The sequence below is a fragment of the Microbispora sp. GKU 823 genome (assembly GCF_002027145.1).
Classification (GTDB): domain Bacteria; phylum Actinomycetota; class Actinomycetes; order Streptosporangiales; family Streptosporangiaceae; genus Microbispora; species Microbispora siamensis.
This window is the reverse complement of record NZ_MWJN01000014.1, coordinates 1-55758: the sequence shown is the minus strand read 5'-3', so window position 1 is coordinate 55758 and position 55758 is coordinate 1. Positions and strand designations below refer to the sequence as shown.

The window sequence follows — 55758 nt, the reverse complement described above, 5'->3', positions numbered from 1 at the left end:
ACAGTGGGGTCGGGCTGCCGGAGTAAGCGTTATGGGGCCTATGTCAGGGTATGTGACAGGTGAGGCGACATCGCTCCACAAGACGGCTCTGCGAAACGTGGCTCCGCAACGAATCGGGGGTGCCCCGTGGGGAGACGACTGGCGGGCGTCTGCGTGCTTCTCCTGATGTCCCTTCCCGCCTGCGGACAGGGCGGACGGCAGCCGGGAGCGGAACTCGGAGCGGTCGGCGACGTGCGGGACGGCTTCACCGTCGGCCTATTGCTCCCCGGCGAGGGACCCGACCGGCCTCTGTTCACGCGGGCCCTGTCGTCCCTCTGCCCGCGCTGCTATGTCCAGTACGCGAACGCCGCGGGCGACCGGGCCAGGCAGGGGCGGCAGATCGGCCGGATGCTGGCCGACGGTGTTCGGGTCCTGGTCCTCGGCGCGGTGGATCCCGAGGCCGCCGCCCCCTGGGTGGCCAGGGCCAAGCTGTCCGGGGCGAAGGTCGTCGCGTACGACCGGCTCGCGAACGGGCCGGTGGACGCCTACGTGGCGACGGACCCCGCGCGCGTCGGGCGGGAGCAGGCGCTGGCCCTGCTCGGCGCCTTGAAGGGCGCGGGGCCGGTGCTGCTCCTCAACGGCCCCGCCACGGACCCGTACGCCGCGACGGTGAAGCGGGCCCTGCACGCCGTGCTCGACGGCCGGGTGAGGATCGGCTGGGAACGGGACCTGACGCGACCGGACGAGGCCGTACGCGAGGTGGCGGCGGCTGTCGCCGCGCTCGGCGGGGCCGCGAAGGTGGCGGGCGTGTGCTGCGCGAGCGACGCGGTGGCGGAGGCCGTCGCGGCCGAGATGGCGCGGGCGGGCATGGCGGGGGGTGCCGCTGATCGGGCATGGCGGGCGGCCCGCGGCCCTGGGGCGTGTCAGGGCCGGCACGCAGACCGCAACCGTGCGCACCGACGTCGCGGCCGAGGCGTCGGCCGCCGCCAGGCTGGCGGTCGAGGTCGCGGGTGGCAGGACCGTGTACGGCACGGCCGTCGTGTCCAACGGGACGACGGTTTCGATCCCGGCGGTGCTGGTCGCGCCCGCCGTGGTCACGAAGGCCACGGCTCACGAGGCGCCCGCCCCCGGGAGTGCCCGCGGGCAGGGCGCCCGCCCGCACTGACTCGCCCACACGGACACGCGCGCCCGCTCCAAGCGCGGGCGACGGCCGGTCACGGGACGCGGCGCCGGCCTGCCGCGTCCGCGGGCTCGGTGAAGCCGTTCTCGTCCGTCCCCCTTTCGGCGGGCCAGGACGGCACGCTTCGCGGCCCGGCCCCGAAGGCGTCGGCGCACAGTTGGGCGAACCAGCCCAGGCCGGGCAGCAGCAGGGCCCATCCGGCGAGCGCCCAGCCGAGATGGAGGTGCGAGGCGGCGTGGGCGAGAGCCGCCACCCCCTCGGCCCGCAGCCCGTCCGCGCGCTCGTACGTCATCCGGCGCAGGCCCCGGGGATGTGCCTCCGCCGGGCGCACCCGGAGGGCGACCGGGGCGTGGCGCAGGATCCACCTGCCGACGGGCGCGCACTGCCCGCACGTCGCCGACACGTGGACGACCGCCTTCGCCATGGCGGGGGAGGGCCGCAGCCGGGGCAGCCAGGCCGGCACGGCGGACCGGTAGGCGGCCCACGCGCCGCCGAAGCGGCCGGCCAGCTGCTCACCCTCGTGCCAGGCCGCGAGCCCGGCGCCGTACGCGACGGTCACGCCCGCCGCCGCCAGGAAGCGGACGTCCAGCAGGCCCAGGAGCAGGTAGCTCGCCGTCATCGACACCTGCATCGGGTTGCGCACGTACGCGTACGGCCCGCTGGTGACGAGGCGGCGCGGCGCGTCGTACGGCAGCGGCGTGCCGCCCGCCGCCGCGAACTCCCGGACGGCCGCCAGGCCGAGCGTCAGCGGCGCGGCCAGCACCTGGACGCCGAGGCCCGCGAGCCAGCCGGGCTGCCGCCACACCCCGGTGAGCGCGACCGGCAGCCCGAGCATGAGCCCGCCCGCGAGCACCGCCTGCAGCGTGGCCCGCCCGCCCAGGCGTACGCCGCGGGTGGTCCAGCGGGCGAGCAGGAGGCCGGGCACCAGGCTGAGCGCCACCGCGAGCGCCTCGCCGTACAGCCAGTCGCCGCCGAGCCGTACGAGCGGACGGGCCAGGGGCATGAACGCGAGGTCCAGCCAGGTGAGCGCGAGGACGGTCAGCGGGAGCGGCAGGCGGCGGGCCGCGTGCGCGGGCAGCGCCCCCCACAGCAGCGCCCAGCCGAGCAGCAGGTCCACCGGGACGCCCTCCACCACCGCGCCCCGGGCGGAGAAGGACCACCAGCCGGCCCGCACCGCGATCACGTTGACCAGGGCGAGCACGAGCAGGTTCCAGGCCGTCGCGAGGATCATGGCGGCGATCGCCCGCTCGGACGGGCGGCGTACGGCGGCCCCGACCAGGACGGCGGCGAGCGGGCCGAACAGGGCCGCGCCGCGCAGGAGCCCGATCGCGGAGTCCGCCGTCACAGGGCCGGTGGACACCATGTCCATGATCACGAGGTGAAGGTCGCGGCGAGGTAGCCGGCCGCCTGCGTCGCGGCGTACCGCTGGAGCGGCCCGAAGTACCAGCCCGGGTCGAAGGTGCGCCGGTAGCGGAAGGTCACTTCGAGGCGTCGTCCCCGCCAGCGGAACTCGGCCTCGCGCAGGTCCATCCATCGGGCGAGGGTCGTGTCACGCTCCACCCGGAAGACCGCCCGGCCGGGGGCGCGCTCGGCGACGCGCAGCGTCATGGCGCGCGGCTCCAGCGGGGCGTTGATCCCGAGGGACCGCCGGGGCGTGAAGGTGATCGTCCGGGTGTCCCCGACGGCGAGTCCCCGCCCCTCCGAGCCGAGCGGCCGGGGGAAGCCGAGCCGCAGCAACGACGAGGTGACCGGGCCGAAGGCGGGCGGGCGGGCCAGGGCGGCCTCGATGTCGGTGTCCCGCGCCGCCGTGGCGACCGCCGTGACCTCCTCGTCGCGCGGCAGCGAGGTGAACGGCGTCGCGCCTTCGAGCAGGGCGACCAGGAGCAGCGGGGCGGCGACGGCCACGGCGTGCCCGCCCCTGCGGCGCGCGTAGTCGATCGAGACGCCCACGAGCAGGCCGACGAAGTAGAAGAGCGGTGCCGACATCAGCAGGCAGACGACGCCCTCGCCGAGCAGCGGCCCGGCCAGCGCGAGCCCGACCGTGATCGTGGCCATGGCCATGCCGGTGGCGCTCTTCGGCCGCGCCGTGATCGCCACGGTGATCGCGATGGCCGCCGGGATCCCCACGTAGAACAGCGAGGTCTGCTCCAGATGGCCCGCGTGGAGCACCTGGTAGAGCAGGTAGGCGGCGAACAGCCCGGCCAGCGTCACGACAAGCACGAGCCGGGGCCGCCCCGGGTTTTCCGACTCCATACGGTGCTCCTTGAGCGAAGGATTTAATCGAGTGATTAAACCGTATGATGAGGATCGAGGGCGCTGTCAAGGGAGGCGGGTTGACGACACGGCGGGACTCGGGCGCGGAGACGCGCGACCGGCTCATCGAGGCGGCCGCGGAGACGCTGAAGACCCAGGGGTACGCGGGCACGAGCGCCCGGACGATCGCGAAGGCGGCGGGCGTCAACTCGGCGCTGGTCTTCTACCACTTCGGCGGCGTCGACCCGCTGCTGCTGGCCGCCCTCGACCGCTCGTCCGAGGAGCGCATGCGGGCTCACCGGGAGACCGTCGCGGGGGCCACGACGCTGGAGGAACTGGTGGAGGCCGCCACCCGCGTCTACAGAGCCGACATCGAGGGCGGGCACATCACGCTCTTCTCCGAGCTGGTCGGCGCCAGCATCGCCCGCCCCGAGCTACGCGCCGAGATCGTCAAGCGGGCCGACCCCTGGATCGACTTCGTGGAACAGACGCTCGAGCGGGTGATCGGCGGCTCTCCGCTGGCCCGGCTCCTGCCCCCGCGCGACGTGGCGTACGCCGCGATCACCTTCTATCTGGGCGTCAACCTGTTCACGCACCTCGACGCGGACCGTACGCGGACCGAGGCGTTGTTCGGCCTGGCGGCGCGGGTGGCGCCGCGCGCCCGGCTGCTCACCCTGCGGATGCCCCGGCGCCGCCGCCCGGCCTCCAGCGAATCGCCGGAATAGAAGAGCCGCGGTCGCACCGGGTGCGACCGCAGCCGGGGAAGAGCCGGCTCACTCCTCCTCGTCGGAGGGGGCGGGGCCGTCGGACGGGCGCAGGCGTTCCCAGATCAGGAACGCGCCTCCGACGACGAGCATCGCGATGCCCGTCCACAGGTTGATGCGGATGCCCTCCGCCTTCTGGATCTCCTGGGCGCTGTCGAACAGCCCGGTGACCGTGAGGATCAGTCCGTACACCAGGAACAGACCACCGATCACGCGGCGGATGTCGAAGAGCCGTTGCGGGGCGGCCATGCGAACCTCCTACAGGAAGGGCAGGTAGAACGCCGCGGCGAGGACCACCGCCCCGGCGCCGAGGATCACGGGGGAGCGGTACCAGGCGGTGTCTCCCGCCAGCGCGTCGTCGGCGACGGACGCGTCGCTCAGGCCGTAGACGAGCCCGCGCAGCTCGCTCTCCGGCTTGGGGGTGGTGGCGAGCGTGACCACGACGGAGACGATCGCGTCGACCACGAAGGCGATGCCGGCACCCCAGAAGCTCGCGTTCAGCTCGGTGCCGAAGTCGAACACGCCCGCCTTGTAGAGGATGTACGAGGCGAAGGCGCAGACGGTGCCGCTCAGCAGGCCCCAGAAGCCCGCCCAGGCGGTCATCCGCCGCCAGAACAGGCCGATGATGAACGTCGCGAACAGCGGGGCGTTGAAGAACGAGAACAGCGACTGCAGGTAGTTCATGATGTTGCCGAACCCGGCGGCGATGAACGCCGTGCCGATCCCGGCGAGGACGCCGACCACGGTGGCGATACGGCCGAGCCGCACGTACCACTCGTCGGGGTGGTCGCCGTTGATGTGCGCCTTCCAGATGTCCTGGGTGAAGACCGTGTTGAAGCCGCTGATGTTGGCGGCCATGCCGGCCATGAACGACGCGAGCAGGCCGGTCACCGCGACGCCGAGCACGCCGTTGGGCAGGAACTCGTTCATGAGCAGCGGGATCGCCTCGTTGTACGTCGGCCCGCCGTCCTTGCCGAGGTTGCCGAACAGCACGACCGCGACGAGCCCGGGGATCACGGTGACGATCGGGATCACGAGCTTCGGATAGGCCGCGACGATCGGGGTCAGCCGGGCGGCGTTGGTGTTGCGGGCCGACAGCGCGCGCTGGACCTCGGCGAAGTTCGTGGTCCAGTAGCCGAAGGACAGCACGAAGCCGAGGCCGAAGACCAGGCCGATCCAGTTGGCGTTGAGCGGGTTGTCGGTGCCGGCGGTGTGCGCCCAGGTGTGCAGCCCGCCCTCGCCGAGCACGCTCTGCTTGACCTTCTCGCCGAGGCCGGAGAAGCCGCCGACCCGGGTCAGGCCGATGATCACCACCGGCACGAGCCCGGCGACGATCACGAAGAACTGCATGACCTCGTTGTAGATCGCCGAGGACAGGCCGCCGAGGGTGATGTACGCCAGCACGATCGCGGCCGACACGATGATGGACAGCCACAGCGGCCAGCCGAGCATGGCGTCCATGATGAGCGCCAGCGCGTACAGGTTGATCCCGGCGATGAGGATCTGCGCGACGGCGAAGGTGCCGGCGTTGAGCAGCTGGGTCGCCCCGTTGAAGCGGCGGCGCATGAACTCCGGGACGCTGTGCACCTTGGACCGGTAGTAGAACGGCATCATCACGATGCCGAGGAACACCATGGCGGGGACCGCGCCGATCCAGTAGTAGTGCAGGGTCATCGCGCCGTACTGCGCGCCGTTCGCCGCCATGCCGAGGACCTCGGTGGCGCCGAGGTTGGCGGACATGAAGGCCAGGCCGGTGATCCAGGCGGGGAGTGCGCGGCCCGAGAGGAAGAAGTCCAGACTCGTCCGTACGGCCCGTTTGGCGGCGAAGCCGATTCCCAGTACCACGAGGAAGTACAGGGCGAGGATCACGTAGTCCAGAACGTTGACGTCGAGCCGCAGATCCTGTGCGGCCAGCAATTGGGCATCAGGCACGCGATGCCAGCTACCCGTAGGTCTCGTCGTTTCACAAACTTGGCCCCCGTATACCCAATCGTGACAAAACCGCAGGTGAGAGCGCTGCAAAGTCCATTCGGGGGACGTACGCGCCGGAGTCCCGAGTGACGGGGGAGTGACCGGGTAGGCGAGGGAGAGCAGGAGGAACACCGAGGAAGGGAGGCACGTCATGGCCGACGCACCGAACCCGATCCAGATGCAGAAGCACCTGAAGGGCGTCGACTACCCGGCCGGCAAGTCGGACCTGATCCGCACGGCCCGCGACCAGGGCGCGGACGACAACGTCATCGACGCGCTGGAACGCATCCCGGACCGGCAGTACGACGGCCCCAACGCGGTCAGCAAGGCGGTCACCGAGGCTCGGTGAGTAAAGAGGGCCCGTGAGAAAGAGGGCCGGTGACAGACCGGTCCCGGCATCGGGCGGCCGTCGCGGGAGGGCTCCCGCGCCGGCCGCCCGCTCATGACCGCGTCACCGGGGGCAACGGCGCGGCAGGCGTCAGGACCAGACGGCGGCGATCGGCTCGACGAGGGCGGCGGCCTGGTCGAGCCCCGCCGCGAAGGCCGGTCCCCACAGGGCCGGGTCGAGGACGTTCTCGCCGAACACCGCGACCGACGCAGTGTCGGGGTGGACGACGTACGACGCGGCCGCGCCCGCCTTCGCCATCTCGGCCTCGAGGACGGCCCGGGGGGTCAGGTTGCCGAGCGGTTCGAGCACCACGAGCGCGCGGGCGCCCTCCGCGAGGTCGGCGTTGGTCGCCGAGCGGACCCCGCCGTCCACGTACCTGCGACCGTTGATCTCCACGGGCGGGAAGACCATCGGCACCGCGCAGCTCGACGCGACGGCGAGCACCAGCGGCGCGCCGGAGGACCGGTCCCACACGACGAACTCGCCGGTGGCCGCGTCCACGCTGGTGATCAGCAGCTCGCGCTCGGGCCACTCCTTCACCGGGAGCCGTTCGCCGACCGCCGCGAGCCGCTCGGCGTAGTGGTCGACCCTGGCCGCCAGGGCCATCTGACCGACCCGGCGCCGGGCCTCCCGCCGGTCGAGTTTCGGGTCGAACATGATGGCGAACGCCTGCATGACCTCGTCCATGTGGTCGATGGCCGGGGGCGGGCCGGTGTCCACCTCGGCCTGGTGGGCGATCGCCTCCTCCAGGTCGGCGCCGGTCGCCACCAGCGTGCCGACGACCGACCCGGCCGAGGTGCCGATGATCCGGTCCGCCGTCCCCAGGTCCACGCCGTGACGGCGCAGGCCGGTGACGATCCCCGCCTCCCAGGCGATGCCGGCGACTCCTCCGCCGCCGAGCACGAGAGCAGTAGTCATGTCCAGAATTATGTTCCACGGGAGTGCGTGCCCGGGACGTGGTGAAACCGGTTGCAATTTGTCTGGACGCCAAACTATTGACGGCGCTTCCCCTGGTATGTGAATCTTCCCTTCAGATTTCCATGCACGTGGGAGAAGGACGGTCAGGGTCCCCACCTGGTCGTGCATGGCCGGTTGTCCGTGCTCGGAGGGAAAACCGTCCATGCGAAGATTCGCAACCATGCTCGTGGTCGCCGCCGTGGCGCTGGTCACGGCCGTGATCAGAATGAGCCCCGTGTCGGCCGTCGCGGCCGACCCGTACACGTTCAAGAACGTGCAGATCCTCGGCGGCGGCTTCGTCCCCGGGATCGTCTTCAGCCCCGTCCAGAAGGACCTGATCTACGCGCGCACCGACATCGGCGGCGCGTACCGCTGGAACCAGTCCTCCCAGACCTGGACACCGCTGCTCGACTGGGTCGGGCAGTCCAACTGGGGTTACAACGGCGTCGCCAGCATCGCCCCCGACCCGGTGGACGCCAACAAGGTGTACGCCGCCGTCGGCATGTACACCAACAGCTGGGACCCCAACAATGGCGCGATCCTGCGCTCGTCGAACAAGGGCGACACCTGGCAGGTGAGCCCGCTGCCGTTCAAGCTGGGCGGCAACATGCCCGGCCGCGGCATGGGCGAGCGGCTCGCGGTGGACCCGAACAAGAACAGCATCCTCTACTTCGGCGCGCCCAGCGGCAACGGCCTGTGGCGGAGCACCGACTCCGGCGCGACCTGGTCGAAGGTGACGAACTTCCCCAACGTCGGCAACTACCGCGCGGGCACCGACGACTACCAGGGTGACATCCAGGGCGTCGTCTGGGTGACCTACGACAAGCGGACCGGCACCTCGGGCAACGCCACCCAGACCATCTACGTGGGCGTGGCCGACAAGGACAACACCGTCTACCGCACCACCAACGGCGGCACCTCCTGGGAGCGGGTCGCCGGCCAGCCGACCGGCTACATCGCCCACAAGGGCGTGCTCGACACGACCAACGGCTACCTCTACATCGCCACGAGCGACACCGGCGGCCCGTACGACGGCGCCAAGGGCGACGTGTGGCGCTATGCCACCGCCACCGGCACCTGGACCCAGATCAGCCCGATCCCGTCCAGCAGCTCCGACGACTACTTCGGCTACAGCGGCCTGACCATCGACCGGCAGCACCCCGGCACGATCATGGTCGCCACCCAGGTCTCCTGGTGGCCCGACGCGATCTTCTTCAGGAGCACCGACAGCGGCGCGACCTGGACCCGCATCTGGGACTGGACGTCCTACCCGAACCGTAGCTTCCGCTACAAGATGGACATCTCCGCCGCTCCGTGGCTGACCTTCGGCACGAACCCCCAGCCGCCCGAGGTCACGCCCAAGCTCGGCTGGATGAACGAGTCGGTGGAGATCGACCCGTTCGACTCCGACCGGATGATGTACGGCACCGGCGCGACGATCTACGGCACCACCGACCTCACGAAGTGGGACTCGGGCGGCCAGTTCACGCTCAAGCCGATGGTGAAGGGCCTGGAGGAGACCGCCGTACTCGACCTGATCAGCCCGCCCAGCGGCGCCCCGCTGGTCAGCGCGCTCGGCGACATCGGCGGCTTCCGGCACACCAACCTCGACGCCGTGCCGTCCATGATGTTCACCCAGCCCGTCTTCACCTCCACGACCTCGCTCGACTACGCCGAGACCAACCCGAGCGTGATGGTCCGGGCCGGCAACTTCACCGACTCCGATCGCCCGAACGACAGCCACGTGGCGTTCTCCACCGACGGCGGGGCCAACTGGTTCCAGGGCACCGAGCCCGGCGGGATCAACAGCGGCGGCACCGTCGCGGCGGCGGCAGACGGCAGCCGCTTCGTCTGGGCGCCGGGCGACTCCGGCCAGCAGGTCGTCTACTCCGTCGGCTACGGCAACAGCTGGACCGCCTCCAGCGGCGTACCGGCCAACGCGATCGTCGAGTCCGACCGGGTGAACGCGCAGAAGTTCTACGCCTTCTCCGGCGGCAAGTTCTACGTGAGCACCAACGGCGGCGCGAGCTTCGGCGCCACAGCGGCGACCGGGCTGCCCACGACCGGCGTGCACTTCAAGGCGCTGCCCGGCAAGGAGGGCGACGTCTGGCTGGCCGGCGAGGGCGGCCTGTGGCACTCCACCGACTCCGGCGCCTCGTTCACCAAGCTGTCGAACGTCAGCAGCTCGATCAACATCGGCTTCGGCAAGGCGGCGCCCGGCAAGACGTACCAGGCCCTCTACCTGATGGGGACCGTGGACGGCGTGCAGGGCCTGTTCCGGTCCGACGACACCGGCGCGAGCTGGGTGCGCGTCAACGACGACCAGCACCAGTACGGCAACGCGGGCGAGGCCCTGACCGGCGACCCGCGGATCTACGGCCGGGTCTACCTCGGCACCAACGGCCGGGGCATCATCTACGGCGACCGCAACGGCGGAACCTCCCCTTCGCCGTCGCCGTCCGCTTCGCCGTCGGCGTCCCCGTCCGCGTCGCCCTCGGCCTCTCCGTCGAAGTCGCCGTCCCCGAGCCCGTCGGCGTCGCCGTCCGCGAGTCCGTCGCCCAGCCCGTCGCCGTCCGCCAGCCCGTCCCCGAGCCCGTCGCCCTCGGCGAGCCCGTCGGGCGGCAAGGGGTGCTCGGCGACGTACAAGGTGGTCAACCAGTGGCCGGGCGGCTTCCAGGGCGAGGTCACGGTGAAGAACACGGGCAGCGCCTCGATCAGCGGCTGGAGCGTCAAGTGGGCCTTCGCGAACGGTCAGACGATCAGCCAGCTCTGGAACGGCACGGTCAGTCAGTCCGGGGCGAACGTCACGGTCACCAACGTGAGCTACAACGGCTCGGTCGGCTCCGGGGCGTCCACCACGTTCGGCTTCCAGGCGAGCTGGAACGGCACCAACGCCGTCCCGTCGCCCGTGACCTGCACCGCCTCGTGAGATAGCACGACAACGGCTGTACGGATGAGCCGCAACCCAGCCCATCCGTACGGCCCGTCCGACATCCGCCCCACCGCACTCGGGGATAATCGCGTGCGCTCTGAGCGCGGCCGGGTGTTGCATGAACCGGATGATCGACGAACCGCTGGAACGACTGCGCGCCGCCGCTCAGCGCACGCGTGAACTCGCTTCGAACCGGGCGGGCACCGGCCTGGGCCACGAGGACGCCGACGACGACGTCGGCACGATCGGCACGGACGGCGCCCTCGGGTTCGATCCGTTTCCTCTGCTCGAAGCCCTTCATCGCCATGGCGTCCGAGCCGTGGTGATCGGGCAGGTCGCGGGCATCATGCACGGGTCCACCGAACTGACCGGCGATCTGGATCTGCTCTGGGACGGCGCGCCTGCCCACGCCCCGGCCCTGGCGGCCGCCTTCGTCTCCGTCGGCGCCCGACTCGCCGACGAGAAGGGCACTCCCATGGCGACTCATCCGGATGCCCTGCTCCGCCCCAAAGTGCAGTTCACCTCACCCGGAGCCGGCGGCGACTGCTGTACCCCAGCGCTTCCCTGGGGCGACCTTCGCGTCCGGGAGATCCTCGACAGGGCGATCACCGCGGCCGGCCCGGGTGGCCTGGAGGTTCGCTACGTCACCCGGGAAGACCTCATCCGGATGCGTCGCGCCATAGGCCGTCCGAAGGACCTCCGGCGAGCGGACGAACTCGACTCGTCGGCTCGGACCACCGAGGTTGACGGCCCGCCTCACCTCGAAGGGGACGTGGGGTTCTCGCCGCAGGATTGCGGCGGACTTCCCGCCGGGCCTGTGAGAGCACACGACTGGTGGGAAAAGGCCCTACAGATGTGACGTTCGACTCGTATGTCCGTGGGGCCCTTCGCATAGCCTTGCCTGGGCGGGCCGTCGGGCCGCGCCGGGACAGGGGTGACTGCGCGATGGCGATCGGGGTTTACGTCGCGGCCGGCGACGCGAGGAGCAACAAGGGCACGATCGCCCTCGGCATGATCGAACTGCTGACCCGACAGGTGGGCACGGTCGGCGTGTTCCGGCCGGTCGTCCGGCCAGGCCGCGAGGACAGCCTGGTCAACACCGCGCGCGGCCGCTTCGGGATCGGCCTGCCGTACGCCATGTGCACCGGTGTCACCTACGAGGAGGTGCACGCCGACGAGGAGCGCGCGGCGGGGGAGATCCTGGCCCGCTACCGGGCGCTCGCCGGGCGGTGCGACGCGGTCGTGGTGATCGGTACGGACTACACCGACGTGGCGCGCCCACCGAGTTCGTGTTCAACGCCGAGCTCGCCGCCAACCTCGGCACACCGGTGATGAACGTGGTGACCGGGCTCGACCGCACCCCGGACGAGATCGCCGCGGCGGTGGAGATGTCGCGCAAGGAGCTGGCCGAACGGCACGCCACCGAGCTGGCCACGGTCGTCACGCGGGTCGCCCCCGGCCTGGTGGAGGAGGTCGCCGCCCGCGTCCCCGCGTACGTCCTGCCGGAGGTGCGGCGGCTGTCCGCGCCGACGGTCAGCGACCTGATGGCCGCCTGCGACGGCGACCTGTTCATGGGCGACGCCGACCAGCTCGGCCGGGAGACGGGCGGGCTGATGATCGGCGCGATGTCGCTGCCGAACATCCTGGAGCGCCTCACCGAGGGCCTGGCGGTCGTCGTCCCCGCCGACCGGGCCGCCGCGCTGGTGCCGGGGCTGCTGGCCGCGCACAAGGCCCCCACGTTCCCCGCCCTGTCGGCGATCATTCTCAACGGCGGGCTGGAGCTGCCCGACGCGGTCGTCCGCCTGCTGAAGGGCATGGACATCCGGCTGCCGATCATCACGACCGGCGGCGGCACGTTCGAGACCGCGACCAAGCTGTCGAAGGCCGAGGGCCGGTTCAGCCCGGATGCCAAGGGCAAGATCGACACCGCGCTCGGGGTCTTCGCCGAGCACGTCGACGCCGGGGCGCTGCTGCGCAACCTGCAGGTCACCAAGGCCGCGGCGATCACCCCGCTCATGTTCGAGTACGACCTGCTGGACCGGGCCCGCGCCGACCGCAGGCACATCGTGCTGCCGGAGGGCGCCGAGCCGCGGATCCTGCGCGCGGCCGACAGCCTGCTGCGCCGGGGCGTGGCCGAGCTGACCCTGCTGGGCGACGAGCGGGAGATCCGGCTGGCGGCGGCCACGATGGGCCTGGCCGTCGACGGCGCCCGCGTGGTCAGCCCGTTCGACGCGGAGCTGCGCGAGCTGTTCGCCGAGGAGTACGCCCGGCTGCGCGCGCACAAGGGCGTGACCGTCGGGCAGGCCCGCGACATCGTCACCGACGTCTCCTACTTCGGCACGATGATGGTCCATCTCGGGCTGGCCGACGGCATGGTCTCCGGCGCGGCGCACACCACCGCCCACACGATCAGGCCCTCGTTCGAGATCATCAAGACCTCGCCGGGCGTGGGCGTCGTGTCCAGCGTGTTCTTCATGTGCCTGGCCGACCGCGTCCTCGTGTACGGCGACTGCGCCGTCGTCCCCGACCCCACGGCCGCCCAGCTCGCCGACATCGCGATCTCGTCGGCCGCCACGGCCGCCAGGTTCGGGGTCGAGCCGCGCGTGGCCATGCTGTCGTACTCGACCGGCGAGTCCGGCGCAGGGCCCGAGGTGGACAAGGTGCGCGAGGCCACCGCGCGGGTCCGCGAGCTGCGGCCGGACCTGCCCGTCGAGGGCCCGATCCAGTACGACGCCGCCGCCGAGCCGAGCGTGGCGCGGACCAAGATGCCCGGCAGCCCGGTGGCCGGGCGGGCGACGGTGTTCGTGGTGCCCGACCTCAACACGGGCAACAACCTCTACAAGGCCGTGCAGCGCAGCGCCGGCGCGGTCGCGATCGGGCCGGTCCTGCAGGGCCTGCGCAAGCCGGTCAACGACCTGTCCCGCGGCGCGACCGTGGGCGACATCGTCAACACCGTGGCGATCACGGCCATCCAGGCGCAGGCGCACGGGGAGACACGGTGAGCGCGCAGGCGCGGGAGGAGAGACAGTGAGCGGGCAGGTCCTCGTCCGTGAACACGGGGTCGTCGTCCATCAAGTACCGCCTCATCGACATGGGGACGGGCCGGGCCGTGGCCGGCGGGCTGATCGAGCGCATCGGCGAGGACGAGAGCGTGCTCGCCCACGACGGCGTACGGACCGAGCGCCGGGTGGCCGACCACGAGGAGGGGCTGAAGGCGGTGCTCGCGGCCTTCGCCGAGCACGGGCCGCCGCTCGACCGCGTGACCGCCGTGGGCCACCGGGTCGTCCACGGCGGCAGCCGGTTCGTAACGCCGGTGCTGATCGACGACGAGGTCGAGCGGGCCATCGAGGAGATCGCGCCGCTCGCGCCGCTGCACAACCCGGCCAACCTGGAGGGCATCCGGGTCGCCCGGCGGGCCTTCCCCGGCCTGCCGCACGTCGCCGTCTTCGACACCGCCTTCCACGGCACGATCCCGCCCCACGCGCACACCTACGCCGTCCCCCCGCGAGTGGACCCGCAAGCTCGGCGTGCGCCGCTACGGCTTCCACGGCACCTCAACGGCGTACGTCTCCCGCCGGGCGGCCGCGCTGCTCGGCCGGCCGTACGACGAGGTGAACTCGATCGTGCTGCACCTCGGCAACGGCGCGAGCGCGACGGCGGTGCGGTGCGGGCGCAGCGTGGACACCTCGATGGGCATCACCCCGCTCGCCGGGCTGGTGATGGGCACCCGCTCCGGGGACGTCGACCCCGCTCTGGGCGCCTATCTCGGCCGGGTCGCCGGAATGGACCTCGCCGGCGTCGACGCGGCGCTCAACAAGGAGAGCGGCCTGCTCGGCATGTGCGGCGCCAACGACATGCGGGAGGTCTGGCGGCTGGCCGACTCCGGCGACGAGGACGCCCGGCTCGCGCTCGACGTCTACGGCTACCGTGTGCGGGCCTACATCGGCGCCTACTACGCGGCGCTCGGCCACGTGGACGCCCTCGTCTTCACCGGCGGGGTGGGGGAGAACAGCCCCCGCGTCCGCGCGCTCGCGACGACCGGGCTCACCCGGCTCGGCATCGAGATCGACCCCGGCCGCAACGCCGCGGAGTCGGCGGAGGCCAGGGTGGTCTCCCCGGAGGGCGCCGAGGTGACGGTGCTGGTGGTGCCCACCAACGAGGAACTGGAGATCGCCGAGCAGACCGCCGCCTGCCTCGGGGACGCGTGAAGCCGCCGATCGCCGCCGCGGTCGTCCGCTGGCTATCGTGGGCAGCGAATGGGGGTGAGCCGTGTGGCGACGGCTGAGGACAGTCGTACGGGTGGACAGGAAGGGACCGACGATTCGCCGGGCTGGCTCGACCGGGTCCGCGCGACTCCGGCCGGCCGGCTGACGCTGCGGATCGTCATCGGGGTGATCGGCACCGCCCTCGTGGTCACCGGCCTGATCATGGTGCCCTTCCCGGGGCCGGGCTGGCTGGTGGTCTTCGCCGGGCTCGCGGTCCTGGCCACGGAGTTCCCCTGGGCGTCCCGGCTGCTGGAGTTCGCCAAGGACAGGGTCAGGGCGGCGACCGACTGGCTCAAGCGGCAGAACTGGTTCGTCCGCATCGTCGCGAGCGCGCTCACCCTGCTCTGCGCCGGGGCCATCGTCTGGGTGTCGGTCCGGCTGACTCTGGGCGTCGACCTGGTCCAGAAGGCCCGCGAACTCCTGAGCTGACCGTCAGCCGCGGGCCAGCCTCCGGATCGCGAGCTCGCTGAGCAGCGTCGCGCCGTCGGACAGGATGGCGTCGTCGAACTCCGCCGCCGCGGAGTGGTTGGCCGGGGCCGTGGCGAGGTCCCGGCCGGGCGGGCAGGCGCCGACCACGAGGAACGCCCCCGGCACCTGCTCCAGCACGTACGAGAAGTCCTCCGAGCCGGTCGCCGGGGTGGGCAGCGGGAAGTAGCGGTCCTCGCCGAGGGCCTCACGCACCGTGCGGGCGGCGAACTCCGCCTCGGCGTCGTTGTTCACGGTGACGGGATAGCCGAGGCCGAACGCGCAGTCGACGGTGAGGCCGTGCGCCTCCCCGATGCCGCGGGCGAGCCGGACCAGGCCCTCCCTGATGCGGTCGCGCGAGCCGGTCGAGAACGTGCGCACGGTGGCCTCGAAGACGGCCTCGTCCGGGATCACGTTGTCGGTGGTGCCGGCGTGGAAGCTGCCGACGGTCACCACGACGGGGTCGAACACGTCGTAGCCGCGCGTGACGTGGGTCTGCAGGGCCGTCACGATCTCGCACGCCGCCGGGATCGGGTCGAGGGCGCGGTGCGGGGAGGACCCGTGGCCGCCCCTGCCGCGCACGGTCACGGTCAGCGTGTCGGCCGCGGCGAGCACGGGCCCGCCCTTGGTCAGGAACAGCCCGCGCGGGATCGTGGTCGAGAAGACGTGCATGCCGTACGCGGCGACGGGCCGAGCCCCGGCCGCGTCGAGCACGCCCTCCTCGATCATCAGCCGGGCGCCCTCCTGGCCCTCCTCGCCGGGCTGGAACATCAGCACCACGTCTCCGGCGAGGTCGGCGCGCCGCTCGCTGAGCAGGCGGGCGGCTCCCACCAGCATGGCCGTGTGCAGGTCGTGGCCGCAGGCGTGCATGCGGCCGTCGAAGCGCGACCGGTAGGGCACGTCGGTCTTCTCGTGCACCGGCAGCGCGTCCATGTCGGCGCGCAGCAGCACGGCGGGGCCAGGGCGGCCGCCGCGCAGCACGGCGGTCACCGACGACAGGCGCTCGCCGGTGGTGATCTCCAGGGGCAGGCCGTCGAGCGCCGCGAGCACCTTCTCCTGCGTGCGGGGCAGATCGAGGCCGATCTCCGGCTCCCGGTGCAACGCGCGGCGAAGCTCGACGAGTTCATCCTGGAAGCTCATGGTCCACCTGGGGGGGGGTGAAAGGGGCTCGGCGGGGGCCGGGAGCCGGGCGGTCAGAGGTAGAGGCCGGTGCCGTGGTCGGTCTGCTGCGTCGCCACGGCGTGCAGGTCGCGCTCGCGCAGCACCAGGTAGAGCTGGCCCTGGACCTCCACCTCGTACTGGTCCTCGGGGTTGAACAGGACCTTGTCGCCGGTCTTGACCGACCTGACGCTGGCGCCGGCGCCGCACACCTCGCCCCAGACGAGCCGGTTGGCCATCTTGACCGTGGCCGGGATGACGATGCCCGCGCTGCTGCGCCGCTCCTCAAGCTCCCGCTGAACCTTGACCATCACGCGGTCGTGAAGCATCTGGATCTCGAACTTCGGGTCAGCCACGCTCGCAGTGTACGCGGAGCGGCGCCGGGCACCGTCATCGGAGGTTCACCGGCGGCGGGATCTCACCGGTGGCCCATGGCCAGGTCGTAGCCGGTTCCTGAGCGGCGGTAGACGCCGCCCTTGCCCCACTTGAGCACCTGGAACCGTACGTGGACGGTGTTGGAGGCGACGCCCGTCAGGTCGGCCATCATCTTCTCGGACAGGTCGACGATCGCCGGGATGTCGTGCTGGGCCACGGCCCACTCGGCCGGGCCGAAGTCCTCGACGACGCCGATCGCGCTCTTCCCCTTGTAGGTGATCCGCACCTTGGTGCCGAGGGGCCAGTAGGGGCTGGCGACGGTCCGGTAGCGCATCGGCTTGCCCGACGCGGTCTCGCCGTCCCAGAAGGACGTGGCGGTGGAGACGCCGGAGGGCAGGGAGGCGGCCTTCTTCATCTCCGCGTACGCCGTGCGGAGGGTCGCGTTGAAGGCGGCGCCCAGGGAGGCCAGGGTCAGGGAAGCGGGGTCTGCAGGAACCGGACGGGTGGTGTCCGGTGAGGCGGCGGACACCGTCCGGGGGAGCGGCGCGGAGGAGGGAGCCTGAGGGATCACCGAGGCGTTCGCGGCGGTGGCCGCGCCGGCGACGAGTGTGGTTCCGGCCATCGCCATGGTGATCGCCTGACGGGCTCGCTTGCGCATGAGGTTCCTTTCGTCTCGGTCGCGGGGCGGCCCCGGGGGGAACGGGGCCTCGCGTCGTCGAGGAGTCCCGGCTGGCCGGCGGGCTCCGCACGCGCGCCCGGCCATGGCGGAGCGGCCCTCGGTGAGGAGGGGCGGAAGGCTCCGGAAGCGGGCCGCGCGTTCCCTGGGGAAGGGGATACGACGGTTATGCGATGTACGTGATTTACAGGGGCAAAAGGTGATGTGAGGCACGAGTATAGGGAAAGAGGGAGTAAAGGGGACAAATCGATCTAAATTGCAGGTAGATCGTCCTTGACGCCGAGCCGCGGAAAGCGCTCTCATAACAAGATCAGTCAAAGCGACGGCAAGGGGCCGGCATGGCGTTCGAAGACTTCATGTGGATCAACGAGCCCGCCGGGTGGTCGCACACCGGAGAGGGCCTGCGGGCCGTCGCCGACGCCCAGAGCGACCTGTGGCAGAAGACGCACTACGGCTACTCGTACGACACCGCCCACATGTTCGGCCGCCAGGTCGCCGGGGACGTCCGGCTGACCGTGACGTTCGACGCCGACTACGCCGATCAGTATGACCAGGCCGGAGCCGTGCTCCGGATCGACGAGGAGAACTGGATCAAGGCGGGGGTCGAGTTCGTCGACGGCGGCCACCAGCTCAGCGTCGTCGTCACCCGCGGCTTCTCCGACTGGTCCGTCACGCCCGCGCCCGGCGGCCTCGTCTCCGCGACGTTCGACCTCGAACGGGCCGGCGACGCCGTGACCGTCCGATACGGCGTGAACGGCGCGAGCCCGAGCACATGCTGCGCCTGGCCTACTTCCCGCCGCAGGCGCCGGCCCTCGCCGGGGTCATGTGCGCCGCCCCGGCCGGCAAGGGCTTCGAGACCCGCTTCACCCGCGTGTCACTGAGGTAGGCGTCAGACGCCGGTGAGGCGCCGGTCCCGTCCCCGCGCCGTGAACCGGTCCTGGGCGTCCAGCACGGCGTCCCCGTGGCGTACGGCCCACTCGCCCATCGCGCGCATGGGGGCGAGCAGCGCCGTGCCCGCCTCCGTCAGCGCGTAGTCGACGCGGGGCGGCGCCTCGGCGTACGCCCGGCGCTCGACCAGGCCGTTGTACTCCAGGCGCCGCAGCGCCTCGTTGAGGACCTTGGGAGAGATCCCGCCGATCCGGGCGCGCAACCGCCGTGGCCGCATCGGACCGGCCTCGCCGAGCGTGTAGACCACGACGCTGTCCCAGCGGTTCGCGAGCACCTCGAACGCGAGGCGCGCCCGGCAGTCGGAGGTGTACGCGCGCTCGTCGTGGAACTCGTCCATGGCCCCATCCTGCCCGGTCCGAAAGACACCGTGTGGTGTGCGTCGGCTTCTCTAACGTCTGGGCCGTCACCTGGTTCATCCGGAACGGAGAAGGCACCATGCGCATCGGCATCCTCGGCACGGGCGGGATGGCCACGGCACTGGGCGGCGCCTGGGTCCGCGCGGGGCACGACGTGCTCGTCGGCGGACGCGACCGGGCCGCGGCCGCCGCGACGGCGGCCCGCATCGGCGCCGCGAAGGACGGAACGCTCGCGGACGCGGCCGCGCACGGCGAACTCGTACTCGCGGCGGTTCCCGCCGGCGTGGCGCCGGGGCTGGTGAACGGGCTCGCGGCCGTCCTCGCCGGGCGGACCGTCCTCGACTGCTCGAATCCCGTCGAGCCGGGCGACGACGGGCTGACGCTGACGACGGGCGGCACGACCTCGGTCGCCCGGCTGATGGCGGACGTCGCGCCGGACGCCCATGTGGTCAAGGCGTTCAACCTGTGCCACGACAGCATCTGGACGGTGCCGCGGCCGGCGTTCGAAGGAGTTCCGCTGGCCGTGCCGTTCTGCGGCGACGATCCGGGCAGCCTCGACCGGACCGCCGCGCTGATCACGTCGATGGGATGCACGCCGATGCCCTGCGGAGGGCTGTCCCGCGCGGTCTACCTGGAGGCGACGGCGGCGTTCGCGATCGGCGTGTGGTGGTCCGGAGCGGAGCCGCGGTTCGCCTTCCCGGCGTCGGAACGGGCCTAGCTAGACGCCGGTCGTGGGCAGGACCAGTTCGGCGAAGATCGCCCGGTGGTCGGTCACCGGGAGCCGGTGGACGCCGAACGCCCGGACCGCGACGCGCGGGTCCACCAGGATGTGGTCGAGGGTGACGGGCGGCACCGGCAGACCCCTGAAGTCCGACGACCTCCGATACGGCCAGGTGCCGGCCAGACCGTTGCCGGTCGCGTCGGCCGCGTCCCGGTAGCCCGCGTCGAGCAGGCGCCGGACCCTGGCGTGGTCGAGCGTCGCGTTGAAGTCGCCGGACAGGATCCGTACGGGCCCGCCCGGACCGGGCAGCGCGGCGAGCGACTTCGACCAGCAGCTGAACCGGTACGCGTAGCGCGGCGCGCACGGGTGCACGGACACGACGGCGACGGGCCCGGCGCCGGGGACCTCGACGACGCCCGCCGCCTGCTGGCGGTCGTTGACGGTCGTGAGCTCCTCCGGCCGCAGGGGGAAGCGCGTGAAGAGCCCGGAGCCGCCCGAGCCCTCCTGGGCCCGGTCGTCCGCGTACGGCAGGAGCGTGGTCAGGCCCGCCGCACGCAGGCCCGCCGACGCCTCCGGGGTCAGTTCCTGGAGCGTCAGGACATCGGGGCGCAGCCGCCGTACGAGGTCCACCAGCGCGGCGGGCGGGACGGAGCCGTAGAGCAGGTTGGCCGACAGGACCCGGAGGGCCGGGCCCGCGGCGCCGGCCGCCCGCACACCCGCGCCGGCCGAGCCGTGCGGGAACGGGTCCGACAGCGCGCGGGGCAGCACGCAGGCCGCCAGCGTCGCGGTGACCGCCAGGCCCGCGACCAGCGCCGCCGGGCGCCGCACGAGCAGCGCGACCAGCGGCGCGACGACCGAGGCGAGGGCGACGTACGGCGTGAACGCCACCAGTTGCACCCACCGGAAGTGGACGTCGCCGGGCACCAGCCGCAGCACGGCCCACAGCGCGAACGGCGCGACCACCGGCCACGCGAGCAGGCCGCGCCAGATCCCCGGGCGGCCCACCCAGCCGGCTGTCAGTCTCGCCATCCCCGGACTCCCTTCCGAAAGATCCACTGTACGACGCGAATGCACGTGCATTCAGGGGTTCCACGCCGGTAGGGGGGAGGCCTTACAGTCTCCGGCATGGATGTCGAAGCGAGAGTCCTAGGCGCCATCGACGAGGCCGAGACCGTGCGCCTGCTGGCCGGCCTGGTCCGGGTGCCGAGCGTCACCGGCACCGACGCCGAGTCCGACCTGCAGGACAGATGCGCCCGCATGCTCACCGAATGGGACCTCGACGTCGACATGTGGAAGCTCGACCTCGACGATCTCCGTTCTCGCGAGGGGTTCCCCGGCATGGAGGCGGAGCGCGCCGAGGGCTACGGCGTCGTCGGCGTCACCGAGGGCGAGGGCACGCCCGCGCTGATCCTGCAGGGGCACGCCGACGTCGTGCCGATCGGCGACCCGGGCAAGTGGGAGGGGCAGGACCCGTTCGGCGCCCGCCTCACCGCGACCGCCCTGCACGGCCGGGGCGCCTGCGACATGAAGGCCGGTCTCGCCGCCAACCTCGCCGTGGTGCGCGCGCTGCGCGTGGCCGGCGTACGGCTCGCGCGCCCCCTGGCCGTCCACTGCGTGGTCAGCGAGGAGGACGGCGGGCTCGGCGCGTTCGCCACCCTGGCCAGAGGCCACGCGGGAGAGGCGGCCGTGATCACCGAGCCGACCAGCGGGAAGCTGATCACCGCCAACGCAGGCGCGCTGACCTTCCGCCTGGAAGTCGCCGGCCGGGCCGCGCACGGCGCCACCCGCTACGAGGGGGTCAACGCCGTCGAGGCGTTCGTGCCGGTGCTCCAGGCCGTCCGCCGGCTCGAACGCGAGCGCAACGCCGATCCCGGCCCCCTCTTCGAGGGCAACCCGCTGCCGTACCCGATCGAGATCGGCACCGTGCGCGCGGGCGACTGGGCGAGCACGGTGCCCGACCTGCTCGTGGCCGAGGGACGGCTGGGCGTCCGGCTCGACGAGGACCCGGCCGACGCCCGCGCCGCCCTGGAGAGCGCGCTCGCCGATCTGGACGACCCCTGGTTGCGGGACAACCCCGTACGCGTCACCTGGCCGGGCGGGCAGTTCGCCAGCGGCCGGCTGCCCGAGGGGCATCCGCTGGCGGAGGAGGCGGCCCGCGCGGTGGCCGACGTGACCGGGGCGCGGCCGGGCCGCACCGCCGCGCCGTACGGGAGCGACCTGCGCCTGTACGCGGGGGCGGGCGTGCCGACCCTGCACTACGGGCCGGGCGACGTCCGCTTCGCGCACGCTCCGCGCGAGCAGGTCGACCTGCGGGAGGTCCGCGACGTCACCCGCGCCCTGGCCCTGCTCGTCCTGCGCCGCTGCGGCGTCCGCTGAGACCGCGGTGACGGCGGTCAGCAGTCGGCGGTGACCGAGGCGATCTCGTTGAGCGGGAACTCCAGGTAGTCGCCGGCCTCCTCGCACCACGCGTCGAGCACGCCGCTGCGCAGTTCGCCGTGGCTGACCGTGGCGGTGACCCCCGTCGGCCAGCGTGATCATCGCGCGGACGTCGCGGTCCACGACGAAACCCAGCAGCGACTGCTGCGCCGCCGGGAGCCGGGTCGCCATGCGCCCGATGACGGCCCACGTCTGACGGGGCTGCGCCGCGGCCGCCACCGGGCCGCCGCTGACCAGCAGCCGCCTGGCGTGCTCGCGCGGGTCCGGCGGAGGCTCCAGCAGCGGACCGGGGGGTTCGAGCTCGGCGACCCGGCCGCCGGGCAGGAGGATCAGCCGCCCGCCCTGCGGCTCGCGCCGGATGGTGATCTCTCCGGTGTCGTCCACCGGCACGGGGGCGTACCCCGCCTCCCTGAGGGCGGCCAGCGTGGCCGCGGCGGGCGCCGCGCCGGCGAGCACGGTCGGCGCCAGCAGCCGCAGGCCCAGCTTGGCCAGTTTCCGGTGCGCGGCGATCTCGGCGAGCAGCGTGGGGTCGGAACCCTGCACGATACAGCCGACCGACGACACCGTGACCTCGCCGTGCCGCCGCGCCACGTCCCTGATCAGGTAGGTCAGCGGCTGGGGGAGCGTCCCCGCCTCCGACAGGTCGGCGATGAGCGTGTCGGCCGTGTCGCCGCCGTCCAGGGCCCGCCGTACGCTCGCGGGGCTGAACCGCCACACCGAGGCCGAGCCCTGCGACTCTCGGTCGGCGGCGCGGTCGAGCAGCGCGGCGAGCTCGACCGACGGCGGGCCGGTCACCACGGCGGTGAGGTCGGCGCCGAACAGGGCCGTGCGCCGCGCGCTCGCCATGGCGTGCGTGGCGGCCTTCGCCAGCGCGGGGTCGTGCTCGACCTCGGGCACGCACTCGCGGCTCTCGTCCCCGGCCACGCCCGCGAGCGGGGCGAGCGCCCGGCCGAGACCGGTGAGCGCGTCGCAGGCCACGAGCCCGAGCAGGCGGGCCTCCTCGAGCACGGCCGCCGCGCAGCCGTCCAGCAGTTCCCGGTCGAGCAGCGGGGCGCGCCAGTGCACCCGCTGCACGAGCTCCGGCAGCGTCGCGAAGGACCTGCCTTCGGGGATCTCGGCGAGCGCCGCGAACAGGGCCCACCGGATCCTGGCGATCGTCTCGCCGGCCGGGTCGTCGCCGAGCGCGGCGGGGTGGCGGCCGTCCACCCGGCGCAGCGACGAGCGCTCCATCCGCCACCACGCGGCCAGTAGGACGCGCAGCCGCATGGGCGCCTCCTCCAGCCGCCACGCGTCGTACCGGCCCGCCGGCGTCAGCCCGCCCGCCTCCTCGTCGATCGCGATCAGCCGGGCGACCGCGCAGACCTCCAGCAGCAGCCGGGTCTCGTCCTCGGCGCAGCCGGTCTCCCTGGCCAGGCGCTTGATCTCCCGCACGCCGACCCCGCCGTTCTTGAGCAGCGGCAGCGGCGTCTTGTCGACGTTCTCCAGCAGCGCGGTGGCCCGGTCGAGCACGTGCGGCGCGGCCAGGCACATCGCGTGTTCGACGGCGTCGGCGTCCGACTCCGCCGTGGCCAGGTCGGGCGGGTACGGCGTGAACGGCCCGCGGTAGTCGGGCCCGCGCAGCGCCAGCGCGACCTCGCGGGGCATCTCCGCCAGGTCCCACTGGGTGCGGAAGAGCAGGCCGCGGTCGAGGGCCCACTTCTCCGGCGTGCCCGGGGTGATGAACCGGTTGCCGTTCACGCTGCGGACCGGGCCGTCCCACGCGAAGTCGTCGAGCATGCCGAGCGTGCCGTCGGGGGCGTCGTCGAGAAGCGACCCCAGGCGCTCGCAGTCGCCGAGCAGGGCGGTGATCCGGGCGATCACCTGGCGCCTGCCGCCGTGCGGGGACAGGTCGAGCACCCGGCACATGCGGCGCAGCGCGTCGGTGCTGAGCTTCCAGGAGTCGAGGTACGCGCCGAGCGGCTCGCCCAGGCCGCAGGGCGCGGTCCACCAGCGGGCGACGGCCTCGGCCACGGTGATCCTGCCGTCGCGGCCGGGCCAGGCGACGGCGTGGTCGTAGAGGTGGTCGAGCCACGGGATCACCGCGGAGGCGCTCACCCCGAGGAAGCGGGCCAGTTCGTCCTCCGTCGGACGGCCGCCGATGACCAGGCACGCCTGCAGGAGTTCGAGCGGGGGAAGGGGGAGGCCGCGCATGACCTCCATGACGGCGAAGGTGTCGGTCAGCCGCTGCGCGAGGGCGTCCAGGCGCCGGGGCCACGGCGCGGCGATCGCGTCCGGCCGGTTCGCCAGCACGCGGGCGAGCCTGTCCTCGTCAAGACTGGTCAGCCAGCCGATTAGGTGATCGTCCATTGTTGATCTCTCGGGAGTCCCAGGAAGCCACCGTAGTGCAGATCACAGTCTCGGCGGGGTCCGTGGGCGGACAATGAGCGCAAAGTCACGGATCCCGAGATCACGATATTTCTCCGCCGATCGCTTGGGAACGAGCACGCCGCCGGGCCGTCACGGCCCGCTCTCGGCCCATCATCGCGTGCCGGGCCCGGTCTCAGGGGCGGTTCCGGGGAATCCGGGCCGCCGGCCGGAGGGCGCTCCCATGCATTCCGGGCTGCACGGGAGCGCTCTTCGGCGGCGGACCATGACCGGCGACAGGTAGATCTGGCGATCGGGTTAGGTTTTCCGGTGCTCCTGAGCGGAGAGCCGTCACTCCCCGCGCGGGGCGGCCGAAGCTCCCGGCGAAGCGTGTGGCCCCGCCGTCCGGCCGCCGGCCCCTGTTCGGGCCGCGCTGCTTCAGGCCGCCAGTACGGCCCACACCGCCTTGCCCTGCGGGACGAGCGGGCACCATCCCCAGCACACGCTCAGCGACTCCACGATGTGCAGCCCGAGGCCGCCCGGCTCGAACGGGCTCGGATCCCGCAGCACCGGCGCGGACGAGCCGGGATCGGTGATCGCGCAGGTCACGTGCGCGCCCCGCCGGATCAACGACAGCCGCATGGCCTCCCGCGTGCGGCTGTCGGTGAGCGTCATGCCGTGCCGCAGGGCGTTGGTGACCAGTTCCGAGACGACCAGTTCCATCCCGTCGAGCAGGTCCGCCAACTGCCAGCCCGAGAGGGTCCCGGCGGTGAAGCTACGCGCCGAGTGGACCGATTCCGCGCGGGGCGGCAGGACGAAGGTGGCGCTGGCGGTGGCCGACCCGGGTTCGGGGAGACCGCGTGCGGGCTCCGGCCACCAGCCGATAGGCGGCCACCAGTCGAGCGCCGACCACTGGTTCTGGCCACGAGTCAGGTTCGTGGACTGCACGGGATCATGATGAGGGACACTCCCGTGCATGTGCAAGAGCGAATGCACGTGCAAGCGCGTTGTGCAAGCGCTACGGTACTCCCGAACACCACTGGGACGAAGGGGGCGATCTTTGACAGACTGTGAACCAGTCCACAAAGCGGAGGAATAGCACGTGTCCATAGATCCGCCCGGATCCGGTTCCACCGTTCGACGCATCATGCTCGGCGCGAGCCTGCGCCGGCTGCGTGAGCAGCGGGGCCTGACCCGCGAGGTCGCCGGATTCCACATCCGTGCCTCGGAGTCGAAGATCAGCCGGATGGAGCTCGGCCGGGTCGGGTTCAAGACACGTGACGTCGAAGACCTCCTCACGCTGTACGGCGTCCACGACGACGCCGAGCGGCGTGGCCTGCTGGAGATGGTCCGCGAGGCGAACACGCCCGGGTGGTGGCACAAGTTCGGCGAGGTGCTGCCGAACTGGTTCGTCACCTACGTCGGCCTGGAGGAGGCTGCCAGCGTGATCCGCACCTACGAGGTGCAGTTCGTGCCCGGCCTGCTGCAGACGGCGGCGTACGCCCGCTCGGTGATCACGCTCGGTCATCCGGACGCCTCGGAGGACGAGCTCGAGCAGCGCGTCCATCTGCGGATGCAGCGGCAGGAGAGGCTCACGCACAAGGACGGCCCCCGGTTGTGGGCCGTCATCGACGAGGCCGCGCTCAGGCGGCCCATCGGAGGGAGTGCGACGATGCGGGAACAGCTCCAGCACCTGCTGGAGGTGTCCACGCTGCCCAACATCACCCTTCAGGTGATGCCCCTTCGCTACGGGATGCACGCGGCCGAGGGAGGCGCGTTCACCATCCTCCGCTTCCCGGAGTCCGACCTTTCGGACGTGGTCTACGTCGAGCAGCTCTGGGGTGCGCTCTACCTGGACAAACGTGAGGACATCGATCCCTACCTCACGGCCATGGAGCAGCTGTGCGTGGAGAGCACCACGCCCGGCGGCACTGCCGAGATCCTCGGCGAACTTCTCAGAGAGACATGAATGCAGACATATAACGGGATGCCCGCAACCGACATCGCCGGGGTCACCTGGCGGAAAAGCGCCCACAGCAACTCGACCGGCAACTGCGTGGAGCTGGCCGAGCTTCCCGACGGCGGCGTGGCCGTCCGGAACTCCCGCTATCCCGACGGACCGGCGCTCATCTACACACGAGATGAGATACGGGCCCTGGTGCTCGGGGTCAAGGACGGCGAGTTCGACGGCCTCCTGGTCTGACCTGTTCTGGTGTAACCCCGTGTTCACCCGCTTCTCACGGGCGTAACAGCGCGACGCGGGAGGCGTAACACGGATCCGGCACAGTGAGTCCCAGGAAAGCTCACAAGGGGGACCCCGTGCTGGACCAGATGACTCTCTACCCGGTGGCCGACGACGTGCTGTTCGCACCCGGAGGCCGCGTGGTGATCCGCACCTATGGCGTCGCCGCGCCGGCCGACCCGGCGGACGGGCGGCCCAGGACGGTGGCGTATCGGACATGGGTCACCGGGGTGCGGGAGCAGCCCAGGTACTGGCGGTGGGGGCACTTCGAGGACGCCCGGCGCGGCCACCGCAAGGTCCTGGAATGGCTGACCGGCCGAGGCCCGCAACCCCAGCCGGTCGCCCAGGCGTGAACAGGCACGCGTGATCGGACCGGTCCGATTCGGACCGGCACGTTTCCGGACCGGCAAGTCTCAGGTCGGCACGTTCCAGCGGAGCAGGACGGGCTCGTCGTCGTGCTCGTAGCCGAGGACCGAGTACGTCCCGGTGTCGAGACGCAGGTGTCTGCCGTGGTCGGCCGGCAGCGACAGCCAGCGCGCCGCCAGCACACGCAGGATGTGCGCGTGCGCGACGACCAGGACGTCGCCGTCCGCCGAGCGGATCCGGGCGAGGACCTTGTCCGCCCGCTCCCCGACGTGCTCGACGGTCTCACCCGGGTGCGCCTCGTCTCCCGGGACGACGCCGTCGCGCCAGACGTACCAGCCGGGGCGTGACCTGCGGATGTCGGCGGTGGAAATCCCCTCGTAGCCGCCGTAGTCCCACTCCCACAGGTTCGGGTCCACCTCGTACGGCCCCGCGCCGGCGAGCTCGGCCGTACGGCGGGCCCGCTGCGCGGGACTGACGAGGACCAGTGCGAACGACCGGCCCGCCACCAGGCGGGACAGGGCGCGCGCCTCCTCCTCGCCGTGCGGTGTCAGCGGCAGGTCGGTGCGGCCCGTGTGCCGCCCGGCCCTGCTCCACTCGGTCTCGCCGTGCCTCAGCAGGATGACGTTCATAGACGGTCCATCTTGCCCGTACGGCCGATTTCACGCGCGGCGGCCCCCTTGACCGTCCATCGGCGGCCTGCAGTAGGGTCCCGCCGGAAAGGGGGCGTCATGGAGCCGGTGCGGGTGGGACTCGTCGGTGCGGGACCGTGGGCGGAGATGGTGCACGCGCCCGCCCTCGCGGCAGGGCCGCACACGACGCTGTCCGGGGTGTGGGCGCGCAGGCCCGACGCGGCGCGAGCGCTGGCGGAGGCCCACGGCGCGCCCTCCTTCGAGCGGCTGGAGGACCTGTTCGCGGCGTCGGAGGCGGTCGCCTTCTGCGTGCCGCCCGCCGTACAGGCCGAGCTGGGCGTGCTCGCGGCCCGGGCGGGCAGGGCGCTGCTGCTGGAGAAGCCGCTCGCGGCCGACCTCGACGGCGCCCGGCGCCTGGCCGGGGCGATCGAGGAGGCGGGCGTCGCCTCCCAGATGCTCTTCACGTTCCGCTACTCGGCGGCGACGGCCGGCTTCCTCGACCGGGCCCGGCGGATCGAGCCCTTCGGAGGGCACGCCGCCAACATCTCCGGAAGCCTGCGCGGCGGCCCCTTCGCCACCCCCTGGCGGCTTGAGCGCGGTGCGGTGCTCGACGTGGGCCCGCACATGATCGACCTGCTCGACGCCGCGCTCGGCCGGGTGGTCGCGGTCAAGGCCCACGGCGACCCGCTCGGCTGGGTCGGCCTGCTGCTGGAGCACGAGGGCGGCGCGGTCAGCGAGGCGTCGCTGAGCATGGCCGTCGAGGGCGACACCCCGCCCAGCCGCATCGACGTGTACGGACGGCTCGGCAGCGCCTCGCTGCTCGGCTCCGAACTCGGCGACGTCTTCCCCGAGGTGGTCCGGCAGTTCGCGGGCACCGTACGCGACGGCGCGGGCATCCGCTCGACGCCCGCCACGGCCTGCGCCTGCAGGAGATCATCGACGAGGTGGAGCGGCAGCTGCGGGCCGGCTGACCAGGGCCAGGCCCGCGACCAGGGCGGCGCACGCGACCAGCGGCGCCGGGCCGGGCGCGAAGCCCGTGATCGTGAGCGTGAGCAGCGCGCCGCCGACGAGCGTGGCGGCGGCGGCACGTGCCGGTGGGCGGCGGCGCCCACGGGCTCCTCGAAGCGGCCGAGCAGCGCGGTGAGCGCGACCAGGACCAGCGCCAGGGCGGCCAGCCACAGCGGGACGGCGCTCCACCACGCCGCCGAGCCGGTCGGCGGGGTCGCCAGCCCGAACCCGAGGGTCGCCACACCGGCGACGGTGACGAGCGCGGTCATGTGCCACAGGTAGACGGTCATCATGCGCGGCGCGAGCGCGGTGAGCACCGCCTCGGCTCGAGGGCGGGCGGCCAGCGCGTTCACGGCGGGGCGCAGCAGCATCGCCAGGCCGAGCTGACCGGCGAACAGCGCGAGCAGGCAGGCGCTCGGCGGGGCCATGTTCGAGATCATCCCGGGCATCCCGATCATGCTGGCGGGGTACGGTCCGGCCGCCACCAGGCCCGCCACCATCGCGAACCCGGCCACCGCGAGCCCGGCCGCCCGCCGTCCGGTCAGCCACTCCAGGCCGCCCTCGGCGTACCGGAACCCGACCTGGTGCACCGCCAGCCAGACGAACGCGACGTTGAGGTAGCCTGCGGCCTCCAGGCCGGAGAACCGGACCACGTCCATCAGCACCGCGCCGCCCGCGAGCACCGGCAGGACCACCCCGGTCCGCATCCGCAGCAGGTGCGGCGTGGCCACCACGGCCAGCAGGTAGACCGCCAGGAACCAGAGCAACTGGCCGACCGTGCGCGCGGCCACCTCCACCGGCTGCGCGGGCACGCCGAGGGCCGCCAGGAGGTGGGGGAGCGGCAGCCACACGACCGCCAGCGGCACCACCGGCCAGGCCAGGCGGCGTACCCGGCGCGCCGTCCATTCACGGGCGGTGCCGCCCCGGCGGACGGCGGACCTGAAGCTGATCGCGTTGGCCGCACCCCCGGCGAAGAAGACCAGCGGCATGACCTGCGAGATCCAGGTGACGTACGGAATCGCGGCGAGGGCGTTGCCCGTGGTGAGGCGTCCCTGGGCGTACGACAGGACCGGCATCGTCCAGTGCTGGACGACCACGAGGACCATCCCGAAGACGCGCAGGACGTCGATGAAGCGGTCCCGTGGCGCGGGCGCGGCCGGGGCCCGCTGTGGAGCCGGAGGAAGCATGGTCAGGGACACGGGGGCCGCCTTCGCTGTGTCGGCCGCCGGGGTGGTCAACCCGCGGGCGGGGGTCGGGGGCTTCGGCACTCCGGGCTCGGAGGCTCCGGGGTGCGCGGGGTCTCGGAGTCATGGCCCCGTCGAGCACGTCAAGCGTCTCGCCGCGGCCCTGCCCGGCGCAGCGACGCGGTCCCTACTTCCGATCATGGGCGACCCCCTACCGCCGGGGTAGGGCCTGCCCTACCATCCCCGCGTACGCCCAGGCGGGCGGCATGATCAGTTGCTGGGGCTGCTGCCCATCGTGGACGCGGTCCGCGCGGTCGCGCTCGACCTCGAACGGTCGGGTGGGGCGCCGCGTTGATCCTCCCGGTGCGGACGGGCCGGTGCGGACGGGCCGGTGCGGACGGGCCGGGGCGGGGGTGGACGCCGGGTGAGGGATTGGTACCGTTGCGTCCGACGCGCGCCGCGTAGCGAAGTCCGGTGAGAATCCGGCGCTGTCCCGCAACTGTGGTTCCCCGCCCCCGGGGACGAGCCAGGTCGCCTGCGCTGTGCGCCGACGCCATCGACCCTCGTGGAAAAGGGTGATCCGTCGCTTCCAGCGGGTCCCTCGATTCCCGGCATTCCCCCTGATGGAGGACCTCGTGAGGCCCGTACGCACGGCCGTCGCGGGTGTGGTGCTGGGCGTGCTCGCTCTGGCCGGCTGCGGCCAGACCGACGGCGCCGCCACGTCCGCGACCCCCACCCCCGCCGCCTCGGACGGCACCGGACAGGGCGCCTTCCCCGTCACGGTCCAGGCGGGCAACGGCGCGGTGACGATCGCCAAGAGGCCCGAGCACATCGTGTCGCTGTCCCCGACGGCCACCGAGATCCTGTTCGCGATCGGCGCGGGCGGCCAGGTGGCGGCGGTGGACGACCAGTCGAACTACCCGCCGGAGGCGCCCAAGACGTCGCTGTCGGGCTTCAAGCCCAACGTCGAGGCGATCGTCGCCGCCAAGCCCGACCTCGTCGTGCTCGCCAACGACCTGGAGGGCGTGGTCGCCGGGCTCGGCAAGGTCGGCGTGCCGGTGCTGCTCGAACCCGCCGCCACCAAGCTGGACGACACCTACGACCAGATCAGGGACCTCGGCGCGGCCACCGGCAACGCGGCCAAGGCCGACGAGGTGGCGAGCGGCGTCAAGCAGAAGATCGACGCTCTCGCGGCGGCGGCGCCGAAGGACAAGGGCCTGACGTACTACCACGAGCTGGACACCACGCCTTACGCGGCGACGTCGAGCACGTTCATCGGGCAGGTCTACAGCCTGTTCGGGCTGAAGAACATCGCCGACGAGGCGCCCGATGCGGCGGGCGGCTATCCCAAGCTGTCGGCGGAGTTCGTCGCCAAGGCCGACCCCGACCTGATCTTCCTCGGCGACACCAAGTGCTGCGGCCAGAACGCCGCCGCGCTGGCCAAGCGGCCGGGCTGGTCCGGCCTGTCCGCCGTCAAGAAGGACCGCGTGGTGGAGCTGGACGACGACGTCGCCTCCCGCTGGGGGCCCCGGGTCGCCGACCTCGCCCAGGCCGTCAGCGACGCCGTGCAGAAGGCGGCGAGCTGAGCCGGTGACGACACGGACGCCCCTGGTGGCGCGGTGAGCGGTGACGCGGTGAGACCGGTGGTGGCGTGATGACGACGCAGTCCCGGCCACGCGGCCGGGCGCTGCTCGTCGCGTCCGTCGTGCTGGTGGCCAGTCTCGCCCTCGGCCTGATGGCGGGCGCGGCGGGCATCTCTCCCCGCGCCATCGCGCTGGCGCTGCTCGACCGGCTGCCGCTGGTGTCCGTGCACTCGGGCCTCTCGCAGGTCGAGGAGGGGCTGCTGTTCCAGCTCCGGGTGCCGCGGGTGCTGCTCGCCGCCGTCGTGGGCGGGCTGCTCGCCACGGCCGGGGCCGGCTACCAGGGCGTGTTCCGCAACCCGCTGGCCGATCCTTACCTGCTCGGAGCGGCGGCCGGGGCCGGTCTCACCGTGACGCTCGTCGTGGTCTTCCTGGGCGGCGACGCCGGGGTGGCCGGGGTGCCGGTCGCCGCCTTCGCCGGGGCCGTCGGCGGGGTGTTCCTCGCGTACGCGCTGGGCCACACCGCGGGCCGGGGCGGCGGCACCGCGACGCTCGTGCTCGCCGGGGTCGCGGTCACCTCGTTCCTCACCGCCATCCAGACCTTCGTGCAGCAGCTCAAGGTGGAGGAACTGCAGCGGATCTACTCCTGGATCCTCGGCGACGTCGGCGGCGGCTGGGACCAGCTCCGCATGATCGCGCCGTACGCCGTGGTGTCGACCGTCGTCATGCTGCTGCACGGGCGGCTGCTCGACGTGCTGTCGGTGGGCGACGAGGAGGCGGTCAGCCTCGGCCTACGCGCGGCGCGTGTGCGCTTCGTCGTGCTGCTGGCCGCCTCGCTCGCCACCGCGTCGGCGGTCGCGGTCAGCGGACTGATCGCGTTCGTCGGGATCGTGGTGCCGCACGTGGTCCGGCGGCTCGCCGGCTGGTCCTACCGGATCGTGCTGCCGCTGTCGTTCCTCGGCGGCGCGGCGTTCCTCGTGCTGGCCGACACGATCGCGCGTACGGTGCTCGCCCCGGCCGAACTGCCGATCGGGGTGGTCACCGCGTTCGTCGGGGCGCCGTTCTTCGTCACCGTCCTGCGCGTGACCCGGCGGGTGGAGACGTGAGCGGGCACGCCGTACCGGCCGTCGAGGCGCGCGGCGTGGGCGTCACGCTCGGCGGGCGGCGGGTGCTCACGGACGTCACGCTGTCGGCCGCGCCCGGCCAGTGGCTCGCGGTCATCGGGCCGAACGGCGCGGGCAAGTCCACGCTCCTGCGGGCCGTCGCCGGGCTGATCCCGAGAGAGGGCGAGGTGCTCGTCGAGGGGACGGCCGTGGACGACCTGCGGCCGCGCCGAAGGGCCCGGCTGATCGCGTACGCCCCGCAGAGCCCGGCGCTGCCGCCCGACATGACGGTCTACGACTACGCGCTGCTGGGCCGCACGCCGTACATCCCCTATCTCGGCAGCGAGAGCGCGCGGGACCGCGAGGTGACGCGGTCGGTGCTGGAACGGCTCGACCTGGACGGCTTCGCGTCCCGGCCGCTCGGGCACCTGTCCGGAGGCGAGCGGCAGCGGGTCGTGCTCGCCAGGGCGCTGGTGCAGCAGGCGCCGGTGCTGCTGCTGGACGAGCCCACCACGGCGCTCGACCTGGGCCACCAGCAGCAGGTGCTCGAACTCGTCGACCGGCTGCGCCTGGCCGACGACCTCACCGTCGTGACGACGCTGCACGATCTCAGCCTCGCCGCGCAGTACGCCGACGCGCTGGTGCTGCTCGCCTCGGGGCGCGCGGTCGCGGCCGGGCCGCCCGCGCGGGTGCTGGCGGAGCCGCTGCTGACCGAGCACTTCGGCGCCCGGGTGCGGGTGGAGCCCGGCCCCGACGGGCGCCCGCTCGTCCACCTGGTCCGCCCGTCGATCTCCTCGATGATGGAGGAGGCATGACGGAGGTCCCGCGGCCGTCCTTGACGTATCGGATGGAGGACGGCCTGCGGCTGGGCACGCTGCTGTGGCGGTTCGGGCCCGGCTGGCGGATGATCTCCTCCGCCATGCTGGGCGGCGGCATCGGCCACCGCGAATGGGTGCTGAACGCGCAGGTGGCCGCCGGTTACTCGCGCATGGACCCGGTCGAGCACATGGACGCGCTCGGTCCCGGCGGCCCCGGGGTCGGCATGATGACGGCCGCGCTGGTGGAGCGGTACGCCGCGGCGGCCGACAGGGGAGCGGAGGCCGTCGCCACGGTCGGCCTGGGCGTGCAGACCTGGGCGGCCGCGCCCGAGGGCGTGCCCGACCCCGGCCTGCCGGCCGCCCCTGAGCCGGCACGGGAGGCCGCCGGCGCGGGCGACGCCAGAGTGTGCGATGCCATGGTGCGCGATGCCGGCGTGCGTGATGCCAGGGTGCGCGATACCGGAGTGCGTGCGCCGCGCCCGGGGACGATCAACATCCTGGTGGCCGTGCCGGTCGCGTTCTCCGACCCGGCGCTGGTCAACGCCGTCATGACGGTCACCGAGGCGAAGACGCAGGCGCTGCTGGAGGCGGGATTCCCCTGCACCGGGACCGCGTCGGACGCCGTCTGCGTCGCCGTACGGGAGGAGGGCCCGGCGGAGGCGTTCGGCGGTCCGCGCTCCGTCTGGGGGGCGCGGATCGCCCGTGCCGTCCACCGGGCCGTCCTCGACGGCGCGCGGGACTGGCGAACGTGGCGGGCCGGTTAGCCGACAGTACGAGCCGCGACGGCCGAAGAGCTCTACCAGCGTCTGATCGACAACGCAGGGGTGATGACCCGCCGAGCCGGCAGACCACGGCGGATGGCTTCGAACTCCAATGGTCCCTCTTCGCCCCGGGGACCGGCCGTTCGCCTGTGGGCAGGCCGCGTCTCCGTACGGCACGGAGGACAAGCGGTGGCTAGGACGTGAAGGTGATGGTGTTCACCATGTGGTCGATCAGCGATCGGTCGCACCGGCCGGCCGGGCAGAAGAAGGTGACCAGGACGGACGTGCCGGCGTCGCCCTGCCGGACGACGTAGGCGGAGAAGTCGAGCCGTCCGGCCTGCTGGGGGTCGCTGAGCACGCCGTCGATCCGGAACGCCGGCCTGGCCCCGACCGTCGTCGGTGTCGGCACGCCGTAGTAGGTGGTCACGCCGGGGAGCGCCGGGCCCAGGCTCTCCTGGAGCTCCATCGGCGAGTCGGATGTGCTCAGGGTGTTGCTGACCTGGGCGAACACGCCCGTGGCCCGATCCGGCTGGCCCGTGATGATGGGGTTCACCTTCGACCAGTCGGTGTTGCCCGGCACCGCGAACAGAGCGTTGAACTCGTCCACCGCGGGGGAGGCGATCATCCACTGGTCGGCGTTGGTCCTGGCCTCGCCCCAGGCCGAGGGGTAGGACATGGTGAACGGCGCCGCGGTGCTGCCCGGGTAGGTGTTCCACGTCGCGGCGGTGTCCCCGCCCCTGGTGAGCAGCAGCGCGGCGGCGACGGCGATGGACACGAGGACCGCCACGCCGCCGATCAGCGGGCCGAGCGGCAGCCCCCCGCCGCCGGCCCCGCGAGGCCGCAGACGCGACCGTCGCCTGCGAGTGCGGCGACCCGGGCGGGTACGACCCGTGCCCCTGCACCGCTGCCCCCTGCTGCATCGGCCCCTGCCGCATCGGCCCCTCTCCCCGGCTCGCGGCCGACGGGTGGCTCACGGGCGGGCGGGACGCCGCGGGCGCCGAGCCGGAGGGATGGGAGACGGGCGGCCTGGTGCCGGGAGGGAACGATGAGGGCGTGACCGGCGGGTAGGACCCCTGCGGCCGAGACCCCGCGGATCCCGGGGAGACAGAGGAGACCGGCGAGTCTGGAGAGACCGGAGGATGCGAGGGAGAGACCGGTGGATACGGACGGGGAGACCGGGGGAACCGGGGGGATAGGACGGGGAGACCGCTGCCGGGTCGCCCGCGCCGCCGCTGATCGCGTCGCGCAGCGCGGACACGAACGCCTGGCACGTCTCGAACCGCTCGGCCGGCGACTTGGCCAGCGCCCGCGTGATCACCGCGTTCACCGCGTGCGGCAGGTCCGGCCGGTACGGCGTGAGCGGCGGCGGGTCGTGGGACACGTGGGCGTAGAGCAGCGCGAGTTCGGTATCCCGCTGGAACGGCGGCTGCCCGGCGAGCGCCTCGTACACCACGCAGGCGAACGCGTACAGGTCGCTTCGGCCGTCGACCGGCAGGCCCCGGATCTGCTCGGGGGCGACGTAGCGCGGGGTGCCCATGAAGTGACCGTGGCTGGTCAGCCCCGCCTCGGCCGCCGAGCTTTTGGTCAGCCCGAAGTCGGTCAGGTAGACGTGGTCGGACCGCGTGACCAGGATGTTGGCCGGTTTCACGTCGCGGTGCACCAGGCCGTGGGCGTGCGCGGCGTCCAGCGCGGAGGCGATCTGCGCGAACAGCGGGTTGGCCCGCCCGACCGGCAGCGGGCCCTCCGACTGCACGAGCTTGCGCAGGTCGCTGCCCTCGACATAGCGCATGGCGATGAACAGCAGGTCGTCGCGCTCGCCGGCCTCGTAGACCGGGATGATGTTGGGATGGTCGATGCTCGCCACCATCCGGGACTCGCGCACGAACCGGTCGCGGAAGCGGTCGTCGTGTGCGAGCTGCGGCGCGAGCACCTTCAGCGCCACGGCACGCCCGAGCCGCTGGTCGCGCGCCCGGTAGACCGTCGCCATGCCGCCCCGCCCGACGACCGCCTCGACCGTGTAGTCGCCGAGTCGCCGCCCGACGAGCGCCGGCATCACGGGCCCCTCGGTCATGCGGTCTCCCCCTTGAACGTTCTGTTGATCACGAATCGACCGGGTTCCCGCAGAAGCCGCAGAAGCGGTGCCCCTGGCCCAGCCGCATGCCGCACTGGGTGCAGAACTTCAGCTGTGCCTGTCCTCGCGGGGGCGACGGGTTCGGCGGGTACGAGTGCCCGCGCGGCGGTGAGGGGTCGGCCGGATGCGCGTGCCCGTGCGGCGGCGACAGGTCCGCGGGGTACGCCTGCCCGCCGGGCGGCGACGGATCCGCAGGCACAGGAGTCGACGGCACAGAAGTAGACGGCACAGGAGTCGCCGGCGGCGGCCCCACGACCTCGGGAGACCGGGCGGCCTCGGCCCCGAACACCCTCGTCACGGCGTACGGCGGCCAGGAGTTCTCCCCGGGCGGGTAGGACCCGGCCTCGCCCGCGAAGTCCCCCTGTGCGGCGATCCCGGGGCCGGCGACGCTGTGCCCGTCAAGTCCCGGTTCCGTCCGGCCGTCTCCGTCGGCCCGTGCGGCGGCGCTTCTGCGGCGCAGCAGCACCACCCCCACGGCCAGCAGGGCGAGGACCACGACGCGCCGGCCGCCCACACGTACGGCGGCACCGACGACTTCGGCTGCGCCGCCGTCGTGGGGCGCGCCAGCGGCTTGGCTCCGGCGTCCTCCGCCGTGCCGGCCTTGGACTGGGCGACCCGCAGATGGTCGGCCGCCACCGCGTGGTCGGGCCGCAGGTTGAGCACCTGCTGCAGCGCCGGTATCGCGCCGCTGTAGAGCTTGTTGTGGTAGGAGGCGAGCGCGTTCTCGTACACCACGTCGACCGGGCCGCGGCGCGGGGTGACCCCGGCGGCGACCAGCGCGCTGCGGATGTCGTCGGCGGGGGTGATGGTCACCGGTTCGTCGCCACCCCCGGAGACGAACCCGACCACCTCGCTCCTGCCGTCGTCGATGAGGGCCGCGCCGGACGCGCCGTCGTCCAGCAGCTTGGCGACCTTGTCGCGCTCCTTGAAGGTCCGGCCGCCCGGCGGGTCGAGGTGCGCGGTGTCGAGCTTGGGCGGCAGCTTCGCCGACGGCCTGCCGGGCAGCGACATCACGTCGAGCGACTCGACCGCGGCGCCGAGCGCCGTGCCCAGCGGGACCGTGGGCAGCGACTGCTTCTCGCCGCCCTTGGTGACCTTCAGCACGGCCGGGGCCGCGGGGGACGACCCGGTGGTCAGGATCTGCGCGGGCAGGCCCCCGGCCGGCGGCGGATCGAGGTAGGGGTACACGCTGACGTTCGTCGTGACGTCGGCGATGCACGTCGAGTCGGTCTGCTGCGGCGGGTAGCACGCCTGGAGCCGCCGGTCGAGGTCGGCGTCGTCCAGCGAGTGCCGTTTGAAGTCGGCCGGGATCTTCACCTTGAAGTATTCGGCGAACACCCGGTTGGCGGCGTACACGCGGGGGTCGTCGGCGGCCTGCACGACCTGGGTCGCGGTGACGACCACGCCGTCGGGCGTGACCGTGAAGCCGCTGCCCTTCGCCAGGTCGACGTCGTAGTCCCGGGCCAGCTGCTTGATCACGCCGCGATCGTCGAGGAGCGTGATGCGGACGTGTGAGGAGGACTCCACGCGTACGGCGCCGGGGGTGACCCGGTCGGTGGAACCGCTGGGATGCGGGTGGAGCATGGGCGCCGCGAGCGCGGAGAGCGCGCCCAGCCCCGCGATAAGGGAGTGCAGGCGGGGCATCTGCTTCTCCTAGGCCTGTTCGGATCGGTTCAAGCGTCTCAGCGCGGACAGTGTTGGACAAGGTGAGTTTCGTGACCGACACCCACTTGATACAGGGCGATGATCGCGCGGTCGCTTGACGTTGACTTGCAGGCTGATTGCGGACGTCTGTCGCCTGATGCGCGCTGTGCCGGGCAGGGATTACTCTGCGCGCATGCGCTTGTCCCCCCTCCGCTCGGTCCCCCGCGTCGACCTCCTGATCGGCCTCGCGATCATCGCGCTGGGCACCCTTGAGGCGTTCACGGACGCCAAGGACTACGGTGCGGCCCGCAATCCCGAGCTGTGGTGGGTCGGGCAGGCGCTGGTCACCGGTGTCCTGGTCTGGTATCGCCGCAGGGCCCCGGTGGCGGTCTTCATCCTGATGATCCTCGCGCAGTACGCCTGGCACCGGCAGGGCAACGAGTCGTGCCCGGTCTGGCAGCTCGCCGCGCTGCTCATCGTCTTCCACACGATCGGCGCGCATCTGCCGTTCAAACCGGGTGGGGCCTGGGCCCTGGTGGGCATCCTCGTCTTCGACTCGGGGGCCGTCGACCACCGGTTCCTGCCGTTCCAGGAGGTCGTCTACCTCACCGTGATGTTCGGCTCGGCGTACGTCACGGGCCTGGCCCTGCGCGGCTACCTCCTGCGCGCCCACCGGATGGCCGAGCGGGCGGCGCGGCTGGAGCTGGAGCGGGAGCGCCGGGCCGCCGAGGCCGTCGCCGCCGAACGCAACCGGATCGCCAGGGAACTGCACGACGTGGTGGCTCACAGCGTGAGCATGATGGTCATGCAGGCGGGGGTGCTGCGCCGCCGGATGGGTACGGCGCAGGAGGACGGCCCCTCTCCGGAGGCCGAGATCCTCGGCGGGATCGAGCAGGCGGGCCGGGACGCGGTGGAGGAGCTGCGGATCATGCTCGGGGCGCTGCGGATGCCGCAGGACGAGGCGCTGCCCCAGCCGGGGCTCGACATGGTGCCCAACCTCATCTCCACGGTCGGGACCTCGGGGCTTCGCGTGACGCTGGAGACTGAGGGCGAGCCCGTGCATCTGGCGCCCGGTCTCGACCTGTCGGCGTACCGGATCGTGCAGGAGGCCCTCACCAACGCGGTCAAGTACGCCGGGGACGCCGACGTGCGCATCCGGATCGCCTACCGCCCCGACCGGCTGGAGCTCGAGATCGCCGATAATGGCGGGGGCGCCGGACCGGCGCTGTCCACCGGCAACGGGCTCATCGGCATGCGGGAGCGGGCCGAGCTGTTCGGCGGCTCCCTCGACGCCGGGCCGCTGCCGCAGGGCGGCTATCGTGTCCGCGCGACGCTGCCGATCTCCCAGGGAGTGCCGATGAGCGAGGCCACGAATTGACCATCCGCATCGTCCTCGCGGACGACCAGGCGATGATCCGGGCCGGCCTGCGCATGGTGGTCGAGAGCGAGCCCGGGATGGAGATCGTGGGCGAGGCCGCCGACGGCGCGGAGGCGGTCGCCCTGGCCCGCCGGGTGCAGCCCGACGTCGTGCTCATGGACATCTCGATGCCGCGCATGGACGGGCTCACCGCGGCCAGGCAGCTGCTCGACGCGCCACGGCCGCCCAAGGTCATCATGCTGACGACGTTCGACACCGACGAGAACCTGTACGCCGCGCTGCGCGCGGGGACCAGCGGCTTCCTGCTGAAGGTGTCGCCGCCCGAGCAGCTCGTGGAGGCCATCAGGGTCGTCGCGGCGGGTGACGGCCTGCTCGACCCCGCCGTCACCACGCGGGTGATCGCCTCCTTCGCGGGCCGGCACGAGCCGGTACGGCCGCCGCAGCTCGCCGAGCTCACCCCGCGCGAGCTGGAGGTGCTGCGCATGCTCGCCCGGGGCCTCACCAACGCCGAGATCGCCAAGGAGCTCTTCGTCGGCGAGGCCACGGTCAAGACCCACGTCGCCCGCGTGCTCATGAAGCTGAACCTGCGCGACCGCGCTCAGGCGGTCGTGTTCGCGTACGAGTCGGGCGTGGTGACGCCGGGGTCGGCGCTCGGGTAGTACGACGCCCACTCGGCGTTCGTCATGCGCAGCACCTTGAGGCCGAGGTAGCCCATGGCGATGACGGGGGCGCCCCAGAACGGGATCGTCAGCGGGCCGTACGGCACCGGCATCGAGGCCACGTAGCCCACTGCGACGACGGCGGGCACCCACCAGTGGACGAAGCCGGTGCGCGAGACGGCCAGCAGGAGCAGCGGCAGGCCGATCATGCCGAGGTAGATCCACGGCAGCGTGAACCCGAAGATGACGCCGGGCAGGTTGAACACCTCGTCGAACATCTTCTGGCCCTGCTCGACCGGGTAGTGCTGCCCGAACCACCACTCCACGGGGTCCATGAGGAGCAGCGCCGAGACGCTGATGTAGCCGATGATCGTCATGCCCCCGGTGATGTGCCCGAAGACGACGGACTTCTTGCGGACCAGGTGCAGCAGGCCGAAGGCCGCGATCGGGACGAGCACCCAGCTCCAGTGGTAGAGCAGCGACTCCAGCTGGGCCAGGGCCGGGTTGTCGCCGTAGCTGACCATCTCGCGGTCGTCGCCCCAGGTGCCGGGGTCGACGAGGAGCGCGACGAACTGCAGCAGCGGCGCGACGAACAGCAGGACTCCGGTGACGGTGCGCCGGAAGGCCACCGAGTCGGACATTTTGAACATCGATCTTTCCCTTCGGGTCTTTCTCCCTACGGCCGGTGACGGTAGGTGAGCGACCCCCGGGGACTCGTCCGCCGCTCGGGTGATGCCTCCTCATCCGCTAGAGCGACTTATCGCCACGAGGCTAGGTATGTGTATATTTTCCGGAAGACGGCTCACAGTACGGGAGATTTTTCATGACGGCTTTCCCGGCGGTCTTGTTCGACGAGGCGCACAGCGAGGCGTGGACGATCCGGCGAGAGGTCGCCGAGGCCATGAATCCCGCCCACCCCGACGACAACAGCTACGCGGAGGCCGCCGGGGCGCTGCGGCGGCTCGGCCACACGGTGCGCGCGCACACCGAGGGCCCGATCACCCCGGCCGTCCTGGACGGGTGTGACGTCTTCGTGGTCGCGCACCCCTCGGCCGAGCGCTGGGAGCGCACCACCGGGGTCGGCAGCCCGGTCTTCTCCACCGAGGAGATCGACGCGCTGGAGGCGTACGTCGCGGGTGGCGGCGGGCTGATCGTGCTGGCTGAGCACGAGCAGGAGAAGTACGGCAGCAACCTGGGCGAGCTGCTCGCCCGGTTCGGGGTGACGGTCGAGCACGCGACCGTGCAGGACCCCGGCAACTGCCACAACACCGTGGCCACCTGGGTCCTCGGCGTGCCCTCCGCGCAGGCGGTGGCCGAGCCGGGCGGCGTGGCCCAGGACCTGCTGGCCGAGGTGCGCCGCGCCTGCTTCTACCGCGCGGGCACGCTTGTCGCGCCGGCCGAGGCGAGCGTCCTGTTCACAACCTCCGGGTCCGCCGACCCTGCGGACGCCCCGCTCGTGGCCGCCGTACGGCACGGCCGTGGCCGGGTGGTCGTGCTGGCCGACTCCGACCTGTTCGGCGACGACTCGATCCGCGACTACGACCACGAGAAGCTGTGGGGCAACCTGGTGACCTGGGCCGCCCGCGTGCCCGAGGCGTCCGGCGCCGCCCGCGCGTCCCGCCCCGAGGTGGCGGAGGAGTTCGCCCGGCTGAAGGCCGCCGTGGAGCGGCTGCGCCCGCTCCAGGCCAAGGACGGATCGGTCACCGGCGACCACGACGAGGCCGTGGCGTGCATCAGCGAGATCGTCGACGGCATCGGACGGCTCGCGCCGCACTTCCCGCACGACGCCGAGTATCTCGACGCGGTGATGAAGGACTTCCGCGCGTGGGTGGCGGCCGGCCTCGGCGTGCCCGACTTCCTCGACTCGCTGAACGCCTTCCACCCCGACACCCAGCGGATCGACGGCCTGGAGCACCTGGTCGTCTTCCCGATGTACACCCAGAACGGCAACCCCAACCGCAACGTCGAGGCGGTCTGGATCCGGGTCGTGTGGCCCGAGTGGCTGGCCGAGCTGGAGCGGGGCGGCTACGACAACCCGATGTTCGTGCCGATCACGTTCGTCGACTTCACCTCCGGCTACGACACCAACTCGGCGGTGCTGTTCCCCGAGACCGTGGTCGTGCGCCAGACCCCGCCGCGCTTCACCTGGGGCGGCATCTTCTGCGACCGCGAGGCCGCCCGGTTCCGCCGGGTCAGCGAGGCCGCCGCGGCCACGCTGAAGCTCGAGCTGCCGCCGGACGCCGCCCGGCTGCTGGCGTCCCAGGACCTCGCCCAGGACACGTTCGTGCTGTGGGACCTCGTCCACGACCGCACGCACAGCCACGGCGACCTGCCGTTCGACCCGTTCATGATCAAGCAGCGCATGCCGTACTGGCTCTACAGCCTGGAGGAGCTGCGCTGCGACCTCACGGCGTACGGCGAGGCCGTGAAGCTGGAGGCGGCCGGCGTGCCGCACGCGCGGTACGTGCAGTACGCCATCCTGTTCGACCGGCTGTTCCGCTTCCCGATCACCGGCGAGCGGGTGCGCAACTACGACGGGCTCGGCGGCCAGCTGCTGTTCGCCTACCTGCACCGGCAGGGCATCGTGCGGTGGACCGACAACCGGCTCACGATCGACTGGTCACGGGTCGCCGACGGCGTCGCCGACCTGCGCGGCGAGGTGGAGAAGCTCTACCGCGACGGCATCGACCGCTCCAAGCGGGCCCACTGGCTGGCCGCGCACGAGCTGGTCGCGACGTACGTCGAGCCCGACCCGGCCTCGGTCTGGAAGCAGGGCGTCCACGCGCTGCCCACGGAGCAGAAGGCCATGGTCGACGCCGTGCTGCCCGACGAGTTCCCCCTGAGCATGTTCTACGAGGCCCTGCGCCGTAAGCTCACCGACGTGGTGGAGTCGACCCGGGGCATCCGCGCGTGAGCGGGGCCGGAGAGGAACGCGCGATGAGCAGGGTGATCCTGGTCACTGGAGCGGGCGGCCCGGCCGGCCGCGCCGTCGTCGGGAAGTTCACCGAGCTCGGGGACACGGTCATCGGCGTGGACAAGTCCGGCGCCGAGGGGTGCCTGGCCGTCGACCTGCTCGACCGGGACGCCGTACGCGGCCTGGCCGAGCGGGTGCGGGCCGAGCACGGCCGGGTGGACGGCGTCGTCCACCTGGTCGGCGGCTGGCGCGGGTCGAAGACCTTCGCCGACACCTCCCTCGACGACTGGGACCTGCTGCACGACCTGCTGATCAGGACCCTGCAGAACGTCTCGCTGGAGTTCGAGCCGCTGCTGCGGGCGAGCGGGAACGGCCGTTTCGCGATCGTGTCGGCCCGGGCGGCCCAGAAGCCGACGCAGGGCGGCGCGGCGTACGCGGCCGCGAAGGCCGCCGCCGAGGCGTGGACGCTGTCGCTGGCCGACGCGCTGAAGGACACCTCGGCCGCCGCGGTGGTCCTGGTGGTCAACGCGTTGGTGCACGATGAGATGAGGGCCGCGAACCCGGACAAGCCGTATCGGACCTTCACCGACGTGAAGGATCTGGCGGCGGCGGTCGCGGGCCTGTGGGACGAGGAGCCCGCGGCCGTCAACGGCCGCAGGATCGACCTCACACCCTGATCTACGCTGCTGATCCGGTGCCGCGGCCGGCCCGACCGGGCCGGCCGCGGGGCCTGAAACCGCGATGGGGAGACATCTCGTGACAACCGATGCCGTGCGCCGGCACGACCCGGCGAGCCGGACGTTCGCCAGCGACAACTACGCGGGGTGCACCCCGAGGTCCTGGAGGCGATCGCCCTCGCCAACGGGGGACACCAGGTCTCCTACGGCGACGACGTCTACACCGAGGCGGTCCGCGGTGTCTTCCGCAGGCACTTCGGCGAGCAGGCCGAGGTGTTCCCCGTGTTCAACGGCACGGCGGCCAACGTCGTGTCGCTGCGCTCGATGTGCGCGCGCTGGGAGGCCGTGGTCTGCCCCGAGAGCGCGCACATCAACACCGACGAGGGCGGCGCCCCCGAGGTCACCGGCGGGCTGAAGCTGCTGACCGTGCCGACCCCGGACGGCAAGCTCACGCCCGACCTGATCGACCGGCAGGCGTGGGGGTTCGGCGACGTGCACCGGGCGCAGCCCCGGGTCGTGTCGATCTCCAACGCGACCGAGCTTGGCACGCTCTACACCCCGGCCGAGATCAAGGCGATCTGCGACCACGCCCACGAGCTGGGGATGTACGTCCACCTCGACGGGTCGCGGATCACCAACGCCGCAGCGGCCCTGGACGTGCCGCTGCGCGCCCTGACCACGGACGCGGGGGTCGACGTGCTGTCCTTCGGCGGCACCAAGATCGGTCTGATGCTGGGCGAGGTCGTCGTCGTGCTGAACCCGGAGGCGTCGCGCGGCCTGCCGTACCTGCGCAAGACGAGCATGCAGCTCGCCTCGAAGATGCGGTTCGTGTCGGTGCAGTTCGAGGCCCTGCTCGGGGGCGACCTGTGGCTGCGCAACGCCCGCCAGGCCAACGCGATGGCCCGGCGGCTCGCCGACGCCGTACGGGACCTGCCCGGGGTGAGCGTGCCGCGCCCGGTCGAGGCCAACGCGGTGTTCGCGATCCTGCCGGCCGACGCGGCCGACCGGCTGCGCAAGCGGTTCCGGTTCTACAACTGGAACGAGCAGGTCGGCGGGGGCATGGTCGAGGTGCGGTGGATGTGCGCCTTCGACACCACCGAGGCCGACGTGGACGCGTTCGCCGCGGCGCTGGCCGAGGAACTGCGGGCCTGACTTCGCGTCCGAGTCGCGGCGGCCGGTCGCGGACGTCTCCCCGGCCGGCCGCGCCTCTCGAGATCAAGGACCTGCACCGGCGACCGATGAGAGGTCCGGCCCGGCCGAAGCCTCCCGGCCGGGCCACGCGATGTCGTCGACCGCCAGAAACGGCTCGGCCGCCACGCTCGCCGGGGTCACGCCCGTGAACTCCACGACGTCTCGATGCAGGTGGGACTGGTCGGCGTAGCCGGCCTCGACCGCGACCTGGGCGGCGCTTCCACCCGCGACCAGGCGGTGGGCGGCATGGTCGAAGCGGACCAGCTTCGCGGCGCGCTTGGGCGGCAGGCCGATCTGCGAGTGGAACCGGGACCACAGGCGCTTACGGCTCCACCCCACTTCGGCGGCCAGCCGGTCGACCCGGACCAGGCCGCGGCCGGCGACGATCCGGCGCCAGGCCCAGCCGACCTCCGGATCCACGGGCGGCCCCGCCTCATGCCGGCGGGCGAGCAGCGCGTCGGTCAGCGCGAAGCGATCCTCCCAGGAGGAGACCTCGCCCAGTCGCTCACGGATCCGCGACGCCTCCCGGCCCCACAGCTCGTCGAGGGCCACCACGGCGCCGTCGAGGCCGGCGGGGGAGACGCCCAGAATCGCGCGTGCGACGACCGGGGACAGGCGCACCTGCACGCACTCGACGTTCTCACCCCGTGCCCGGACCGCGCCGCCGGACCCGAGCCCGGGCCCGGCGACCAGGCTTCCCCGCTGCTGCCGCCCCGCGGCGTAGTGCACGACGGGCGAACCGGCGCCGAACTCCAGGAGCAGCGTCACGGCCGGGTGCGGGACCATCCGGAGCGCGTCCAGGTCGGCGACGCGGAACCCGGCCATGGTGACACCGGCCACCCGGCTGGGCCGCCGCGGGCAGGCGACGTCCCACACGGCCTCGCCGTGCACGAATGTCGACATGGCCTCCAGGCTATGCGGGCACGCGCCGACACGCGGGCGGGGAACATTCGTCCAAGACGGCGGCGCGCACCGGCGGCGACAGTGGGCGCATGACTGTTTCCGACGGCAAGCCGCGTGTGGAAGACGAGCCCACCGAGAGTTCGACGCTGTCCCTGGACGACGGCGACATCCACGTGTGCCAGGACGGCCCCCGCGACGCCCCGGCACTCCTGCTGATCCACGGGTCCGCCTCCTCGGCCCGCTCGTGGGACCGTCTGGTTCCGCTGCTGACCGGATCGCATCGCGTCATCCGGATCGACCTGCTCGGGCACGGCCGGTCGGACAAACCGGCGGCCCGAGCTACGCGGTCCCGGACCAGGGACGCCGGGTCGGCGCGGCACTCGACCGGCTCGGCGTCGAGCGCGCGATCGTGGCCGGCCACTCCAGCGGCGGCGCGGTCGCCACCGCTCTCGCCGAGCAACGACCCGACCTGGTGACCGCACTCGTGCTCATCAACACCGGACCCGGCATGGAGGCCTTCATCGCATCGGAGTCCGCCGCGATCGCACCGTCGCAATGGCCGCCGACCGACGAGCAGCTGCGGCGGTTCGCGAGCAGCGGTTTCAGCCGCCAGGGTTACCGGATCCCGCACGAGCTCCTGGACGAGGTGCGCATCATGACCTACCACACGCTCACCGCCACGATGCAGGGCACCCGCGACTACCTGGAGCAGCGGGCGCTTCCGGACCGGCTGGCGGTCCTCGGCAAGCCGCTGCTGGTGATCTTCGGCGAGGACGACCGGAGATGGCGGTCCTCGTCCGCCGCCGACTACCGCGTCGTTCCGGGCGCGGAAGTCGAGTTGCTGCCCGGTCTCGGGCACTCACCCATACTCGAGGACCCGGGGCGGACCGCACGCTCCCTGCTGGCCTTCACCGCGATCCACGCCGTACGGGCGGACTGAACGAGACCGCCGGACAGCCGGAGAGGGTCACGGCGCGGGGAGCGGCTGGGCTCCCCGCTTGGCCAGCAGGTCCGTCATCGTGCGGATCTCGGCGTTCTGGCCGTCCACGATGTGCTGGGCGAGAGCGCGCACCTCGTCGCGGTCCGACAGCTTGAGCAGGCCCTCGGCCATCTCCACGCCGCCCTGGTGGTGGCGGATCATGAGCTGGAGGAAGAGGATCTCGGCGTCCCTGCCGGTGGCCTGGCGGAGCCGGTTCATCTCCTCGTCCGTCGCCATCCCGGGCATCGTGCCGGGCGCCGGGGCGGTCGTGGCCGCCCCGCCGTGCCCGTGCCCGGCCATCCAGGCCATCGCCGGGCGGGTGGAACTCTGGTCCAGGCCCCACTGCTGCAGCCAGCCCATGAAAATTCCACGCTGGGTGCTCTGCGTGGTGATGATGTCGTACGCCAGGCTGCGCAGCGCCTGGTCGGAGGTCTTGTCCCTGAGGATGAAGGACATCTCCACCGCCTGCGCGTGGTGGACCCCCATGTCCCTGGCGAACCCCGCCTCGGGAGAGGCGTCCCCGGGCGTCGCCTGCCTGGTGAAGAACAGCACGAGCGCCGCCGCCGCGAGGAGGACGACGACCAGCCCGAGGACGGGGAGGCGGCGCCGGGCCGGGGGAGCGGCCTCCACTGTGCCGTCCCCCGGGGCGTCGATGTCAGTGCTCATCGCCCCACAGGCTACTCGCCACAGCCGTCGCTCTGCCCGAAGCAATACCTTTAGCCACTATTCTCCATACGCAGCGGGGGTGTCAGTGATCAGCGGTTGGAGGAGCGATGACCAAGGAGAAGTCGCAGGCGAGGCGTGAGCACCTCGCCCGCATGCGCGCCGAGCAGAAGCGTAAGGAGCGGCGCGCCGCGCTTCTCATGTGGGGGATAGGCGGCCTCGTGATCGTCGTCCTGGTCGCCCTCGTCGCCGTCTACGTGGTCAACGACCGCTCGGCCAAGTCGCTCAGCGCCGTCAAGACCTTCAACTACAAGGGTTCCGACCACTCCTGGAACAAGGTGTCCTACAAGGAGACCCCGCCCGTCGGCGGCCAGCACAACTTCTACTGGCAGAACTGCGGCATCTACGACAAGCCCATCCACAACGAGCACGGTGTCCACTCGCTGGAGCACGGCGCGGTGTGGATCACCTACCGGCCCGACCTGCCCAAGGCCGAGGTGGACAAGCTCAAGAGCCTCGCCTCCGCCGACTACATGCTGCTGAGCCCCTACCCGGGCCTGCCGTCCAAGATCGTCGCCAGCTCCTGGAACCACCAGCTCGCGCTGGACTCCGCGGACGACCCCCGCCTGCCGGAGTTCATCAAGAAGTACAAGCAGAACCCGACCACCACCCCCGAGTACGGCGCCTCCTGCTCGGGCGGCATCGGCACCACCGACGAGCAGCCGCTCCCGCCGGCCCAGCAGGAGACCACGCAGGAGCCGATGCCGAGCACGGCTCCGTCCCCGTCCTCCTGATCCGGACGTCCCTGGCCCGGCTCAGGGAACCAGCACGCGGTCCACGGGCACGGCCTCCAGCCCGTGGGCCTCGGCCACCGGGCGGCTCGTCAGGTGGCCCTCGTGGGTGCTCAGACCGAGGGCGAGCGCGGGGTCGGCGGTCAGCGCCTCGCGCCAGCCCAGGTCGGCGATCGCCAGCGCGTACGGCAGCGTGACGTTGGTCAGCGCGTACGTCGAGGTGTGCGGCACCGCCCCCGGCATGTTGGCCACGCAGTAGAACACCGAGCCGTGCACCCGGTAGACCGGGTCGGCGTGGGTGGTCGGCCGCGAGTCCTCGAAACAGCCGCCCTGGTCGATGGAGATGTCCACCAGCACCGACCCCGGCTTCATCCGCGAGACGAGGTCGTTGCTCACCAGGGTCGGCGCCTTGGCGCCCGGCACGAGCACCGCGCCGATCACCAGGTCGGCGTCCACCACCGCCCGCTCGACCTCGTACGCGTTGGACGCCACGGTCTGGCAGCCGCCACGGAAGACGAGGTCGGCGTGGCGCAACCGGTCGACGTCGCGGTCGAGCAGCAGCACCTGCGCCCGCATGCCCACGGCGACGGCGGCGGCGTTCATGCCCGACACCCCCGCGCCGATCACCGCCACCTTCGCGGGATAGGTGCCGGGGACGCCGCTCATCAGCACGCCGCGCCCGCCGCCCTGACGCATGAGGTGGTAGGCGCCCACCTGCGGCGCCAGCCGCCCGGCCACCTCGGACATGGGCGCGAGCAGCGGCAGCGTGCGGTCGGGTTTCTGCACGGTCTCGTAGGCGATGCCGGTCACGCCCGACTCCAGCATGGCCCGGGTGCAGGACTCCGAGGCGGCCAGGTGGAGATAGGTGAACAGCACCTGGCCCTTGCGCATCCGGTGATACTCGTCCGGCACCGGTTCCTTGACCTTCAGGATCAGGTCGCCCTCGGCCCACACCTCGTCCGCCGTGCCGATGATGACGGCCCCCGCCGCGGCGAAGTCCTCGTCCGGGATCGCGGACCCCAGGCCCGCCCCCTTCTCGACGAGGACCCGATGACCCTTGCGTACGAACTCGTTGACCCCCGCGGGTGTGAGCGCGACCCGGTACTCGTGCGTCTTGATCTCTCGGGGAACTCCCACCTTCATGTCTCAACTGTCTGCTTCCGACGTCCGTGGCGACATCGGGCAACGGGCAACCATTTGGCGGATATTCATGACAAATTGTCAATAAAAGCGCGTGTTGAGCGTTCCATGGTCGGCCGGTTACCCGCGGTTGGCAGACCTCGGTAGGCTCTGCGAGCGGTGTAAGGGATCGAGGTGGGAATGCACAACGCGCCCGTGCCGGGAGACGAGGAACCCGGCCCGCGGCCCGGCGGCCTGACATCGGGAGCCGAGACGGCGCCCATGCCCAAGCCGGTCGGCCCCGAGGACCGCGGCGGCGTGCCCGCCGAGACGTCCGGCGGGTGGGGCGGCTGGTTCGGCGACACGTCCGGCGGGGCCGGTGCCACGGGAGAGACGACGGTCCTGCCCGCCGCCGGCGGCGGGCAGGCTGACACGTATGGGCCCATCGGCGGGCCGGGCGACCCCGGCGGAGGTCCCCTTCCGCTCGGTGCCCACGGTGAGCGCGCGGGGCTCGGCGATCCGCTCGCTGATCCACTCGGCGGTCCGGGTGGTGCGCGGGGTGAGCCCGGTGGGCTCGGCGGGTTCGACGACCCGCTCGGGGTGCGCGGTGAGCCGCCGGGCGGGCCTGTCGATCCGCTCGGTGACACGATCACTGGGCCGGTCGGTGTGCCGGGTGAGCCCGCGGGGCCCGCGGGGCCTGCGGGGCTTGGCGACCCCCTCGGCGTGCCGGGTGGATCGGGTGACCCGCTTGCGGTGCCGGGTGGACCCGCTGATCCGCTTGGGGTTCCCACTGGACCGGGTGACCCACTTGGCGCCCCTGGTGTCGCAGGTGCTCCCGTCGCGCCCGGCGAGCCGGTGGAGCCCGCCGTGCCCGGCGTACCGGGCGCACCCGACGGCACGCCCGCGGACGGTGGCGCAGGACCGGGTGACGGGCCGCCCGCCCCGGCCGGCCCCACCGTGCCGAGGGCGGCCAGGGGGACGACGATCGCCCTCGTCGTGGCCCTCGTGCTGGTGGTCGTCATGTCCGGCGTCCTCGGCGCCGTCGCCGTGGTGATGACCCGCAACCCGGACGCCCCGCCGCTCAAGCAGACGCCCGTACGCACCCTGCTGACGCCCATGCACTTCGCTCCGGTCACCGGGGTGGGGCCGGCGCCCTGCAGCGGAACGGACGCGATCCCGGACGACAAGGGCGCCTCCTGCTACCAGCTCGACCCGGGGGTCACGGTCACGACCGTGCAGAAGATCGAGGAGGTGCCGGAGAACGACGGCACCTACTCGATCAGGCTCGTGCTGTCCCCCTCCAGCCAGGAGCAGATCGCCGCGCTCACCCGCGAGACGGTCAAGCAGCAGCTCGCGATCGTGGTGGGGGAGAAGGTGGTGGCCGCCCCGCGGGTGGCCCAGGAGATCACCCAGGACAGCCTCGGCATCGCGGGCTTCGACAAGGCCCAGGCCGACGCGATCATGGCGCTGCTGACCGGATCCGCCCCCCGCGGGCCAGCCGAACCCGGCCGCCTCACCCGCCGCCACCGGCGCCGGCCAGCCCGCCGGCACGCAGCCCGACGGAACCCAGCAGGGTGGCACGCAACCGACCGGCACCCAGACCGGTGGCACGCAGCCGGGCGGAACGGTGTACGAGGGCGGCCAGCCGGGCGGGTCGCAGACGGGCGGCACCCAGCAGGGCGGTGGCACCCAGCAGGGCGGTGGGACACAAGGCGGGACGCAAGGCGGGACGCAACCGGGCGGGGCACAGCCGGGAGGCACGCAGCCCACCCCTGAGGGGTTCCAGTGAGCGCGCGGCACGGCCCGGACCGCCGCTCCCGGACCTGAATCGGCCAGCCGGCGGCCGTCCCGCCCCGGCCGTCCCGCCCCGGCCGTCCCGCCCCGGCTGTCCGGCCCGGGGCACGTCGGCCCGGCACGAGTCGGCCGGGTGTGACGTCCTCACGGTGATCCAGGGCCTGGATCACCAAGGGCGGGGCGACGGCCTCCGCTCAGCCGGTGATCGAAATCGCGATATGGTCACGCCATGCAGCGTATGACCGGTTTGTTGATAGGTGCGGTTTTCGGGGCTGTTTTCGTCTTCGCGAACTCGCATCCACCGCTCGGTCATGCTCTCGCCCTCGTCCTCCGGATCGCCGCGGCCGTCGCCCTGACCGGCGTCGTCGCCATGTGGTTCCTCGCCGTCGGGCGCGCGAGGTCCACCGGCGCCGAACCCGGCATCGGGGGAGGCGGTGAGTCCGGCAAGATGTTCGGCCTCGGCTTCGCGGTGGTCGTCGTGATCGAAGCCGTCGCGCTGTTCGGCGGCATCGCGGTGCTGCGCGCCCTGGACCGCCCCGAGGAAAGCAACGTCGCCTGGATCGCTCTCGTCGTCGGCGTCCATTTCGTCGCCCTCGGACCGATCTGGAGGGACCGGACGATCATGGTGCCCGGTGTGGTCCTCACCGTGCTCGGGGTCGCCGGGCTCGTCATGACCGCCACCTCCGCCGTGGCGTGGGTGCCCTTGGTGAGCGGGGTGCTGTCCGGTTTGACGCTGCTGGCCGGATGCCTGGCCGCCGCACGGCGCGGCCTGGCCGCCCAGCGGTCCCCGGTCTCGGGCGGACGCCGGTGACGGCTCCAGCGGGGCCGGCCCTCGTGGGCGGCAGCGGTAGGTGCAAGCCGGGGTCAATCCGGGTGCAAGTAGATCCCTGTAGCGTACGGCGCGTGTCAGCACGATGGTTGCGAGGCGCGGCCGCCACGGCCGCGACCGCCGCGTTCCTGGTCCCCGCCTCCCTGCTCGCCGCAGGCCCGGCCCTCGCCCGCACAGCGCAGGCCCCTGCGGAAGCCACTGGGCAGGCCACTGCGCAGGCCCCCGCCCGGGCGTCCGCGCACGGCACGGCCGCACCGGCGGCCGTCGCCAAGAAGCTGTTCGGCGCCTGGCTGCGCGCGGACCGCCACGCGGCCTCCCGGGTCGCCACCGCGGGCGCGGTCTCCACGCTCTTCTCCTATCCCTTCCGGGCCCCGGACGAGTTCGCGGGCTGCTCGGGCAACGCCTGCCGGTTCGTCCACACCAGCGTGCGCGTGCCGGGCGGGCTCGACGGCGTCCTGATGGTCGTCTCGGGCTCGAAGGTCACGAAGGTGTACGAGTCCCGTCATCTCACGAAGCCGTCCGCCGCCGCCAAGCACCTGTTCGACGCCTGGCGCGCGGGCGACCGCAACCGTGGCCTGGAGATCGCCTCGACCACGGCGGTCAAGACGCTGTTCCGGACGAAGTACGACCCGAAGGGCGTGAAGTACTTCTTCCAGGGCTGCAGCTCCGAGCCCAAGGGCTACAGCTGCGCCTACTCCTATGAGGGCGGCGGCATGTTCATGCACGTGCGGGGCGCGAAGAGCCGCGGCTACGAGGTGACCTCCATCGGCTACATCGCCGACTGATCCGGCGGGGCTCAGCCGGCGACGGGCGTGAGCGCGATGTCCTCGGGCCGGATCGGGACGCGGGGGAGATCCAGCCCGGTCGCGGCCCTGACCGCCGCGGCCACCGCGGGGGTCGACGACAGCGTGGGCGGCTCGCCCGCGCCCCGCAGGCCGTACGGCGCGTGGGGGTCGGGGTTCTCCAGGACGACAACCGCATGGGCGGCATGTCGAGGATGGTGGGGATCAGGTAGTCGGTGAACGAGGGGTTGAGCACCCGGCCGTCCCTGACCTGGATCTCCTCCATCAGCGCCAGGCCCAGGCCCTGCGCGGAGCCGCCGTGGATCTGCCCTTCCAGGGCCGGCGGATTGAGGATCCTCCCCACGTCCTGTACGGCGGCCAGCTCGACGACCTTGACCAGGCCGAGCTCGACGTCCACGTCGACCACGGCCCGGTGCACGCACAACGCGAGCTGCGTGTGGGAGTCGCCCTGGCCGGTGACGGGGTCCATGGGGAACGTGGGCCGGTGGCGGTACTCCCGCGTCTCCTCGACCGGCCCGAACCGCTCCAGCACCTCCTCCAGCGACAGCTCCGGATGCGCCGCCCGCAGCGCGTCGAGGCGGGCCCGCACCGCCTCGCAGGCCGTCTTGACCGCCCCGCCGGTGACGTACGACTGGCGGGAGGCCGAGGAGGACCCGGCCGAGCCGACCGCGGTGTCCGCCGGGGCGACCGTGACCCTGGCGATCCCGAGCTCCGTACGCGCGATCTGGGCCTGGACGGTGACGAGCCCCTGGCCCACCTCGGCGGCGGCGGTGTGCACGAGCACGTGCGGCTCGTCCCCGGCCAGCTCGACCCGCACCCGGGCCGTCGAGTAGTCGTCGAAGCCCTCGGAGAAGCAGATGTTCTTGATGCCGACGCCGTAGCCCACGCCGCGCCGCACGCCCTCGCCGTGCGTGGTCTGCGCGACGCCGCCCGGCAGGAGGCGCAGGTCGGGCTCGTCCGCCGGTTCCGGCGGCAGCGGCATCGCGGCCAGCTCCGCGAGCATGTCCGCGAGCGCGCGGGGCTGTCGATCACCTGCCCCGTGGCCAGGCGCGACCCCTGCGACACCGCGTTGCGGACGCGGATCTCGACCGGCGACAGCCCGCAGGCCGCCGCGAGCCGGTCCATCTGCGACTCGTACGCGTAGCAGGCCTGGACCGCCCCGAACCCGCGCATGGCGCCACAGGGCGGGTTGTTCGTGTAGACGCCGTACGCGTCGATCCAGACGTTGTCCACCTCGTACGGACCGACTCCGAGCGAGGCGGCGTTGCCCACCACGGCGGGGGTGGACGAGCAGTAGGCCCCGCCGTCGAGCAGGATCTCCGCCTTGACGTAGACGAGCCGCCCGTCGGTCGTGGCGCCGTGCTCGTAGCGCATCCGCGCCGGATGCCGGTGGACGTGGCCGAAGAACGACTCCTCGCGGCCGTACACCATCTTCACGGGGCGGCCCGTCCGCAGCGCCAGCATCGAGGCGTGGACCTGCATCGACAGGTCCTCCCTGGCGCCGAACGCGCCGCCGACCCCGGCGAGCGTCAGCCGCACCTTCTCCTTCGGCAGACCCAGGCACGGCGCCACCTGGTCCCGGTCGACGTGCAGCCACTGGGTCGCGACGAACAGGTCCACCCCGCCGTCCTCGGCGGGCACGGCCAGGCCCGACTCCGGGCCGAGGAACGCCTGGTCCTGCATCCCGACCTCGTACTCGCCGGTGACGACCACCTCGGCCTCGAAGGTCCCGCCCACCCTCACCGGCTGGTGCCGTACGAGGTTCCCTTCTGGGTGGACGGCGGGGCAGGACGGGTCGAAGGCGGCCCGGCGGGGGTCGGTCACCGCCTCGCGCTCCTCGTACCGCACGACGATCGCGGCGGCCGCGCGGCGCGCGGTCTCCGGATGGTCGGCGGCCACGATCGCCACGGGCTCGCCCTGGTAGCGGACCTGGTCGACGGCGAGCACCGGCTGGTCGCGGCGCTCCAGCCCGTAGAACTTCTCGCCGGGCACGTCCTCGTGGGTGAGCACGGCGAACACTCCGGGCATCGCGAGCGCGGGACCGACGTCGATGGAGCGGATCCACGCGGACGGGTGCGGGCTGCGCAGCGTGGCGCCCCAGAGCATGCCCTCGAGCCACAGGTCCGAGGAGTACGCGAACTCCCCGGTCACCTTCAGCGTGCCGTCGGGGCGCGGCGCGCTCTCACCGAGGCCCGGACGCGTCCCGGTCCTCGTCGGCGCGCCCGCCGTCTCCTCAGTCGCCATCCGCCGCTCCACCGTCGTAGTACAGCAAGCGGGCCGCGGCGGGGCCTATCGGCGCGGCGATGAAACCCGGAGGTGGACGTAGTCGATGCTTGTAGGTATCTCCAAATACGCTGTCTGTCGTGCTATTGCATGATCTGCTCGCCGTCCCGGAACTGCGGCTCACCCTGCTCACGGGCGACGAGCGGCTGGACCGTGAGATCGAGGGCGTGCTCATCACCGACCTGCCCGATCCCCGGCGCTACCTGTCGGGCGGCGAACTGGTGCTGACCGGCCTCATGTGGCGCCAGTCGCCCGCCGACTCCGCCCGGTTCGTGGACGCCCTGGCCGAGGCGGGCGTGGCCGCGCTCGGCGCGGGCGACGCGCGGCTCGGCACGGTCCCCGGCGACCTGGTGGAGGCGTGCCGGGCGCGCGGGCTGCCGCTGCTCGAAGTGCCCGTCGAGGTGTCGTTCGGAGCCGTCACCGAACTTGTCGGCAGGCGCGTCGCCGCCGCCCAGGCGGGCGACCTGCGCGGCGCGCTCGGGCGGCACCGCAGGATCGTCGCGGCGGTGGCCGAAGGGGCCGGGCTCGGCGAGCTGTTCGCCCTGGTCGAGGCCGAACTCGGCGTCACGGCCGCGGTCGTGTCCGCCTGCGGCGCTGTCGTCGCGGGCGCCCTGCCCGAGGAGCAGGCCGTACGGCTGGCCCACGACTATCTCGGCGCCGTCCGCCTGCCGGTCGTCGTGGACCGCGGCGGGCCGTTCACGCTGTTCGCCGTGGACCGCTCGCACCGGGCCGCCGGCTGGGCCCTGGTCTGCCGGGGCGAGGTCGACGCGGAGATCGGCTACGAGCTGGCGGCGTGCGTCGCGATGGAGCGGACACGGGCGGAGGAGGGCCGCCGGGTGGAGCGCCGGCTGGCCGAGCAGCTCATCGCCCTGGCCTGCGCGGGCGGCGACCTCGCGGAGCTGTCGGCCCGGCTGCGGACCTGCGGCATCGACCCGGCCGAGCCGTACGCGGTGGTCACCGCCACGGCGAGCAGGCGCGGGGCGACGGAGGGCCCCGATCCCGCCCTGCTGGGCGGTCAGGTGACGGAGGAGCTGCTGGACCGCGGGGTGGTGGCCGCCGCGGGGCGCCGACGCGTCGGTGGCGCTCGTCCCGCTGCGCGGCGACACCCCCGTGGGGCGACCGCGACGGGCTCGCGGCGCTGC

At 72.6% G+C, this 55758-nt stretch carries 50 protein-coding genes, 6 pseudogenes and 1 riboswitch; of the genes and pseudogenes, 33 read left to right on the top strand and 23 right to left on the bottom strand.

Annotation, left to right across the window (positions count from 1 at the left end; translation table 11 throughout):
- Window positions 1-165 precede the first annotated feature (165 nt).
- Together B1L11_RS54685 and B1L11_RS46690 are read left to right on the top strand one after the other, a co-directional pair.
- A pseudogene (locus tag B1L11_RS54685) lies at window positions 166-795 on the top strand (substrate-binding domain-containing protein); the annotation flags it as partial.
- Between the two features lie 133 nt (window positions 796-928).
- Window positions 929-1144, top strand: a complete 216-nt coding sequence (locus tag B1L11_RS46690; RefSeq protein ID WP_179155070.1) for a hypothetical protein — start codon at window positions 929-931, stop codon at window positions 1142-1144.
- Between the two features lie 49 nt (window positions 1145-1193).
- Here the strand turns inward: B1L11_RS46690 and B1L11_RS10530 are convergent, their stop codons facing one another.
- Together B1L11_RS10530 and B1L11_RS10525 are read right to left on the bottom strand one after the other, a co-directional pair.
- The gene (locus tag B1L11_RS10530; RefSeq protein WP_256862400.1) at window positions 1194-2528 is read right to left on the bottom strand and encodes an isoprenylcysteine carboxylmethyltransferase family protein; all 1335 of its coding nucleotides are present in this window, start codon (window positions 2526-2528) and stop codon (window positions 1194-1196) included.
- Window positions 2529-2530: 2 nt separating this feature from the next.
- Window positions 2531-3412, bottom strand: a complete 882-nt coding sequence (locus tag B1L11_RS10525; protein ID WP_079314302.1) for a hypothetical protein — start codon at window positions 3410-3412, stop codon at window positions 2531-2533.
- A gap of 47 nt (window positions 3413-3459) precedes the next feature.
- On the opposite strand from B1L11_RS10525, the gene B1L11_RS10520 reads away from it, so the two are divergent.
- Window positions 3460-4137 (top strand): TetR/AcrR family transcriptional regulator, encoded by a 678-nt coding sequence (locus B1L11_RS10520; RefSeq protein WP_079314340.1) that lies wholly within the window; start codon window positions 3460-3462, stop codon window positions 4135-4137.
- A gap of 48 nt (window positions 4138-4185) precedes the next feature.
- Here the strand turns inward: B1L11_RS10520 and B1L11_RS10515 are convergent, their stop codons facing one another.
- Together B1L11_RS10515 and B1L11_RS10510 are read right to left on the bottom strand one after the other, a co-directional pair.
- Window positions 4186-4425 (bottom strand): hypothetical protein, encoded by a 240-nt coding sequence (locus B1L11_RS10515; protein ID WP_079314301.1) that lies wholly within the window; start codon window positions 4423-4425, stop codon window positions 4186-4188.
- Between the two features lie 9 nt (window positions 4426-4434).
- Window positions 4435-6108 carry a sodium:solute symporter family protein gene (locus B1L11_RS10510; protein WP_256862399.1) on the bottom strand — a complete coding sequence of 558 codons (1674 nt, stop codon included), beginning with the start codon at window positions 6106-6108 and terminating at the stop codon, window positions 4435-4437.
- Between the two features lie 190 nt (window positions 6109-6298).
- On the opposite strand from B1L11_RS10510, the gene B1L11_RS10505 reads away from it, so the two are divergent.
- Window positions 6299-6496, top strand: a complete 198-nt coding sequence (locus tag B1L11_RS10505) for a DUF2795 domain-containing protein (RefSeq protein WP_079314299.1) — start codon at window positions 6299-6301, stop codon at window positions 6494-6496.
- Window positions 6497-6625: 129 nt separating this feature from the next.
- On the opposite strand, the gene B1L11_RS10500 is transcribed toward B1L11_RS10505, so the two are convergent.
- The gene (locus B1L11_RS10500; RefSeq protein ID WP_079314298.1) at window positions 6626-7453 is read right to left on the bottom strand and encodes a patatin-like phospholipase family protein; all 828 of its coding nucleotides are present in this window, start codon (window positions 7451-7453) and stop codon (window positions 6626-6628) included.
- A 202-nt stretch (window positions 7454-7655) separates the two neighbouring features.
- Here B1L11_RS10500 and B1L11_RS10495 point away from each other — a divergent pair, with 202 nt between their 5' ends.
- The 7 genes and pseudogenes from B1L11_RS10495 to B1L11_RS10475 all read left to right on the top strand — a co-directional run bounded on the left by B1L11_RS10495 (window position 7656) and on the right by B1L11_RS10475 (window position 15118).
- A complete protein-coding gene (locus B1L11_RS10495; protein WP_079314297.1) occupies window positions 7656-10421 on the top strand; it encodes a cellulose binding domain-containing protein in 2766 nt (921 codons plus the stop codon).
- 121 nt (window positions 10422-10542) lie between these two features.
- On the top strand, window positions 10543-11283 hold the full coding sequence (locus B1L11_RS10490; protein WP_179155072.1) for a hypothetical protein: 741 nt from the start codon (window positions 10543-10545) through the stop codon (window positions 11281-11283).
- Window positions 11284-11369: 86 nt separating this feature from the next.
- On the top strand, window positions 11370-11756 hold the full coding sequence (locus tag B1L11_RS53830; RefSeq protein ID WP_306291628.1) for an AAA family ATPase: 387 nt from the start codon (window positions 11370-11372) through the stop codon (window positions 11754-11756).
- Window positions 11714-13426 (top strand): phosphate acetyltransferase, encoded by a 1713-nt coding sequence (pta, locus tag B1L11_RS10485; RefSeq protein ID WP_306291627.1) that lies wholly within the window; start codon window positions 11714-11716, stop codon window positions 13424-13426. The genes B1L11_RS53830 and pta overlap by 43 nt, the downstream gene beginning before the upstream one ends.
- A gap of 89 nt (window positions 13427-13515) precedes the next feature.
- Window positions 13516-13875 (top strand): annotated as a pseudogene (locus B1L11_RS53825) (acetate kinase); the annotation flags it as partial.
- Window positions 13876-13951: 76 nt separating this feature from the next.
- Window positions 13952-14632: a hypothetical protein gene (locus tag B1L11_RS53820; RefSeq protein WP_306291626.1), complete on the top strand. Its 681-nt coding sequence runs from the start codon at window positions 13952-13954 to the stop codon at window positions 14630-14632.
- A gap of 63 nt (window positions 14633-14695) precedes the next feature.
- Window positions 14696-15118, top strand: coding sequence for a TIGR02611 family protein (locus B1L11_RS10475; protein ID WP_256862398.1), 423 nt, complete (start codon window positions 14696-14698; stop codon window positions 15116-15118).
- Window positions 15119-15121: 3 nt separating this feature from the next.
- Here B1L11_RS10475 and B1L11_RS10470 read toward each other — a convergent pair whose 3' ends face one another.
- The 3 genes from B1L11_RS10470 to B1L11_RS10460 form a co-directional block, all read right to left on the bottom strand.
- The gene (locus tag B1L11_RS10470) at window positions 15122-16294 is read right to left on the bottom strand and encodes a M20 family metallopeptidase (RefSeq protein ID WP_079314295.1); all 1173 of its coding nucleotides are present in this window, start codon (window positions 16292-16294) and stop codon (window positions 15122-15124) included.
- Window positions 16295-16347: 53 nt separating this feature from the next.
- Complete coding sequence (locus B1L11_RS10465; protein ID WP_079314294.1) at window positions 16348-16668, bottom strand: co-chaperone GroES; 321 nt, start codon at window positions 16666-16668, stop codon at window positions 16348-16350.
- A gap of 62 nt (window positions 16669-16730) precedes the next feature.
- Window positions 16731-17345, bottom strand: a complete 615-nt coding sequence (locus B1L11_RS10460) for a hypothetical protein (protein WP_079314293.1) — start codon at window positions 17343-17345, stop codon at window positions 16731-16733.
- A gap of 356 nt (window positions 17346-17701) precedes the next feature.
- Between B1L11_RS10460 and B1L11_RS10455 the strand changes: the two genes are divergently transcribed.
- Window positions 17702-18244, top strand: coding sequence for a DUF1349 domain-containing protein (locus B1L11_RS10455; RefSeq protein ID WP_218671007.1), 543 nt, complete (start codon window positions 17702-17704; stop codon window positions 18242-18244).
- Window positions 18245-18252: 8 nt separating this feature from the next.
- On the opposite strand, the gene B1L11_RS10450 is transcribed toward B1L11_RS10455, so the two are convergent.
- Window positions 18253-18648 carry a helix-turn-helix domain-containing protein gene (locus B1L11_RS10450; RefSeq protein WP_079314292.1) on the bottom strand — a complete coding sequence of 132 codons (396 nt, stop codon included), beginning with the start codon at window positions 18646-18648 and terminating at the stop codon, window positions 18253-18255.
- 98 nt (window positions 18649-18746) lie between these two features.
- Here B1L11_RS10450 and B1L11_RS10445 point away from each other — a divergent pair, with 98 nt between their 5' ends.
- Complete coding sequence (locus B1L11_RS10445) at window positions 18747-19385, top strand: NADPH-dependent F420 reductase (protein ID WP_079314339.1); 639 nt, start codon at window positions 18747-18749, stop codon at window positions 19383-19385.
- On the opposite strand, the gene B1L11_RS10440 is transcribed toward B1L11_RS10445, so the two are convergent.
- The gene (locus B1L11_RS10440; protein WP_079314291.1) at window positions 19386-20417 is read right to left on the bottom strand and encodes an endonuclease/exonuclease/phosphatase family protein; all 1032 of its coding nucleotides are present in this window, start codon (window positions 20415-20417) and stop codon (window positions 19386-19388) included.
- A gap of 96 nt (window positions 20418-20513) precedes the next feature.
- Here B1L11_RS10440 and B1L11_RS10435 point away from each other — a divergent pair, with 96 nt between their 5' ends.
- A complete protein-coding gene (locus B1L11_RS10435) occupies window positions 20514-21764 on the top strand; it encodes an ArgE/DapE family deacylase (RefSeq protein WP_079314290.1) in 1251 nt (416 codons plus the stop codon).
- Between the two features lie 585 nt (window positions 21765-22349).
- On the opposite strand, the pseudogene B1L11_RS50265 reads toward B1L11_RS10435, so the two are convergent.
- Window positions 22350-22670: pseudogene (locus tag B1L11_RS50265) on the bottom strand (helicase-associated domain-containing protein); the annotation flags it as partial.
- Between the two features lie 1935 nt (window positions 22671-24605).
- Complete coding sequence (locus B1L11_RS10425; RefSeq protein ID WP_256862397.1) at window positions 24606-25115, bottom strand: ATP-binding protein; 510 nt, start codon at window positions 25113-25115, stop codon at window positions 24606-24608.
- A gap of 199 nt (window positions 25116-25314) precedes the next feature.
- Between B1L11_RS10425 and B1L11_RS10420 the strand changes: the two genes are divergently transcribed.
- The 3 genes from B1L11_RS10420 to B1L11_RS10410 all read left to right on the top strand — a co-directional run bounded on the left by B1L11_RS10420 (window position 25315) and on the right by B1L11_RS10410 (window position 26762).
- Window positions 25315-26136 carry a helix-turn-helix transcriptional regulator gene (locus tag B1L11_RS10420; RefSeq protein WP_079314288.1) on the top strand — a complete coding sequence of 274 codons (822 nt, stop codon included), beginning with the start codon at window positions 25315-25317 and terminating at the stop codon, window positions 26134-26136.
- A complete protein-coding gene (locus B1L11_RS10415; RefSeq protein WP_079314287.1) occupies window positions 26137-26370 on the top strand; it encodes a DUF397 domain-containing protein in 234 nt (77 codons plus the stop codon).
- Between the two features lie 116 nt (window positions 26371-26486).
- Window positions 26487-26762 (top strand): hypothetical protein, encoded by a 276-nt coding sequence (locus B1L11_RS10410; protein ID WP_079314286.1) that lies wholly within the window; start codon window positions 26487-26489, stop codon window positions 26760-26762.
- A 60-nt stretch (window positions 26763-26822) separates the two neighbouring features.
- Here B1L11_RS10410 and B1L11_RS10405 read toward each other — a convergent pair whose 3' ends face one another.
- The gene (locus B1L11_RS10405) at window positions 26823-27404 is read right to left on the bottom strand and encodes a histidine phosphatase family protein (protein WP_079314285.1); all 582 of its coding nucleotides are present in this window, start codon (window positions 27402-27404) and stop codon (window positions 26823-26825) included.
- A 99-nt stretch (window positions 27405-27503) separates the two neighbouring features.
- Here B1L11_RS10405 and B1L11_RS54680 point away from each other — a divergent pair, with 99 nt between their 5' ends.
- Complete coding sequence (locus tag B1L11_RS54680) at window positions 27504-28694, top strand: Gfo/Idh/MocA family protein (RefSeq protein ID WP_372974663.1); 1191 nt, start codon at window positions 27504-27506, stop codon at window positions 28692-28694.
- Here B1L11_RS54680 and B1L11_RS54675 read toward each other — a convergent pair.
- A pseudogene (locus B1L11_RS54675) lies at window positions 28610-29488 on the bottom strand (acyltransferase family protein); the annotation flags it as partial. The gene B1L11_RS54680 and the pseudogene B1L11_RS54675 sit on opposite strands and share 85 nt — an antisense overlap.
- A gap of 529 nt (window positions 29489-30017) precedes the next feature.
- A riboswitch (cobalamin riboswitch) is annotated at window positions 30018-30154 on the top strand.
- A gap of 77 nt (window positions 30155-30231) precedes the next feature.
- Between B1L11_RS54675 and B1L11_RS10390 the strand changes: the two are divergent.
- From B1L11_RS10390 to B1L11_RS10375, 4 genes are all read left to right on the top strand, one after another.
- Entirely contained in the window at window positions 30232-31182 is a 951-nt protein-coding gene (locus tag B1L11_RS10390) for an ABC transporter substrate-binding protein (RefSeq protein WP_079314338.1), read from the top strand.
- A 68-nt stretch (window positions 31183-31250) separates the two neighbouring features.
- Window positions 31251-32282 carry an iron ABC transporter permease gene (locus B1L11_RS10385; protein WP_079314284.1) on the top strand — a complete coding sequence of 344 codons (1032 nt, stop codon included), beginning with the start codon at window positions 31251-31253 and terminating at the stop codon, window positions 32280-32282.
- Complete coding sequence (locus B1L11_RS10380) at window positions 32279-33094, top strand: ABC transporter ATP-binding protein (RefSeq protein WP_079314283.1); 816 nt, start codon at window positions 32279-32281, stop codon at window positions 33092-33094. The genes B1L11_RS10385 and B1L11_RS10380 overlap by 4 nt, the downstream gene beginning before the upstream one ends.
- Window positions 33091-33861 carry an adenosylcobinamide amidohydrolase gene (locus B1L11_RS10375; RefSeq protein WP_079314282.1) on the top strand — a complete coding sequence of 257 codons (771 nt, stop codon included), beginning with the start codon at window positions 33091-33093 and terminating at the stop codon, window positions 33859-33861. Before B1L11_RS10380 ends, B1L11_RS10375 begins: the two co-directional genes overlap by 4 nt.
- Before the next feature lie 190 nt (window positions 33862-34051).
- Here the strand turns inward: B1L11_RS10375 and B1L11_RS10370 are convergent, their stop codons facing one another.
- The 4 genes from B1L11_RS10370 to B1L11_RS10360 form a co-directional block, all read right to left on the bottom strand.
- Window positions 34052-34645, bottom strand: a complete 594-nt coding sequence (locus tag B1L11_RS10370; protein WP_079314281.1) for a hypothetical protein — start codon at window positions 34643-34645, stop codon at window positions 34052-34054.
- 183 nt (window positions 34646-34828) lie between these two features.
- Window positions 34829-35929 (bottom strand): serine/threonine-protein kinase, encoded by a 1101-nt coding sequence (locus tag B1L11_RS10365; protein WP_079314280.1) that lies wholly within the window; start codon window positions 35927-35929, stop codon window positions 34829-34831.
- A gap of 28 nt (window positions 35930-35957) precedes the next feature.
- Window positions 35958-36188: a zinc-ribbon domain-containing protein gene (locus tag B1L11_RS45055; protein ID WP_143737168.1), complete on the bottom strand. Its 231-nt coding sequence runs from the start codon at window positions 36186-36188 to the stop codon at window positions 35958-35960.
- Window positions 36189-36283: 95 nt separating this feature from the next.
- Window positions 36284-37633 carry a hypothetical protein gene (locus B1L11_RS10360; RefSeq protein ID WP_079314279.1) on the bottom strand — a complete coding sequence of 450 codons (1350 nt, stop codon included), beginning with the start codon at window positions 37631-37633 and terminating at the stop codon, window positions 36284-36286.
- Between the two features lie 193 nt (window positions 37634-37826).
- Between B1L11_RS10360 and B1L11_RS10355 the strand changes: the two genes are divergently transcribed.
- Both B1L11_RS10355 and B1L11_RS10350 read left to right on the top strand, forming a co-directional pair.
- Window positions 37827-39011: a sensor histidine kinase gene (locus tag B1L11_RS10355; RefSeq protein ID WP_079314278.1), complete on the top strand. Its 1185-nt coding sequence runs from the start codon at window positions 37827-37829 to the stop codon at window positions 39009-39011.
- Window positions 39008-39670: a response regulator transcription factor gene (locus tag B1L11_RS10350; protein ID WP_079314277.1), complete on the top strand. Its 663-nt coding sequence runs from the start codon at window positions 39008-39010 to the stop codon at window positions 39668-39670. Before B1L11_RS10355 ends, B1L11_RS10350 begins: the two co-directional genes overlap by 4 nt.
- On the opposite strand, the gene B1L11_RS10345 is transcribed toward B1L11_RS10350, so the two are convergent.
- A complete protein-coding gene (locus tag B1L11_RS10345) occupies window positions 39610-40320 on the bottom strand; it encodes a hypothetical protein (RefSeq protein ID WP_079314276.1) in 711 nt (236 codons plus the stop codon). The genes B1L11_RS10350 and B1L11_RS10345 overlap by 61 nt on opposite strands.
- Before the next feature lie 173 nt (window positions 40321-40493).
- Between B1L11_RS10345 and B1L11_RS10340 the strand changes: the two genes are divergently transcribed.
- The 3 genes from B1L11_RS10340 (at window position 40494) to B1L11_RS10330 (ending at window position 44413) form a co-directional block, all read left to right on the top strand.
- Window positions 40494-42584, top strand: a complete 2091-nt coding sequence (locus tag B1L11_RS10340; RefSeq protein ID WP_079314275.1) for a DUF6421 family protein — start codon at window positions 40494-40496, stop codon at window positions 42582-42584.
- A gap of 23 nt (window positions 42585-42607) precedes the next feature.
- Complete coding sequence (locus B1L11_RS10335) at window positions 42608-43261, top strand: SDR family NAD(P)-dependent oxidoreductase (protein ID WP_079314274.1); 654 nt, start codon at window positions 42608-42610, stop codon at window positions 43259-43261.
- Between the two features lie 147 nt (window positions 43262-43408).
- Window positions 43409-44413: a low specificity L-threonine aldolase gene (locus B1L11_RS10330; RefSeq protein WP_306291625.1), complete on the top strand. Its 1005-nt coding sequence runs from the start codon at window positions 43409-43411 to the stop codon at window positions 44411-44413.
- Window positions 44414-44476: 63 nt separating this feature from the next.
- Here B1L11_RS10330 and B1L11_RS10325 read toward each other — a convergent pair whose 3' ends face one another.
- Window positions 44477-45355: an AraC family transcriptional regulator gene (locus B1L11_RS10325; RefSeq protein WP_079314273.1), complete on the bottom strand. Its 879-nt coding sequence runs from the start codon at window positions 45353-45355 to the stop codon at window positions 44477-44479.
- Between B1L11_RS10325 and B1L11_RS10320 the strand changes: the two are divergent.
- Window positions 45346-46295: pseudogene (locus B1L11_RS10320) on the top strand (alpha/beta fold hydrolase). The gene B1L11_RS10325 and the pseudogene B1L11_RS10320 sit on opposite strands and share 10 nt — an antisense overlap.
- Before the next feature lie 27 nt (window positions 46296-46322).
- Here B1L11_RS10320 and B1L11_RS10315 read toward each other — a convergent pair.
- Complete coding sequence (locus B1L11_RS10315) at window positions 46323-47000, bottom strand: DUF305 domain-containing protein (RefSeq protein ID WP_079314272.1); 678 nt, start codon at window positions 46998-47000, stop codon at window positions 46323-46325.
- Window positions 47001-47107: 107 nt separating this feature from the next.
- Here B1L11_RS10315 and B1L11_RS10310 point away from each other — a divergent pair, with 107 nt between their 5' ends.
- Complete coding sequence (locus B1L11_RS10310; RefSeq protein ID WP_079314271.1) at window positions 47108-47791, top strand: DUF3105 domain-containing protein; 684 nt, start codon at window positions 47108-47110, stop codon at window positions 47789-47791.
- A gap of 21 nt (window positions 47792-47812) precedes the next feature.
- On the opposite strand, the gene ald is transcribed toward B1L11_RS10310, so the two are convergent.
- Window positions 47813-48931, bottom strand: coding sequence for an alanine dehydrogenase (ald, locus tag B1L11_RS10305; protein ID WP_079314270.1), 1119 nt, complete (start codon window positions 48929-48931; stop codon window positions 47813-47815).
- Window positions 48932-49108: 177 nt separating this feature from the next.
- On the opposite strand from ald, the gene B1L11_RS45050 reads away from it, so the two are divergent.
- From B1L11_RS45050 to B1L11_RS10290, 3 genes are all read left to right on the top strand, one after another.
- Window positions 49109-50683 carry a hypothetical protein gene (locus B1L11_RS45050; RefSeq protein WP_143737167.1) on the top strand — a complete coding sequence of 525 codons (1575 nt, stop codon included), beginning with the start codon at window positions 49109-49111 and terminating at the stop codon, window positions 50681-50683.
- A gap of 247 nt (window positions 50684-50930) precedes the next feature.
- A complete protein-coding gene (locus B1L11_RS10295) occupies window positions 50931-51512 on the top strand; it encodes a hypothetical protein (RefSeq protein ID WP_079314268.1) in 582 nt (193 codons plus the stop codon).
- A 92-nt stretch (window positions 51513-51604) separates the two neighbouring features.
- Window positions 51605-52315, top strand: coding sequence for a hypothetical protein (locus B1L11_RS10290; protein WP_143737166.1), 711 nt, complete (start codon window positions 51605-51607; stop codon window positions 52313-52315).
- A gap of 11 nt (window positions 52316-52326) precedes the next feature.
- Here the strand turns inward: B1L11_RS10290 and B1L11_RS10285 are convergent.
- A pseudogene (locus tag B1L11_RS10285) lies at window positions 52327-54577 on the bottom strand (molybdopterin cofactor-binding domain-containing protein).
- Between the two features lie 119 nt (window positions 54578-54696).
- Between B1L11_RS10285 and B1L11_RS10280 the strand changes: the two are divergent.
- Window positions 54697-55758, top strand: a 1062-nt coding sequence (locus B1L11_RS10280; protein ID WP_256862393.1) for a PucR family transcriptional regulator ligand-binding domain-containing protein, incomplete at its 3' end; no start/stop codon positions are given.

Excerpts from the sequence above, each read along its gene's own strand:
- B1L11_RS10530 (WP_256862400.1), bottom strand. The coding sequence starts at position 2,528 with ATGGACATGGTGTCCACCGGCCCTGTGACGGCGGACTCCGCGATCGGG.
- B1L11_RS10525 (WP_079314302.1), bottom strand. The coding sequence starts at position 3,412 with ATGGAGTCGGAAAACCCGGGGCGGCCCCGGCTCGTGCTTGTCGTGACG.
- B1L11_RS10520 (WP_079314340.1), top strand. The coding sequence starts at position 3,460 with ATGAGGATCGAGGGCGCTGTCAAGGGAGGCGGGTTGACGACACGGCGG.
- B1L11_RS10515 (WP_079314301.1), bottom strand. The coding sequence starts at position 4,425 with ATGGCCGCCCCGCAACGGCTCTTCGACATCCGCCGCGTGATCGGTGGT.
- B1L11_RS10505 (WP_079314299.1), top strand. The coding sequence starts at position 6,299 with ATGGCCGACGCACCGAACCCGATCCAGATGCAGAAGCACCTGAAGGGC.
- B1L11_RS10500 (WP_079314298.1), bottom strand. The coding sequence starts at position 7,453 with ATGACTACTGCTCTCGTGCTCGGCGGCGGAGGAGTCGCCGGCATCGCC.
- B1L11_RS10495 (WP_079314297.1), top strand. The coding sequence starts at position 7,656 with ATGCGAAGATTCGCAACCATGCTCGTGGTCGCCGCCGTGGCGCTGGTC.
- B1L11_RS10490 (WP_179155072.1), top strand. The coding sequence starts at position 10,543 with ATGAACCGGATGATCGACGAACCGCTGGAACGACTGCGCGCCGCCGCT.
- B1L11_RS53830 (WP_306291628.1), top strand. The coding sequence starts at position 11,370 with ATGGCGATCGGGGTTTACGTCGCGGCCGGCGACGCGAGGAGCAACAAG.
- B1L11_RS10470 (WP_079314295.1), bottom strand. The coding sequence starts at position 16,294 with ATGAGCTTCCAGGATGAACTCGTCGAGCTTCGCCGCGCGTTGCACCGG.
- B1L11_RS10460 (WP_079314293.1), bottom strand. The coding sequence starts at position 17,345 with ATGCGCAAGCGAGCCCGTCAGGCGATCACCATGGCGATGGCCGGAACC.
- B1L11_RS10455 (WP_218671007.1), top strand. The coding sequence starts at position 17,702 with ATGGCGTTCGAAGACTTCATGTGGATCAACGAGCCCGCCGGGTGGTCG.
- B1L11_RS10450 (WP_079314292.1), bottom strand. The coding sequence starts at position 18,648 with ATGGACGAGTTCCACGACGAGCGCGCGTACACCTCCGACTGCCGGGCG.
- B1L11_RS10445 (WP_079314339.1), top strand. The coding sequence starts at position 18,747 with ATGCGCATCGGCATCCTCGGCACGGGCGGGATGGCCACGGCACTGGGC.
- B1L11_RS10440 (WP_079314291.1), bottom strand. The coding sequence starts at position 20,417 with ATGGCGAGACTGACAGCCGGCTGGGTGGGCCGCCCGGGGATCTGGCGC.
- B1L11_RS10435 (WP_079314290.1), top strand. The coding sequence starts at position 20,514 with ATGGATGTCGAAGCGAGAGTCCTAGGCGCCATCGACGAGGCCGAGACC.
- B1L11_RS10420 (WP_079314288.1), top strand. The coding sequence starts at position 25,315 with ATGCTCGGCGCGAGCCTGCGCCGGCTGCGTGAGCAGCGGGGCCTGACC.
- B1L11_RS10415 (WP_079314287.1), top strand. The coding sequence starts at position 26,137 with ATGCAGACATATAACGGGATGCCCGCAACCGACATCGCCGGGGTCACC.
- B1L11_RS10405 (WP_079314285.1), bottom strand. The coding sequence starts at position 27,404 with ATGAACGTCATCCTGCTGAGGCACGGCGAGACCGAGTGGAGCAGGGCC.
- B1L11_RS54680 (WP_372974663.1), top strand. The coding sequence starts at position 27,504 with ATGGAGCCGGTGCGGGTGGGACTCGTCGGTGCGGGACCGTGGGCGGAG.
- B1L11_RS10385 (WP_079314284.1), top strand. The coding sequence starts at position 31,251 with ATGACGACGCAGTCCCGGCCACGCGGCCGGGCGCTGCTCGTCGCGTCC.
- B1L11_RS10375 (WP_079314282.1), top strand. The coding sequence starts at position 33,091 with ATGACGGAGGTCCCGCGGCCGTCCTTGACGTATCGGATGGAGGACGGC.
- B1L11_RS10365 (WP_079314280.1), bottom strand. The coding sequence starts at position 35,929 with ATGACCGAGGGGCCCGTGATGCCGGCGCTCGTCGGGCGGCGACTCGGC.
- B1L11_RS10360 (WP_079314279.1), bottom strand. The coding sequence starts at position 37,633 with ATGCCCCGCCTGCACTCCCTTATCGCGGGGCTGGGCGCGCTCTCCGCG.
- B1L11_RS10355 (WP_079314278.1), top strand. The coding sequence starts at position 37,827 with ATGCGCTTGTCCCCCCTCCGCTCGGTCCCCCGCGTCGACCTCCTGATC.
- B1L11_RS10345 (WP_079314276.1), bottom strand. The coding sequence starts at position 40,320 with ATGTTCAAAATGTCCGACTCGGTGGCCTTCCGGCGCACCGTCACCGGA.
- B1L11_RS10340 (WP_079314275.1), top strand. The coding sequence starts at position 40,494 with ATGACGGCTTTCCCGGCGGTCTTGTTCGACGAGGCGCACAGCGAGGCG.
- B1L11_RS10335 (WP_079314274.1), top strand. The coding sequence starts at position 42,608 with ATGAGCAGGGTGATCCTGGTCACTGGAGCGGGCGGCCCGGCCGGCCGC.
- B1L11_RS10325 (WP_079314273.1), bottom strand. The coding sequence starts at position 45,355 with ATGTCGACATTCGTGCACGGCGAGGCCGTGTGGGACGTCGCCTGCCCG.
- B1L11_RS10315 (WP_079314272.1), bottom strand. The coding sequence starts at position 47,000 with ATGAGCACTGACATCGACGCCCCGGGGGACGGCACAGTGGAGGCCGCT.
- B1L11_RS10310 (WP_079314271.1), top strand. The coding sequence starts at position 47,108 with ATGACCAAGGAGAAGTCGCAGGCGAGGCGTGAGCACCTCGCCCGCATG.
- ald (WP_079314270.1), bottom strand. The coding sequence starts at position 48,931 with ATGAAGGTGGGAGTTCCCCGAGAGATCAAGACGCACGAGTACCGGGTC.
- B1L11_RS45050 (WP_143737167.1), top strand. The coding sequence starts at position 49,109 with ATGCACAACGCGCCCGTGCCGGGAGACGAGGAACCCGGCCCGCGGCCC.
- B1L11_RS10295 (WP_079314268.1), top strand. The coding sequence starts at position 50,931 with ATGCAGCGTATGACCGGTTTGTTGATAGGTGCGGTTTTCGGGGCTGTT.